Here is a 50904-nt window from a genome sequence, read left to right as displayed (position 1 = left end):
CGATCGTGCCGATGTTTACGTGCGGCTTGCTCCGCTCAAACTTTGCTTTTGCCATTTTAGGCTCCTATTCCTGTCAAACCCGCGAGGGGTTAAATTCGTTATCTTTTTGGCCCTACCCCGGTCACTTCTGACCGGAGTACTTCGCCTGAATTTCCTGCGCGACGTTCGACGGTACCGGCGCATTGTGGTCGAAGACCATCGAATACTGCGCGCGGCCCTGCGACATCGAGCGAAGCGTGTCGACATATTTGAACATGTTGGCGAGCGGAACCTGGGCTTCGATCACCGTCGCGTTGCCGCGCGGTTCCTGACCCTGGATCTGACCGCGACGGGAGTTCAGGTCGCCGATGACATCGCCGACGTAGTCTTCAGGCGTCACGACCTCGACCTTCATGATCGGCTCGAGAAGCTGTGCGCCGGCCTTGCGGGCGGCTTCACGGAAGCAGGCGCGCGATGCGATTTCGAAGGCGAGAACCGACGAGTCAACATCATGGTAGGCGCCGTCAACCAGCGTGGCCTTGATGCCGAGCATCGGGAAGCCTGCCAGCGGACCCGAGGACAGAACGCTTTCGATACCCTTCTGAACGCCAGGAATATATTCCTTCGGTACGGAACCACCGACGATCTTGGATTCGAATACGAAATCCTCGCCATCCGGATTGGGTTCGAAAATGATCTTGACGCGGGCGAACTGACCCGAACCACCCGACTGCTTCTTGTGGGTGTAGTCTTCTTCGTGAGCCTGCGTGATGGTTTCGCGGTAGGCCACCTGCGGCGCGCCGACATTGGCCTCGACCTTGAACTCGCGCTTCATGCGGTCGACGAGGATGTCGAGGTGAAGCTCGCCCATGCCGGCGATGATGGTCTGGCCGGATTCTTCGTCGGTGGCAACGCGGAAGGACGGATCCTCGGCGGCCAGACGGTTGAGGGCAAGACCCATCTTTTCCTGGTCGGCCTTGGTCTTCGGCTCGATCGCGATCCGGATAACCGGCTCGGGGAACTCCATCCGCTCCAGGATAACAGGCTTCAGCGGATCGCAGAGCGTGTCACCGGTGGTGGTTTCCTTGAGGCCCGCAAGAGCAACGATGTCGCCTGCATAGGCCACGTCGATGTCCGAACGCGAGTTCGAGTGCATCTGCAGCATGCGACCAACGCGCTCGCGCTTTTCCTTGACCGTGTTCATAACGCCCGAACCCTTCTCGAGCGTGCCGGAATAGACACGGCAGAAGGTCAGCGAGCCGACGAAGGGGTCGTTCATGATCTTGAACGCCAGCATCGACAGCGGCTCGTTGTCATCGGCCTTACGCGAGATTTCGGCTTCGGTCTTTACGTCGATGCCCTTGATCGCGGGAATTTCGACCGGCGACGGCAGGAAGTCGACAACGGCGTCGAGCAGCGGCTGAACGCCCTTGTTCTTGAACGCCGAGCCGCACAGCATCGGGAAGAATTCGACGTTGATCGTACCCTTGCGGATCAGTTCGCGGATCTTGTCGTTATCGGGCATATTGCCTTCGAGGTAGGCTTCCATGGCCTCCTCGTCGATATCGACGATCGTCTCGATCATCAGCTCGCGGTACTCTTCGGCCTTTTCCTTCATGTCAGCCGGAATGTCGGTGACCTCCCACTGCGCGCCAAGATGCTCGCCGTCCCAGACCAGAGCCTTCATCTCGATCAGGTCGATCACGCCGGCGAAGTCGTTTTCAGCGCCGATCGGCAGCTGGATGACAACCGGGGTCGCGCCGAGACGGGACTTGACCATGGAGACCGAGCGATAGAAGTCGGCGCCGATCTTGTCCATCTTGTTGCAGAAGATCATGCGCGGAACATGATACTTGTCGGCCTGGCGCCAGACGGTTTCCGTCTGCGGCTCAACGCCGGCATTGGCATCGAGAAGCGCAACGGCGCCGTCGAGCACGCGCAGCGAACGCTCGACTTCAATGGTGAAGTCGACGTGGCCGGGGGTATCGATGATGTTGAAGCGGCGCTTCTTGCCGTCGCGACCTTCCCAGAAGGTGGTCGTCGCAGCGGACGTGATCGTGATGCCGCGTTCCTGCTCCTGCTCCATCCAGTCCATGGTAGCAGCGCCGTCGTGGACTTCGCCGATCTTGTGAGACTTGCCGGTGTAGAACAGGATGCGCTCGGTCGTCGTGGTCTTGCCAGCGTCGATATGCGCCATGATCCCGAAATTGCGGTAGTCTTCGATTTTATAGTCGCGAGCCATGATATCAGGCCTTCCTCGGTGTTCTGATTACCAGCGGTAATGAGAGAATGCGCGGTTGGCGTCGGCCATCTTGTGCGTGTCTTCACGCTTCTTGACAGCAGAGCCGCGATTGCTCGAAGCATCCATGAGCTCGCCGGACAGGCGCTCGATCATGGTGGTTTCGTTGCGCTTGCGCGCAGCAGCAATCAACCAGCGAATGGCAAGCGCCTGGCGGCGCTCGGGACGGACGTCGACGGGAACCTGGTAGGTTGCACCACCAACGCGGCGCGAACGAACTTCAACGTGCGGAGCAACGTTGTCGAGCGCCTGATGGAAAACCTCAACCGGGTTCTGCTTCAGCTTGCCCTCAACAGCGTCGAGCGCGCCGTAGACGATCGATTCGGCGACCGACTTCTTGCCGTGCAGCATGACGGCATTCATGAACTTGGTGATCACCAGATCGCCGAACTTGGGATCCGGGTTGATCTCACGCTTTTCTGCACTGTGGCGTCGTGACATGTTCTTTGTCTCTCAACAGTTGCGGCGCTTAAAACGCGGAGAACCTCGCGCAGCGCCAGAGAAATGAAAACCGAATTACTTCGGACGCTTCGCACCGTACTTCGAACGACGCTGCTTACGATTCTTGACGCCCTGGGTATCGAGCACGCCACGGATGATGTGGTAGCGAACACCCGGCAAGTCCTTCACGCGGCCGCCGCGGATCATCACGACGGAGTGTTCCTGCAGGTTGTGACCTTCGCCCGGGATATAGCCAATGACTTCAAAGCCGTTGGTCAGGCGGATCTTGGCAACCTTACGCAGAGCCGAGTTCGGCTTCTTCGGCGTCGTGGTGTAGACGCGGGTGCAAACGCCGCGCTTCTGCGGGTTCTGCTCCAGTGCCGGAACCTTATTCCGCTTCACCTGGGGCTGACGCGGCTTGCGGATCAATTGGTTTACGGTAGGCATTCAACCATCCCTTGATTTCGTGTCTCATCGCCCTTCTGGGGCATATTTTATGCCGTCGCCGGCGAAAAGAAGCACATCCAGCGCTATATGCGCACAAGCACGGCCCAAGCCGCCTTTCCGGCGGATGGACCTAAAAGCAGAGGACACAGGCGCTTTGCCGCGTCATGCGTGCAGCATTTTGATCTTCAACGTGCTGTATGAGAACCTAGTCTGAGGTGAACTCCGGGACATTTGGCTTCCCGAACGGCCAGACCTCACATGGGTTCCGTTGGCGCGGACATACTCGGTTCCCCGGCTACCGTCAAGCCTGAAGCCCGGAATTTCTTTACCAAAACCCTTAAGGGGCGGCGGCTTGCGGGCCGATATCGCCGAAGCGGCAAGTTTTGGCAACAAGCGGACCGCCCGGCGCAATAAAATGACTCGCCGCTCATGACGCCCGCCCGCCAAGGTCGATCGTGCGCGTGACGCCGATTCTCTCAAGGAACGTCGCATCGTGGCTGACCACCAGGATCGCACCGTCATAGGCATTGAGCCCCGCCTCCAGCGTGGCGAGGCTCTCGAGGTCGAGATGATTGGTCGGCTCGTCGAGAATCAGCAGTTCGGTCGGCCGCGTACCGCCGATCGCCGCGGCGAGCCCTGCCCGCAACCGCTCGCCGCCGCTGAGCGTCGAAACGGACTGCAAAGCGGCATCGGCGCGGAACCGGAATCGCGCAAGCGCCGCCCGGCAGGCATTTTCATCATCATCGGGATTGAGGCGGCGGAAATTGTCGCGGACGGTCCGGTCCGGTTCAAGCAGCGACACCGTCTGGTCGAACAGCGCATGGGTCACATGGATTTCGGCGCTGCCGCCAAGCGGGGCGAGTTGTCCCGTCAGGATGGCGATCAGCGTCGATTTGCCCGCCCCGTTGCGGCCCGTAATCGCCACCCGTTCTGGCCCCGTCATTTCGAAGGAGAGGTCGCGAAACAGGGGCTGCTCCGGATGATAGCCGCCGGCAAGACGGTCTGCCGCGGCGACCCGCCTGCCCGATGCCAGCCCCGAATGCGCAAGGGTTACCGTGAACGGCGCGACGACCTCGACTTTCGCACGGGCGCTCGCGAGCTCCTCCGCCGCCTCATGCTGCTGGCGTTCGGACAAGGACCTGTCGCGCGCGCCGGTCCCCTGCGCCTGCGCCTTCATACCGTCGAGCACCATTTTCGGCTGGTCGCGGCGTGCACGCAGCCGGCGCCCCATGGCATCGCGCCGCGCCTTGCGTTCGGAGCGCTCGCGCACGGTGCGGGCGACCTTGCGGACATCCTTGCGCGCATCGCGCAGTTCATACTCCAGCGCCAGCCGCTCGGCTTCCTTCTCGGCTTCATAGAAACTGAAATTGCCGCCATAGCGCGTCATGCCGAGCGATGTCAGTTCGACGATCGCGTCCATGTGCTCCAGAAGCGCACGGTCGTGGCTCACCACCAGCGCGCCGCCGCGGAAATCGCTGAGGAAGCGGATCAGGGCTTCCCGCCCGGCGACATCGAGATTGTTGGTGGGTTCGTCGAGCAGGATGAAGTCCGGCGCTTCGAAAGCCAGCGCCGCCAGCCGGGCGCGGGTGATCTCGCCGCCGGAAAGCCTTGCCAGAGGTGTAGAGAACGGCACGGCGAGCTCCAGCCGGGCAAGCGCGGCAACCGCCCTCTCCTCCGCCGTCCAGTCGATCGCGGCGAGCGTTTCGGCATCGGCCTCGCCGCGCTCCGCCCTTTCGATCGCCGCCAGCATGGCATCAATGCCGAAAAGCGTGGCGAGCGTCTCGCCCTCGCCGGCCGAAACCGCCTGGTCGAGCACGGCGATGCGCCCGGCAACCTCAACGCTGCCGGAAGAGGGCATCAGTGCGCCGGCGATCAGCTTGAGCAGGGTCGTCTTGCCAACGCCGTTGCGGCCGACAAAGCCCGTCAGCCCGGCGTTGAACACAGCGGAAATGTCTTTGAAAAGCGTATGGCCGTCAGCAGTGCTGTAGGACAGGCCGGAAAGCGTGATGGTCGCATGCATGGATATAATTCTCCCTCGAAGCCAGAATCTGTGCTGTCTTGAGGTGAGAAATCATCGTCCTGCGCATCCCTTTCGATTGCCGTGCGCCCTAGATATCCGCTTCTCCCGCCCGTTTCAAGGCCGGGGCCGGTGGAACGGAACGGAGGATTTGCCGGATCAGGAAATCAGCCCGTTACCAAGCGTAAACTGGCCGAAATTCGGAAATGCCGAGGAGGCAGTGTTTCCGTCGTGAGGGAGAGGCTTGTTGATATCCATCTCGCTCTGGAACAGCGCCCATTTGTCGGTGGCAAGCATCTGCTCTGTGCCGGACCAGCCGGTCGAGCCCGCGAGCCAGATCAGGTCCGCATGGCCCGCGCCGACCACAGCGGAGGCCACGGTTCCGGAGCCATAGATCCCGAGCCTGTATATGCCCTTCAGCGCCTTGGACACGGCGGCGAAATAGGATTCGACGGTCTGGAGATCGGCGCTTTCATCATAGTCATAGTCGACGGAGAAATAGATCGCGGAGCCATGCGGCTGTCCGATCGCGGCCGCAAGCTTCAGCGCCTGCGTCGCATCGCGGCTTCCATTCGCCGGGTCGAGATCGTCGATCTTTCCGTCCGCGCCGCCGGTCTGCTCGAACACCACCGCCATTGTAAGACCGGCGGCGGCAAGCGCACTGGCCTCGGCCGGCTGAAATTGCTTCTGCGGCAGCGACGAAGAGTCTTCGAGATTGTAATAGCGGATGACGGTCTGGACGCCGCCGCTTTTCAGCTGCGGAATATAGGCCGTCGTGTTCCAAGGCGTATCGATGATACTGTACATAGCGCTCCATCCTCGCAAAAGCCGATAATACAACCTATGGTATATTAAATCGACAACAGCAACCAGCTAGAAAATCTAGGGTCGCATTCAAGGCGCGGATCGCGATATCATGCGGAAAAGCAGGCTCAGCGCCACACCGGAAAACGCCCCTTATCCCCGGCAACTGACGATGCGGGTCGGGGAGCGAAATCACAGAAAGGCCCGACATGATTGCCATACCCGGCTACACCAGCGACGGCGAGCGCATGGTCTTCATCATCACCGGCAAGATCTATCACGAGTGGAACGGCGACACCGAGGTCCATGTCCTGATCGCCGCGCCGGACGAGGACACCGCTGTGCGCAACACGCTGAACGCGCTGGCAAACGAGGGCTATTCGGAGGCCGATCTCGATCAGATCGGCATGATCTCCGAAATCCCCGACGAGGAACCCCACGCCTCGGCCTATCAGACGGCCCTGGAGGGCGAGGTGGCGATCGTGAAGCTCAGCGGTGATGGCGGCTTCTGAAACTGGCGCATTGACGCGCTTCAATTGATCGTCGCACGTAAAACACCGCAAAAAGGTCGCTCAGCCGGCGCTCTCGCTCGGCAATGGCCGCCATGCATGATGGTCGGCCGGAAAGGCGCGTGAAAACTGCCGCGCGGGCATTGGCCGGCCGATCAGGAACCCTTGGATGCAGATGTCAGGATAGATGGCGACGAGATGGTCGGCCTGGCCCCTGGTTTCCACGCCCTCGCAGATCAGGGTCACCTCAAGCGCGGCGGCAAGTTCACAGACCTTGCTGACGATCACCGCGCCGATCGCCTGTTGGTCGAGCGCCTGGGTGAACATCCGGTCGATCTTGATGCCCGCGATCGGCATGCGGGCGATATAGGCAAGGTTCGAATAGCCCGTGCCGAAATCGTCGATGAGGATGCGATAGCCGCGCCTGCTGAAGGCCGCCATCGCCTGGGTCAGGCTGTCCTCGCTCGCCGTCGAGCGCTCCGTCAGCTCCAGCGCGACCTGACTGGCGGAAAGCCCGTGGGACCGGGTTTCGGTCTCGAGAAAATCCAGAAACTCCAGGCTCAGTATGTCTTCGGAGGCGACATTGATGCTGACATAGAAATTCGGATCGGCCGCAAAGTGCGCCGCCATGTCGGTGAACGCCCGTTTGACGACGCCGCGGGTGATCCGTCCGATCAACCCGCAGGTCTCCGCCGCGGGAATGAAATGATCGGGCGGGATCAGCGTCCCGTCGAAATCCACCAGCCGCGCAAGCGCCTCCGCCCCGCATATTCTTTTGTCGGAAAGCCTGACGATCGGCTGGTAATGCACGGTGAGCCGGTCATCATTCAGCGCCCGCTCCAACTTCTGCCGCCACGACCGGCTTTCACGATAGAGATGGGCGTGCCAGAGCCCGAGGAAGGCGCCGGCCGAAACGCCACCGGCCAGGACAAGCATGAAATCAAGCGGCGCCGTCTTCAAAAGGGCCGGCGCGTCATAAGTTGCGACGACGCAGACATCGGTCTTGTCATTGCAGCGCGAATAGACCCTTCGCCGGGCTATGCGATACCAATCACTGTTGCTTCCGAGCAAAGGCGCAAGCCCTTCGGTATCGCCGAAGGATTGATAGCTGTAGCTGGCATCGCTTGTCAGCACCAGGGCGGCCAGTCGCTCGGCGGGGTCTTCGTAGCGCGCGAAGGCGGTCGGCGCCGTCATCACCACGCTGTTGCCGAAAGAGGCCATGTCGGCCGCAAGACCAGCCGGCGCGATGCCTCTGGTGCCCTTCCAGAGAATGGCCGCGTTGACGCCCACGACCTGTGATCGCGGCGGCATCTTCACCGGCTCCGCCAGTTCGCCCCATATGCCGGTGCAGACAAGGTAGCCGTCCCGCAAGCGGCCAACATCGGCAAGATACGGAGCGGCGAACACGACGCCGCGCATCGCGCCCAGGTCCTCCGGTGAACAGGGCGCGTTGTCAGATCGGTCGAGGGTGCGCAATACGGTGAGGCTGGTTTCGGCGACGGAGACCGCGCTTTGAAAGACATCGGAGCCATAATAGTCGACATACTCGTCGGCGTTATGGTTGCGGATGAACTCGGCGATCACCAGCGAACATATCCCGCCCAGAAAAACCCAGACAAGACAGATGATCCAGATGCTCCGCCTACCCGCCTCCATAGCGCTTCCTTTCCGCCGCCGCGCAGATAGAGGGACCCGTCAGGTCTGCCCTTCTCTGGCGCAAATCGTCCGTCAATCCCTCCCAGACTGACCGCCGACGACAAGACCGCGTAACCAGCAAATGCTATCGCTAGCATTTTAGCAATAAATGTTAAAGACCGCCGAAAGTCGGTAGCCTCTTACACAAAAGGTTGAAACGGTCGGGCGGAAGTCCGAAGCCGGCGTCTATTCGCCCGGCCGTGGTCCGCCCCTTCCGGGTTCATCGCGGACAGCACCGGAGGGGCGCCTCATCGAACCGGAGGCCTGCGCCAGGCGTCGATGATGAAGTCGTCGCGGGCCGCGCCGCGACAACCATCCATGTCATCAACCTGACGCCCCGTCCCGGCTTTTCTTATAAGAACACATAAAGCGCTCCATTCTTCCATGCGAAGCGAAGGCATGAAATCCCTGATCGCCGCTCACTCCGCAATCATTTCAGTGTGTGCCGCCGCGATTGTTTTGGCTAACGAATTTTCAGTTGGAACCAAAAATGGTCCAGCCCCGATCACGATGGAAGCCGAGGAGATCGTGTCAGCAGGCCAGAACCAGACTGCATCCTACCGGCTGAAGGCCGAACGCATCAGACCGAAACCGGCCATGGCGAACAGACCGGCCACCGCGCCTTCAACAAAGCGCCTGAAACGCTGATATCCCGCCATCGCGCCGGGCAGCGAAAACACCAGAGCGTAAAGCATGTAATTGACGAGCCCGAGGATCATGCAAAACCCCGTGGCGACAATCATCGGCTGTCCGCCGGAGTCCGCGCCGATGGAAAGCGCCGCCATCCACGCCAGCACGGCCTTGGGATTCGAGAGGTTGAGGACGAGACCGCGGCGAAACCAACGTCCGTCCGCGGCCGTTTTCCCGTCAGGCTCAATGCCAGACTTTGCCGCGGCGCGCGCCGACTGGAAAGCGAGGTAGAGCAGATAGGCCCCGCCGAACACTTTAAGCACGCTCAGGAAATAGACAGATCCCTGAAGCACCGCCCCCATGCCCGTCGCAGCGACGACGCCCCAAAATGAAAGCCCCGCAGCAAGGCCGGCGCCGAAAACAAGCCCAGCGGCTCTTCCGAACCGCATCGCAATCGTCGCGACGGCGATGTTGGCCGGACCGGGCGAGACGGCGACGATAAAGAATGCCAACGCGATGGCGAGAATACCGGAAAGATCGGCCATGAAAGTGGTCCCCGCTACGTTCGAGAAGCAGGTTATGCGCGCTGGCAACGCCTCGCAAGCCTGTCGGGCGGCAGTAGGCTGCATAACAGAAAGCCGCCGGCGCGAGACCGGCGGCTTTCAGATCAGATAGCTTCAACGCAGAGGCTTATTCGCCCGGCTGCGGCTCGCTTTCCTCGTTCATCTGCGACAGCATCGGGGTCGCCTCGTCGGCGCCGGAGGCCTTGCGGCGGGCGTCGATGATGAGGTCGTCGCGGGTGGTCGCGATGCGACGGACCTGCGACATGGCGCGACCGGTACCGGCCGGGATCAGACGGCCGACGATGATGTTTTCCTTCAGGCCCTGCAGGGTATCGACCTTGCCGGCAATCGCCGCTTCGGTCAGCACCTTGGTGGTTTCCTGGAAGGAAGCCGCCGAGAAGAAGGACGGCGTCTGCAGCGAGGCCTTGGTGATGCCGAGCAGCACCGGTTCGCCTTCCGCAGGCTTCTTGCCCTGCGCGACCAGTTCCTCGTTGAGATTGTCGAAGGCAATCGCCTCGACAATGTCGCCGGAGATATAGCCGCTGTCGCCCGAAGACGTGATCTCGATCTTCTGCAGCATCTGGCGAACGATCACCTCGATGTGCTTGTCGTTGATCACAACGCCCTGAAGACGATAGACTTCCTGGATCTCGTTGACGAGGTAGGAAGCCAGCGCCTCCACACCCTTGATCGCAAGAATGTCGTGCGGAGCGGGGTTGCCGTCGAGGATGTAGTCGCCCTTCTCGATGTAGTCGCCATCCTGCAGATGGAACGGCTTCGACTTCGGAATGAGATATTCCACCGGCTCGACACCGTCTTCCGCAGGCTCGATCTGGATGCGGCGCTTGTTCTTGTAATCGCGGCCGAAGCGGATTGTACCGTCGATCTCGGCGATCACGGCATGATCCTTCGGACGGCGAGCTTCGAACAGTTCCGCCACGCGCGGCAGACCACCGGTAATGTCCTTGGTCTTGGCGCTTTCCAGCGGCGAACGCGCAAGCACGTCACCCTGGCTGACCTTCTGGCCGGGTTCGACCGAGAGGATCGCGTCAACCGAGAGCGGCAGGCGGGCTTCGCCGCCGCGCGGCAGCTTCAGCACTTCCCCGTCCTCGCCACGAATGACGATTGCCGGCTTCAGGTCAGCACCGCGCGGGGTCGAGCGCCAGTCGATGACCGAACGCTTGGTGAAGCCGGTGGCCTCGTCCGTCGTTTCGGTAACCGAAAGACCTTCGACCAGGTCCTCGAAATCGACCTTGCCTTCGACTTCCGTCATCATCGGGCGGGTATAGGGGTCCCACTCGGCAAGACGCTGGCCGCGCTTGACCGTGTCGCCGTCATCGACGAACAGCTTCGAACCATAGGCGACCTTCTGCGAAGACCGCTCCTGATCGCGCTGGTCGAGGATCTGGATCGCCATGTTGCGGCCCATCGCCACCAGCACGCCGTCAGAGTTGCGCAGAACGTTGCGGTTCTTGATGCGCACCGTACCCTCATAGGAGGATTCCAGGAACGACTGGTCGACCACCGTTGCCGTACCGCCAAGGTGGAAGGTACGCATGGTGAGCTGGGTGCCCGGCTCGCCGATCGACTGCGCGGCGATAACGCCGACAGCCTCGCCGAGATTGACCGGCGTACCGCGCGCAAGGTCGCGACCGTAGCAGACCTGGCAGACGCCCGTCTGGACTTCGCAGGTCAGCGCCGAACGGATCTGCACCGACTGGATGCCGGATGCTTCGATCCGCGCCACATCCGCCTCGTTGATCTGACGGCCGGCCTCGACGATCAGTTCGCCGGTGGTCGGGTCCTCGATGTCAACGAGTGCCGCACGGCCGAGAACGCGCTGGCCGATGGAGGCCACCACCTGACCGGCATCGACGATGGCGGTCATGGTCAGGCCCTTGTCGGTGCCGCAATCTGCCGTGTTGACGATGCAATCCTGCGCAACGTCGACCAGACGACGGGTCAGGTAACCCGAGTTCGCCGTCTTCAGGGCGGTATCGGCCAGACCCTTACGGGCGCCGTGCGACGAGTTGAAGTACTCGTTCACGGTCAGGCCTTCCTTGAAGTTCGAGATGATTGGGGTCTCGATGATTTCGCCCGACGGCTTGGCCATCAGGCCGCGCATGCCGCCCAGCTGACGCATCTGGTTCACCGAACCACGCGCGCCCGAATGGCTCATCATGTAGATCGAGTTCATCTGCTTCTGGCGACCGGTTTCCGGATCGAATTCGACCGCGCGAATGCGGGCCATCATCTCTTCGGTAACCTTCTCGGTGGCCTTGCCCCAGGCGTCGACGACCTTGTTGTACTTTTCGCCCTGGGTAATCAGGCCGTCATTGTACTGCTGCTCGTATTCCTTCACGAGCGCTTCGGTCTCGGCGACGATGGTGTGCTTGGCATCCGGAATGACCATGTCGTCCTTGCCGAACGAAATGCCGGCCTTGCAGGCGTGGCTGAAGCCGAGCTGCATGATCCGGTCGCAGAAGATCACCGTGTCCTTCTGGCCGCAATGACGATAGACCGTGTCGATCATCTTGGAGATGTTCTTCTTGGTCATTTCCTGGTTGCAGGTGTCGAACGGCACGTTGGCGTTCTTCGGCAGCAATTCGCCGATGATCATCCGGCCCGGCGTGGTCTCGTGGATCTTGGAGACGACATTGCCGTCCTCGTCCACGGTCTTGAACCGGCCCTTGATCTTGGCGTGCAGGGTGACGACCTTGTTTTCAAGCGCGTGGTGCAGTTCGCCCATATCGGCAAACACCATGCCCTCGCCCGGCTCCTTCTCGTTCATGATCGAGAGGTAGTAGAGGCCGAGAACCATGTCCTGCGACGGCACGATGATCGGCAGACCATTGGCCGGGTGCAGAATGTTGTTGGTCGACATCATAAGCACGCGCGCTTCCAGCTGCGCTTCAAGCGACAGCGGAATGTGAACGGCCATCTGGTCGCCGTCGAAGTCGGCGTTGAACGCGGTGCAGACCAGCGGATGCAGCTGGATCGCCTTGCCCTCGACCAGGATCGGCTCGAACGCCTGGATGCCGAGACGGTGCAGCGTCGGCGCGCGGTTCAGGAGAACCGGATGCTCGCGGATAACCTCGTCGAGGATATCCCAGACTTCCGGACGCTCCTTTTCAACCAGCTTCTTCGCCTGCTTGACGGTCGAGGAATAACCCTTGGCGTCGAGACGGGCGTAGATGAACGGCTTGAACAGTTCGAGCGCCATCTTCTTCGGCAGGCCGCACTGGTGCAGCTTCAGCTCCGGACCGGTCACGATGACCGAACGGCCGGAATAGTCGACGCGCTTGCCGAGCAGGTTCTGACGGAACCGGCCCTGCTTGCCTTTCAGCATGTCGGACAGCGACTTCAGCGGACGCTTGTTGGCGCCGGTGATGACGCGGCCGCGACGGCCGTTGTCGAACAGCGCATCAACCGATTCCTGAAGCATACGCTTCTCGTTGCGGATGATGATGCCCGGCGCGCGCAGCTCGATAAGCCGCTTCAGACGGTTGTTACGGTTGATGACGCGACGATAGAGGTCGTTGAGGTCGGAGGTCGCGAAACGGCCGCCATCGAGCGGCACGAGCGGACGCAGATCCGGCGGGATCACCGGAACGATCTTCATGATCATCCATTCCGGACGGTTGCCGGACTCAAGAAAGTTCTCGACGATCTTCAGACGCTTCATCAGCTTCTTCTGCTTCAGGTCCGACGTGGTGTCGGCAAGCTCGGCGCGCAGATCGCCCGCGATCTTGTCGAGGTCCATGCTGGCAAGCATCTCATAGATCGCTTCGGCGCCGATATTGGCCGAGAACTGGTCCTCGCCGAACTCGTCGACGGCCATCATGTATTCTTCTTCCGAAAGGAGCTGGTTCTCCTTCAGGTCGGTCAGGCCCGGTTCGGTGACGATGTAGTTCTCGAAATAGAGAACGCGCTCGACATCCTTCAGCGTCATGTCGAGCAGCGTCGAAATGCGGCTCGGCAGCGACTTCAGGAACCAGATATGGGCAACGGGCGCGGCGAGCTCGATATGGCCCATGCGCTCACGGCGAACACGCGAGAGCGTGACTTCGACGCCGCACTTTTCGCAGATAATGCCCTTGTATTTCATGCGCTTGTACTTGCCGCACAGGCACTCGTAGTCCTTCATCGGGCCGAAGATGCGCGAGCAGAACAGGCCGTCGCGTTCCGGCTTGAAGGTACGGTAGTTGATCGTTTCCGGCTTCTTGATTTCGCCATAAGACCAGGAAAGGATCTTCTCCGGGCTGGCGATCGAGATCCGGATCGAATCGAAGACCTGCGCCGGCGCCTGCGGATTGAAAAGATTCATGACCTCTTGGTTCATGCCTGTCTCCTTGACTGGGCGGCATCGCCCTTGCTGGCAGTCGATCCGGTCAAAACCCCGATACCGGATGACCTGCCTTTAAAACGGTTGTGGCCGCGAAATGCGGCGAAACTGACACTTGAGGCTTACTTTTCAAGCCTCAAGCGCCGGCGACGCGCCCGCCCTTCAAAGGGGGCGCGTCGGCTCTCATCCTTATTCCGCAGCGTCCGGAAGCTCGACGTCCGGCTGAGGCTCCTCGGCGGAGTTCTCCAGCTCGACCGAAAGTCCAAGCGAGCGCATTTCCTTGACGAGAACGTTGAAGCTCTCCGGAATACCGGCTTCAAACGTATCATCGCCGCGGACGATGGCTTCATAGACCTTGGTACGACCGGCAACGTCATCCGACTTCACGGTCAGCATTTCCTGCAGCGTGTAGGCGGCGCCGTAGGCTTCCAGAGCCCAGACCTCCATTTCGCCGAAGCGCTGGCCGCCGAACTGCGCCTTGCCGCCCAGCGGCTGCTGGGTGACGAGCGAGTACGGACCGATCGAGCGTGCATGGATCTTGTCGTCAACCAGGTGGTTGAGCTTGATCATGTACATGTAGCCCACAGTCACCTTGCGGTCGAACTGCTCGCCGGTACGGCCATCGTAAAGCACGGACTGACCGGACGGGTCGAAGCCCGCGCGCGACAGCATTTCCGACACGTCGCCTTCATGCGCACCGTCGAAGACCGGCGTTGCGATCGAGACGCCGCGCTTGGCTTCTTCCGCCAGACGCACGAGACCGTCATCGTCGAAATACTCGACCTCGTTGCGGGCTTCGGACGCATAGACCTCGGTCAGCGTTTCCTTCAGCGGCGCAATGTCGTTGGTCTCCTTGTAGGCTTCCAGCATCTCGCCGATGCGCTTGCCCATGCCGGCACAACCCCAGGCCAGATGCGTTTCCAGAATCTGACCGACATTCATGCGGCTCGGAACGCCAAGCGGGTTCAGCACGACATCGACATGGGTTCCGTCTTCCAGGAACGGCATGTCTTCGGCGGGCAGGATGCGGGAAACCACACCCTTGTTGCCGTGACGGCCGGCCATCTTGTCGCCGGGCTGGATCTTGCGCTTAACAGCCACGAAGACCTTGACCATCTTCATCACGCCCGGAGGCATTTCGTCGCCGCGCTGGACCTTCTCGACCTTGTCCATGAAGCGCTGTTCAAGGCGGTTCTTGGATTCGTCGTACTGGCCGCGAAGCGCTTCCAGTTCGCCCTGAAGGTTCTCGTCCTCGACGGCGAACATCCACCACTGCGAACGCGGATAGGCCGAAATCACCTCATCGGTGAGCACAGCGCCCTTCTTGAAGCCCTTGGGGCCTGCAATCGAGGTCTGGTCGCGCAGCATGTCGGCAAGACGCGCATAAACGTTGCGGTCCAGAATGGCCTGCTCATCATCACGGTCCTTGGCGAGGCGTTCGATTTCCTCACGCTCGATCGCCATGGCGCGCTCGTCCTTCTCGACGCCGTGACGGTTGAAGACGCGAACTTCAACCACGGTGCCGAAGGTGCCGGGCGGCATGCGCATCGAGGTGTCGCGAACGTCGGAAGCCTTTTCGCCGAAGATCGCGCGCAGGAGCTTTTCTTCCGGCGTCATCGGGCTTTCGCCCTTCGGCGTGATCTTGCCGACGAGAATGTCGCCCGGATGCACCTCGGCGCCGATATAGACGATACCGGCCTCATCGAGGTTCTTCAGCGCTTCTTCCGAAACGTTCGGAATGTCGCGGGTGATTTCTTCCGGACCGAGCTTGGTATCACGGGCCATGACCTCGAATTCTTCCAGATGGATCGAGGTGAAGACGTCATCCGAAACGATCCGCTCGGAAAGCAGGATCGAGTCCTCGTAGTTGTAGCCGTTCCAGGGCATGAACGCGACCAGCGCGTTGCGGCCGAGCGCCAGGTCGCCAAGATCGGTCGACGGACCGTCGGCAATGATGTCGCCCTTGTTCAGAACGTCGCCGACGCGCACTAGCGGACGCTGGTTGACGCAGGTGTTCTGGTTCGAACGCTGGAACTTCATCAGCCGGTAGATATCGACGCCCGACTTCGACGCATCGAGGTCTTCCGTGGCGCGGATAACGATACGGGTCGCATCCACCTGGTCGACGATGCCGCCGCGCTTGGCGGCGATCGCAGCGCCGGAGTCACGGGCAACGATCGGCTCCATGCCGGTGCCCACGAACGGGGCTTCGGCTCTGAGAAGCGGCACGGCCTGACGCTGCATGTTCGAGCCCATCAGCGCGCGGTTGGCGTCGTCGTTTTCCAGGAACGGAATCAGAGCGGCGGCAACGGATACGAGCTGCTTCGGCGAAACGTCCATCAGGTTGATGTTTTCGCGCGGGGCCAGCATGACTTCGCCGGCGTGACGGCAGACGACGAACTCTTCAACGAAGCTGCCGTCATCATTCATCACCGAGTTGGCCTGGGCGATGTAATATTTCGCCTCTTCCATGGCCGACAGGTAGATCACCTCGTCGGTGAGCTTGCCGTCCTCGGAAATCTTGCGGTACGGGCTTTCGATAAAGCCGTACTTGTTGACGCGGGCAAAGGTCGCGAGCGAGTTGATCAGACCGATATTCGGGCCTTCCGGCGTCTCGATCGGGCAGATACGGCCGTAATGGGTCGGATGCACGTCGCGGACTTCGAAGCCGGCGCGTTCACGCGTCAGACCGCCCGGACCCAGCGCCGAAAGACGACGCTTGTGGGTGATTTCCGACAGCGGGTTGATCTGGTCCATGAACTGCGACAGCTGCGAGGAGCCGAAGAACTCGCGCACGGCGGCAGCCGCCGGCTTGGCGTTGATCAGGTCCTGCGGCATCACGGTGTCGATCTCGATCGAGGACATGCGTTCCTTGATCGCGCGCTCCATGCGCAAGAGACCCAGACGATACTGGTTCTCCATCAGCTCGCCAACGGAGCGGACGCGGCGGTTGCCGAGGTTGTCGATGTCGTCGATCTCGCCCTTGCCGTCGCGCAGATCGACCAGCGTCTTGACGACGGCAAGAATGTCTTCCTTGCGCAGGACGCGGACGGTGTCCTCGGCATCGAGGTCGAGACGCATGTTCATCTTGACGCGGCCAACAGCCGACAGGTCGTAGCGCTCGGCATCGAAGAACAGCGAATTGAACATCGCCTCGGCCGATTCCATCGTCGGCGGCTCGCCCGGACGCATCACGCGATAGATATCGAACAGCGCGTCCTGACGGTTCTCGTTCTTGTCGGCAACCAGCGTGTTGCGGATATACGCGCCGACATTGACGTGGTCGATGTTGAGGATCGCGATCTCGTCGATGCCCTGGTCGATGATGCCGGCCAGGTTCTTCTCGTCCAGCTCTTCGCCGGCCTCGAGATAGATTTCGCCGGTTTCCATGTTGACGAGATCTTCGGCAAGGAAGGTGCCGTAAAGCTCTTCATCGGTCACCTTCAGCGCCTTGAGGCCGCCTTCCGACAGCTTCTTCAGCATGCGCGGGGTGAGCTTCTTGCCGGCTTCGACCACCACTTCGCCGCTGTCGGCGTCGATCAGGTCGGAAACCACCTTCTGGCCGCGCAGACGCTCGGGCGAGAAGGGCACTTTCCAGCCGTCGCCGTCACGCTCATAGGTGGCCTTCTCATAGAAGGTCTCGAGAATTTCCTCGGTGTCCATGCCAAGCGCCATCAACAGCGATGTCGCAGGGATCTTGCGGCGGCGGTCGATACGGGCGTGGACGATGTCCTTGGCGTCGAATTCGATATCGAGCCAGGAACCGCGATAGGGGATCACGCGGGCGGCAAACAGCAGCTTGCCCGACGAATGGCTCTTGCCCTTGTCGTGGTCGAAGAAAACGCCCGGCGAACGGTGCATCTGCGAAACGATGACGCGCTCCGTGCCGTTGACGATGAAGGTCGCGTTGTTGGTCATCAGCGGCATATCGCCCATGTAGACCGACTGCTCCTTGATGTCCTTGATCGACTTCGCGCCCGTGTCCTCATCGATATCGAACACGATCAGGCGCAGCTTCACCTTCAGCGGCGCCGCATAGGTCAGGTCGCGCTGGCGGCATTCCTCGACGTCGAACTTCGGCTGTTCGAACTCGTAGGACACGAATTCGAGCATCGAAGCGCCGGAGAAATCGGTCATCGGGAAGACGGACTTGAAAACCGCCTGCAGCCCCTCGTCGGGGCGTCCGCCCTTGGGCTCGTCAACCATGAGGAACTGGTCATAGGAGGCCTTCTGAACCTCGATAAGGTTCGGCATCTCCGCGACTTCCGGGATCTTTCCGAAAAACTTGCGTACGCGCCTGCGACCGTTAAAGGAAAGGGTCTGAGCCATTCAGGTAGCTCCTTCAATCTGCATCCGGGCCTGCAACAGACGGTCACCGATGGCCAATTGGCTCCGTCGTCATTTAAGGGTCTTCTTGAGAACCCATTACCCAAAGGCCCGAAATGGGACTTTGGGTAATGGTTTCGCATCATTTGTCATTGCACGGGCGGGTCATGCCGCCCGTGCAACAAAAAGCAAAGCTTACTTGAGCTCGACCTTGGCGCCAGCTGCTTCCAGCTTGCCCTTGAGTTCTTCGGCTTCGGCCTTGGAAACAGCTTCCTTGACCGGCTTCGGAGCGCCTTCGACGAGGTCCTTGGCTTCCTTGAGGCCGAGACCGGTGATGGCGCGGACTTCCTTGATGACGCCGATCTTGTTGCCGCCGGCTTCCGCCAGGATGACATCAAATTCGGTCTTTTCTTCAGCAGCGGCAGCAGCTTCACCAGCACCACCGGCAGCAGCAACGGCTACCGGAGCAGCGGCGGAAACGCCCCACTTTTCTTCGAGCATCTTGGAAAGCTCAGCGGCTTCGAGAACCGTCAGCTCAGAGAGTTCTTCTACGATTTTGGCGAGATCAGCCATGTTCATATTCCTTCAGTGTTGGTTCGAACTGGTTCGAAATTTTGTAAACAGCGAAAAACCGCATCAGGCGGCTTCGTCCTTCGTGGCGTAGGCGTTGAGCACGCGCGCAAGCTGGCTTGCGGGTGCCGAAGCAATCGTCGCGATGCGGGTAGCCGGGGTCTGGATCATACCAACCAGCTTCGCACGCAGCTCGTCCAGCGAAGGCATCGTCGCAAGCGACTTCACACCTTCCGCGTCGAGCACGGTTGCCCCCATGGCGCCGCCGATGACAACGAGCTTGTCGTTGGTCTTGGCGAAGTCCATGCAGACCTTCGGAGCCGTCACCGGGTCATCGCAAAATGCGATGAGCGTCTGACCTTTGAAAAGGTCGGACATTCCCTCGGACTCCGTACCCTGAAGGGCAATTTTGGCCAGGCGGTTCTTCGCGACTCTGACAGTGCCGCCCGCTTCACGCATCTTCGAACGAAAATCATTCATCTGCGCAACGGTGACACCGGCATAGTGGGCCACGACAACCGAACCGGAAGCCTTGAAGACTTCGTTCAGTTCCGTGACGAATTCGCGTTTTTCCGCTCTTTCCACTGCCTATCTCCAGTTGACAGGACCATTTTCGGACCTGTCGGTTTGCCTTTGCCGCAAGGGGCTTCTTGTTTTTATCCAAGATCCCAAGCGACGCTCGAGGATCCTGCCCCCATCGGCGCGCGACTTCTCAAGCGCCTAGGCACAACCAGGTTCGAACCAGTTAAACCGCCAAAGGTGACTTGCGTCGCCAACGGAAAAATTGGTCTCACCCGTCTCATGCAGGCATAATTAAGGTTGCCCACCTGCAATCTCGGACAGGAAACCGGGTTTTATCCCGGGTTTTTCCGGGCCCTGGAGCCCGGAAACTTGTCACCGGAAGATCGCTTCCGGAAATTCTATGTTACGCGCTCAGGCGTTGACCGACGAGAAGTCGATCTTGACGCCGGGGCCCATGGTCGACGACAGCGCCAGGCGCTTGACGTAGTTGCCCTTGGCGCCGGCCGGCTTTGCCTTGACGACGGCATCGGCGAAGGCGCGAATGTTTTCTTCGAGCGCCTTGGCGTCAAACGAGGCCTTGCCGACGCCGGCGTGAACGATACCGGCCTTTTCGACGCGGAACTCGACAGCGCCGCCCTTGGAAGCTTCGACAGCCGCCTTGACGTCCATCGTGACGGTGCCAACCTTCGGGTTCGGCATCATGCCGCGCGGGCCGAGCACCTTGCCGAGACGGCCGACGAGCGGCATCATGTCCGGCGTGGCGATGCAACGATCGAAATCGATGTTGCCGCCCTGGACGGCTTCGACCAGCTCTTCCGCGCCAACGACGTCGGCGCCGGCTTCCTTGGCTTCATCGGCCTTGGCGCCGCGGGCGAACACGGCAACGCGAACGCTGCGGCCCGTGCCGTTCGGCAGGTTGACGACGCCGCGGACCATTTGGTCGGCGTGGCGCGGATCAACGCCGAGGTTCATCGCGATCTCGATGGTTTCGTCGAACTTCGCGGTGGCGCGTTCCTTGACCATCTGCACGGCTTCGGACAGGGCGTAGAGCTTGTTGACGTCAACGCCTTCGCGGGTCTTCTGAATACGCTTTGCAATCTTGGTCATGGCAATCAACCCGTCACTTCCAGGCCCATGGCGCGGGCGGAGCCCTCGACCATGCGCATTGCGCCTTCGATATCGGCGGCGTTCAGATCGCTCATCTTGGCTTCCGCGATCTTGCGGACCTGCTCAGAGGTGATCTTGCCGGCCGATGCGCGGCCCGGGGTCTTCGAACCGGACTTCAGCTTCGCTTCCCGCTTCAGGAAGTAGGAAACCGGCGGCTGCTTCATCACGAAGGTGAAGGACTTGTCCTGGAAATAGGTGATGATGACCGGGATCGGCATACCCTTTTCCATTTCCTGCGAGGCGGCGTTGAACGCCTTGCAGAATTCCATGATATTGATGCCACGCTGACCAAGTGCGGGACCGATCGGCGGGGACGGATTTGCCGAACCTGCCGGGACCTGCAGCTTGAGCTGGCCTGCAACTTTCTTAGCCATTACTCTGCCTTTCACGTTGTGGACCGGAACCCCGGCCCGACTGCCGGCCTATGCCGGCGGCTGCGGTTGCGTGGTGCGAACCTCCGGGCGCCGGCTAAGCGCCCTGTTCTTCCACGCGCAATGCCCCCGAAGGGGCAAAACTTCAAACTTTCTCGACCTGGGCGTATTCCAGCTCGACCGGGGTGGCGCGGCCAAAGATCGAAACCTCGACCTTCAGGCGGGCGCGCTCCTCATCGACATCCTGCACAACGCCGTTGAACGACGCGAACGGACCATCGGATACCCGCACCTGCTCGCCGATCTCGAAAAGCACGGTCGCCTTCGGGCGCTCGACGCCTTCCTGAACCTGACCGAGAATGTGCTCGGCCTCGGAATCCGGAATCGGAACCGGCTTCTGGTCGCTGCCGAGAAAACCCGTCACGCGGGGCGTGTTCTTGATCAGGTGAAACACCTCATCATTAAGCTCGGCCCTGACCAGCACATAGCCGGGAAAGAACTTGCGCTCAGAATCGACCTTGCGGCCGCGACGCACTTCGACGACCTTTTCGGTCGGAACGAGAATGCGGTCGAAATACTGGTCGAGACCCTTCTGGCGGGCCTTCTCCTCGATCGCCTCAGCCACCTTCTTTTCGAAGTTGGAATAGGCGTGAACGATATACCAACGCATAGCCATCTGCTTCCCCTTCCCCGATCAGGCGCCGAGATTGAGGATGAAATTCATCAACAAGCTCATCAACTGGTCCGCAGCGAAAAAGAAAAACGCCGCGATCACGACCATCACGATCACCATGAGGGTCGAAATCACAGTTTCGCGCCGGGAAGGCCAAACGACTTTGGCCGTCTCAGCGCGCACTTGCTGCAGAAACGTGAATGGATTGGTTTTAGATGCCATAAATGCCCACGCCTTTACGGCACGTAAAGCGGAAGATCCAGCTCCACGCGCCGCGAGTCTGTTTTTCACTACATATCATCGTTTTTCGTTGACACAAGAGAAAAACGTATTTTTGTTTTCACATTCACGCGAGCCGGCCACTGATTTGCGCGGCCGATCCGGCGTGCTGGCAGGGGCAGAGGGGCTCGAACCCCCGACCTGCGGTTTTGGAGACCGCCGCTCTACCAACTGAGCTATACCCCTTCATCCTCAACCGGCGACAGGCGTTTCCGCGCGCCGGCATCAGACATGGCGCTCATTTACGGATATGACGCGCGCTTTGCAAGGGTGTTTTTCATGAATGCCTGTGAAGATTGCGCAATACACCCCGTTGACCGGCTGTAAGCCGCAGAGCTCGCTGTTCCTCCGCCGCAAAGCGATGGCGCGCGAAAACCTGCAGCTTTGCCTCGTAGCCCTTCATGCCGGCTCAAGGCCAGCAAGACTGAGAAAGAGCAGGTGCCGCTGGTCTACGCCCTGAGCGCCTCATTTTCCGGATCGAACGGGCTCTCCTCCACGACGGTCGCGTCATAAAGGTCACCGAGAATCCTGATCTTCAGCTTCGTCCCCGGTGTCGCATAGTCGGGCTTCAGCATCGCCAGCGCGATCGACTTGCCGATGCGCCAGCCGAAGCCGCCCTGGGTGGCGCGGCCGGCGAGATTGCCGTCGCCGTCATAGATCGCTTCGGAGCCGCGCGCGTCGCAATCGGTGACGCCGTCGACGATCAGGGTTGCGAACACCGAGCCGAGACCAGCCTCCTTCTTCGACAGCAGCGCCTCCTTGCCGACGAAATCCTTCTTCGGCTTGATGAAGCGGTCGAGGCCCGATTCGTAGGCGGTGTATTCGATCGTCATTTCCCGCTGCATGGCGCGGTAGGATTTTTCCAGCGCCATCGCGCCCATCGCACGGATGCCGAACGGCTTGATGTCGAACTCGGCGCCGGCCTCCATCAGGTGATCGAAGATATAGGTCTGCATCGCGATCGGGTGATGCAGCTCCCAGCCGAGCTCGCCGACGAAATTGACACGCAGCGCATGGCAGCTTGCCGCCCCGATCGAGATCGGCTGCCCTGTGAGCCAGCCGAAATCCTCGTTCTCGAGCGACGAACGCGTCAGCTTCTTCAGAAGATCGCGTGACTTCGGCCCGGCGACCACGAGCACGCCCATCTCCATGGTCAGCGGCCGCAGCGTGACCGAGCCGTCGGTCGGCGCGAGCTTCATCAGCAGGTCGTGGTCGTGGCTTTCCAGCCCCGCGCCGGAGACCAGATAGAACCGGTCCGGCGCCCACTCATAAAGCGTGAACTCGGCCCTCACCCCGCCTTCCTGGCCGAGCAGGTGGCAGAGCGCGATCCGGCCGCGCTTCTTCGGGATTGCGTTGGCGAAAATGCTGTCGAGGTAGGCACGCGCGCCCGGACCCGACACTTCCATCTTGGCGAACGGCGTCATGTCCAGCACGCCGACCTTCTCGTGGACGTGTTTCACCTCGTTGCCGACATGCTCGAAATAGTTCGAGCGACGGAATGACCACTTTTCAACGATCCGGCCATCGTCCAGCGGCGGCGCATGATTGTGGCTGGTAATCACATCGGCGCCGACACCGAGTTCGCTCTCATCCAGCGCATAGCCCTCCGGCGCATACCAGTTGGCGCGCTCCCAGCCATAGACCGAGCCGAACACGCCGCCGAGCGCCTTCAGCCGTTCATAGACCGGCGAAGTCTTCAGCGGCCGCGCCGCACCACGCTCCTCATCGGGATAGTGCATGGTGAAGACATTGGCATAGGCCTCCTCGTTCTTGGCGATGAGGTAACCCTCGGTGGCGTAGGGCCCGAAGCGGCGCGGATCGACGCCCGCAAGATCAACGGTCGGCTCGCCATTGACGATCCATTCGGCCAGCTGCCAGCCGGCGCCGCCGGCGGCCGTGATGCCGAAGGAATGGCCCTCGTTCAGCCAGAAATTCTTCAGCCCCGGCGCGGGGCCGACGATCGGGTTGCCGTCCGGCGTATAGGCGATCGCGCCGTTATAGACCTTCTTGATGCCGACTTCGGCGAAGGCCGGAACGCGCGCCATCGCGGTCTCGATATGCGGCATCAGCCGGTCGAGTTCCTCCTGGAACAGCTCGTATTCGCTGTCGTCGGACGGTCCGTCGACATAACAGACCGGCGCGCCGCTCTCGTAAGGCCCGAGGATGAGCCCGCCGGCTTCCTCGCGCATATACCAGGCGCTGTCGGATTCGCGTAAGACCCCCATTTCGGGCAGGCCCTGCTTCTTGCGCTCCAGAATGGCCGGATGCGGCTCGGTGACGATATATTGATGCTCGACCGGGATGACCGGGATATTGAGACCCACCATCGCGCCGGTCCGCCGCGCGAAGTTGCCGGTGCAGGAGATCACGTGATCGGCGGTGAACGCCTCCTTGTCGGTCTCCACATGCCAGGTGCCGTCCGCGTTCTGGCGGATTTCGGTGACCGTGGTATTGCGCATGATCCGCGCACCGTTGTCGCGCGCGCCCTTGGCCAACGCCTGGGTCAGGTCGGCCGGCTGGATATAGCCGTCGCCGGGATGCTGGATCGCGCCGAGCAGGCCATCGGTTTCGCAGAGCGGCCAGACCTCCTTGACTTCTTCCGGCGTCAGGAACCTGAAATCGACGCCAATGGTCTCGGCAATGCCGGAATAATAGAGATATTCGTCCATCCGGTCCTTGGTCATCGCGAGCCGGATATTGGAGACCTTCGAGAAGCCGACATTCAGCCCCGTTTCCTCCTCCAGCGCGGAATAGAGATTGACCGAATATTTGTGCAACTGGCCGACGGAATAGCTCATGTTGAACAGCGGCAGCAGGCCGGCGGCATGCCAAGTGGAGCCGGAGGTCAGTTCCTTGCGCTCGATCAGAACCGCGTCCGACCAGCCCTTTTTCGCCAGATGATAAAGCGTCGATACGCCGACGACGCCGCCGCCGATCACCAGTGCCCGAGTTTTCGTTGTCATCCGTTCCGCCTCTGAGGATAGCGCCTGTGCCCGCCTTCGGCGCGTCAGTCTGATGACAAGGCTCCAATCCCTTGATGCGTCATGCTCGGGCTTGACCCGAGCATCCAGGCGACACGGAGAACGCTGCCTGGACCCTCGGGTCAAGCCCGAGGATGACCCCAACAGGGGAGGTCTGTCCGCAAACTGGCTCGCTTGTCGACGGGCCGTTCTTCACCCGACTATGCAACGCGCGCAGCCCCGCCAACAGCCCGTTTGCGACATGCAGTCTTGTGGCCGCGACGCGCTGAAAATCGTGCGCTCGCGCGGCGCTCAGCGCTCGCCGCCGTCGTCATTGCCGGCATCGGGATGATCGAAGGACGGGGCGGTTTCGCTTTCGACCGGCGCGGGCGCCGTCTTGCGCATCTGCTTGCGGATCGAGTTCGCCAGTTCGTCGTGGCGCTCCTTCTGCGGGATGATGTGCAGGTCGCGCTGGGGATAGGGAATGGTGATGCCCGCGTCACGGAAGCGCTCGAAGATCGCCACCCTTATATCGTTGCGCACCGAAATGCCGTTGAAGACGTCGGCGAGATAGACTCGCAGCTCGAAATCCAGCGTCGATTCGCCGAACCCCATGAAGATCACCATCGGCTCCGGGTTCTGCAGCACCAGCGGGTGCGAGGTTCCGATATCCATCAGGATGTTCATGACGGTGCGCGGGTCGCTGTCATAGGAAACCCCGACCGCCACCTCGGAGCGCCCCATCTGGTTGTGATGCATCCAGTTGCCGACCGAGGCATTGATCAGCTCTGAATTCGGCACGATGATCGACTGACGCTGAAAGGTCTCGATCTCGGTCGCGCGCACCGAGATGCGCTTGACGAAGCCTTCAGTCGTTCCGGAGACGATCCAGTCGCCCACCTTGAACGGCCGCTCCGCCAAAAGAATGAGACCGGAGACGAAGTTGGAGACGATGGTCTGCAGCCCGAAGCCGATGCCGATCGACAGCGCCGAGGCGACAAGCGCAAGGCTCGAAAGATTGACCCCGGCCGCGGATATCGCCAGCAGACCGGCGAGCACGATGCCGAGATAGCTGATGCCGGTCTTGACCGAATTTCTGACCCCGGAGTCGGCCTTGGAGCGCAACAGCACATTATTGTCGAACCAGCCCTGGAACCAGCGGGTTCCGAGATAACCGCCGATAAACAGCAACACCCCGATCAGGATGCCGCCAAGTGAGATGGTGATCGATCCGACGGTGACGGAGGTCAGATTATTGCCCGCCCAGAGCTTGATCTCCTCCCAGCGCACGCCCCATGACAACAGTATCAGCGGAATGCCGATAAAAAGCGTCGCCGCATAGGTCACCAGTCCGAGCACGAGCGAAATCTGGTCGCTGCGCACACTCGATATGCCGAAGCGGCTGACGAAGTGCTTGCCGTAGCCGGTTCTCGCGAAACCGCCCGGCTGCGACACCGCCTGTCCGAGCAGCATGCCGAGATACATCGTTATCAGCACCCCGCCGGTCAGCACCACCTGATTGGCCGCGAGGCGGGCGAGCGCGACATAGCCGATCAGAGCCGCCAGCACTATGAAAATGCCGACAAGCCGGGTCAAAGCGGCGATGATGGAGGGAAACAGGATCTTGAACGAACGCTTTTGCGCCTTCTTGCCGCCCATCGGCGCGCGCGGCCGTATGAACGACATTGCGATCAGTATCGCGCCGATCAGCACCGAGGTCACGAGGCTTCGCGCGACCTCGAGGCGCAGATCCGCATCGAGCGTATCGTTCAGGACGCCAAGCAGGATATCGATCCAGTTGATCGCGGCAAGCGCGGTGAAGGCCAGCGTCAGGTTGCGCGCCGCCGGATTGCTCACCGGCACCAGTCGCCATTGCGGGCGAAGCGGCGTCAGCACGTTGCGCGAAAGCAGGAACACGAAAATGATGATGGCGGCCGAGACATAGGCCGCGCGCACGAAGCGCTCCACATCCGGCAGGAAGATGTTCAGGCTGATGAACAGGACATAGGAAACGATGAGAAAGGCAAGCAGCGCCAGGCTCGGGATCGCCGTGGTCCAGAAACTTGCCAGAAGCCGAGCCACGTAATCGGGTTCCTGCGCCTCGAAGTCGAGCTTGGTGCGCTCCAGGTAGCGGCTGGAGATGCGATAGGAAAACACCGCCGCCAGCAGCGAAAGCAACATGGCGGCCAGGAAAGGCAGCCGTTTCGCGTTCCAGATATAGTTCAGCCATCCGCCGTAAGACACCCTGAAGGCTGTGATCTCGGCGCTGAGCAGACGGCTGAAATCGGAGGAGAACAGCTGCATCAGGTCGGTGTGGGCAAACAGCTTTTCGGCGAATTGCTCGCGCCTTATGCGACTGATATCGGCGGACGCCTCGTTGGCGGCGGAGCTCAGTTTCTGGGCCTGATCGGACAGCGCATTAATTTCCGAACGCTGGGCCAGAAGCTTGTTGCGCTCGTCCGTGGTGACCGCCGGTTCTGGGGTCTCGCCCGGCCCGGGGGCGGAGCCGAGTTCGGCAAGCTGCGCGCGCACCTCCGTCAGCCGGTCCGAGGTCGCGCTCACCGTCTTGGCAAGTTCGATCTGAAGCTGGTCCACCTCGGTCTGCAGCTTTACAAGCGCATCGGTGCCCGGCGGTTGACCGCTAAGCGCCGTTGTGACCGTCGAGAGCGTCTGCGAAAACCCGCTCAGCCGGTCCTGCATATCCTGTACGAACGGATCGGTTGGCGTCGCGTCCGCCGCCGCGGGGCCGCTTGCCTGCGGCGCACCCGCAGCCGGCGCCGCGGAAGCATCGCTTGCGGGCTGCGTTGCGGCCTGCTGCCCCGTCGCGGGGGTGGCAGCCTGGCCGGTCTCTTGGGCATAAGCGCCCGCCGCCGGCAATGCGAGCGCCAGCGCCAGATACAGAATGCCGAAAATCCCCGCCCTTGCGCCGCCTCGCCACATCAAACCGCTGGCCCTTTCACTTATCCTGCACCGGTGCTCTTGATGAGCAGCGCGTCAATTTCAAGGCAGCGGACCTTGCCGCCGCCCTGTTTCGTCACTTCTGGCCCCAGCCGGTATTTTCCTCGCTCGAAAGATAGACCCGCTCGGCCGGCGTGGAACGACGCTTCAGGATCGCGTTGCGGTGGGGGAACCGGCCGAACTCGGCGATCACATCGCGATGGCTTTCGGCAAAGCGCGAGTATTCGTCATTGCCGAGCGTCTTGAACAGCTCGACCGAGCGTTTCTGATCCTTCAGCTTTTCAGAATGTTCGAATGGCATGTAGAAGAAGGCGCGACGGTCCGCCGGCACCGCCTGGTCCGCGCCGCTGGCGACGGCGAACTTCGCTTCCCTGAGCGCCAGCCGGTCGGTGGCAAAGGCCATCGGCGTCGCGCGGTAGATATTGCGGGGAAACTGGTCGAGAACGATAACGGCGGCAAGCTGCGCCTCGGGGGTCGCGCGCCATGGGCCGGCGATCTTCTGCGCCAGCGCCCGGTGGGTGGAGAAGAACCGGTAGAGGATCGTGCGGTCGAGCGCTGCCACATCGTCGGGCTGGAACCAGTCCTTCGGCGTCAGCTCCTCGAACCAGAATGCAAGCACCTGTTCAGGGGTCGCCGCCTCGTCGATGAATTCGCTCATGTCGCCTCTCCTCGGCTTATGCAGTTCTGCTTGCGCATGACAGACGGGGACGATACATTTTCACATAGCTCCGCTCAAGCAAGACATTTGCGAGACATATATGCCTGAACCAGCCGGATCGCGGCGCGGCGTCACCGTCGTCACATCGTTGATCTTCGTGATCCTCTTGCTGCTGGCGATCCGCGGGGGGGCGGGATTCCTCAAGCCGGTGGCGCTTGCGCTGTTCATCATCGCCGTCACCTGGCCGATCAAGAACGCGCTGCAGAGATTCATGCCGGCGCTGGCGGCGCTGGCGCTTACCGTCATTTCCACGATCGTCGTGTTCGTAATCTTCGCAACGCTGGTGATCTGGGGCTTTTCCCGGGTCGCGGCCTCGTTCGTCGAAGCAGCGTGGCAGCTTCAAGCGGCCTATCAGGACGCCGTCGCCTGGTTCGACGGACAAGGAATTGCGGTTGCAAGCTCGCTGTCGGATGTCTTCAATGTCGGGCTCGTGGTTCGCACTGTCAGGCAAATTACCGGGCAGGCCAGCACCACGCTGAGCTTCTGGCTTGTCGTGCTCGCCTATGTCGTGCTCGGCCTGACGGAGGTTGACAAGCTGCGCAACAAGCTCGACGTGATCAACCAGCCCGGCTTTGCCGCCACGGCTGTGAAGATTGCCCATGAAACGGCCCGCAAATTCGGTCGTTACATGCTGGTGCGCACAGAAATGAGCGCCATCACCGGCCTTCTGTTCTGGGGCGCGGCGACCGTCACCGGGCTCGATTTCCCCATCGAATGGGGCGTGATCGCCTTTGCGCTCAACTATATCCCGTTCATCGGCTCGGTGATCGCCACCGTGTTTCCCTCACTCTATGGCGTCATCCAGTTCGAGCATTGGGAAACGGCGCTGGTGCTGTTTGTCTCGCTCAACCTGATCCAGTTCATCATCGGCAATTATGTCGAGCCGATGGTGTCGGGATCGACGCTTTCGATCTCGCCCTTCGTGGTGGTGTTCTCGATCTTCTTCTGGACCTTCATGTGGGGCCTGTTCGGCACCTTCCTCGGCGTGCCGATCACGATCGCGCTTCTGACGGTGTGCGAAAACATTCCCTCGCTGCACTGGGTCGCCAACATTTTCGGCGGCAAGTCCAGACGAAAAGAGGTGAAGGCTTTGGCTGCGCCGGAAAGCTGATCACCACATGGTTCTGGCGGCGCGCTCCGGCCATTCCCGGTCATAGCTCTCCGCGTCGAAGGCCTCCGCGCTTGCCTGCTTCGTCATCTCGCCCGCACTTGTCAACGAAGCAGGATCGATGAATCGCGCCGGATTCCAAAGTCCCGCGCGAAGCAGCGCCCGCGCGCATTGGAAATAGACGGCGTCGATGGTGACCACGATCACCGAGCGCGGATGTTTGCCGCCGACTTCGAAACTCGCCAGCAGGTCGTCGTCAACGGCAAGTACGGCCGAACCATTGATGCGCAGGGCATTGTTGGAACCGGGCACAATAAAAAGCAGCGCTACGCGCGGGTCGCGCACGATGTTCTGGAGCGAGTCGATGCGGTTATTGCCGCGCCAGTCCGGCAGCATCACCGTTTTTTCGTCAGTGATCCGGACAACCGGTCCTTCGTCCCCGCGCGGTGAACAATCCAGCCCCTCCGGACCGGCTGTCGCAAGCGCCAGAAAGGGCGAGGCTTCGATCCAGCGTCTATAGGCAGGAGTCAACCTTTCAGCCACCTTGGCAATCGAGGCATGGCCAGGATCGCCGTAGCGCTCTCTTAGCTCCTCGATCGTTCCGATCGTCTTCATGCATCACTCCTGTTTCAACGCGGACGCTCCGCCTGGTCGCGGGTCATGCCCTTTTCGGCAAGCTCCGCCTCATAGTCGGCAAACATCCGCGCGCCGTCCTCGCCCAGTTCGCGCAGATAGGTCCAGGTATAGATGCCGCTGTCGTGCATATCATCAAAGCCGATGCGGATCGCGTAATTGCCAGCGGGCGCGACCGTCATGATCTCGACATTGCGCTTGCCCGGCACCGTCACCGCCTGGCCGGGACCATGGCCCTTGACCTCTGCTGAAGGCGACAAAACCCGCAGCATCTCGGCCGGCAGGGCATAACGGGCGCCGTCGTCAAATGTCACGGTCAGGCTTTTGCGGTCTTTCGAGACCCTGATCTCTGTCGGAATCGATGTCAAAACCGGCTCCTTTCGCCACCATTTCACAGAGCTTTGTTTGACACCGGACTTGACGCTTGCCAACCCGAAGAACATCTTCCCGGCAAGGAGATTTTGCGTGAACAGGCATTTCAGCGAGATAGCGGACGAAAAACCCGCGCCTATGATCGACCCCTTCGGGCGCGCGATCACCTATCTGCGCGTCTCGGTGACCGATCGCTGCGATTTCCGCTGCACCTATTGCATGGCCGAAAACATGACCTTCCTGCCAAAACGCGACCTCTTGACGCTGGAAGAACTCGAACGCCTGTGCAACGCCTTCATCGACAAGGGCGTGCGCAAGCTGCGGCTCACCGGCGGCGAGCCGCTGATGCGCAAGAATGTGATGCACCTGATCGAGGCGCTCGGCCGCCGCATCGAGGACGGCGCGCTCGACGAGTTGACGCTGACCACCAACGGCTCCCAGCTTTCGCGCTTTGCCGACGACCTCTATGCCGCCGGCGTGCGCCGTATCAACGTCTCGCTCGACACGCTCGATCCGCAGAAATTCCGCGAAATCACCCGCTGGGGCGATTTTCACAAGGTGATGGCGGGTCTCGAGGCCGCGCGAAAAGCCGGGCTGAAGGTCAAGCTCAACGCGGTGGCGCTTGCCGGCTTCAACGAGGCCGAAATTCCCGACCTGCTACGCTTCGCCCATGGCGAGGGCATGGACCTGACCCTGATCGAGGCGATGCCGCTCGGCGAGGTCGAGACCGATCGCTCCGCGCAGTATCTGCCGCTGTCGAAGGTCCGCCGCGACCTTGAGGAGCGCTTCACGCTGACCGACATCCCGCTCGACACCGGCGGGCCGGCGCGGTTCGTCAGGGTGGAAGAGACCGGCGGCAAGCTCGGCTTCATCACCCCCCTCAGCCACAATTTCTGCGCAAGCTGCAACCGGGTGCGGCTCACCTGCACCGGCATGCTCTATATGTGTCTCGGCCAGGACGACAATGCCGATTTCCGCGCCGTGCTGCGCGACAATCCTGGTAATGAGGCGGCACTCCACCGCGCCATAGACAATGCCATCGCCCGCAAGCCGAAAGAGCATAATTTCGAACTCGACGAAAAAACTTCCCGCGTCGCCGTCGCCCGCCACATGAGCATGACCGGCGGCTGAAAATATAAAGCATCAACGCGTCTTCCCCCAGACTCGGTTCGGCGATATGAACCGAATGATCAAAATATGGGCGAATGATGCGTATTTCCTCAAATCTTTCCGGCGCGCTGTTCATGATCGCGGGCATGGCCAGCTTTTCGATCAACGACGCGATCGTGAAAAAACTCACCGAGGAGATCGGCGTCGGGCAGATAATGTTCTTCCGCGGCCTGATCGTCATGTTCATCGCACTGATCATCGCCTGGCGGGCGGGCGTGTTTTCGCACATGCGGGCCGTGCTGGAGCCGCAGGTTCTGATCCGCAGCGCGTGCGAGCTTGTCGCCGCCATTGCCTATCTTGAAGCGCTGAAGGCGATGCCGCTTGCCAATGCGGCGGCGATCCTGCAATGCCTGCCGCTGGCCGTGACGCTCGGCGCGGCGCTGTTCATGGGCGAACCCGTCGGCTGGCGGCGGTGGAGCGCGATCATCGCCGGCTTCATCGGGGTGATGATCATCATCAAGCCGGGTCCCGCCGGCTTTGAGAGCGGCGCGCTCTACGTCGTGATCGCCATGCTTTTCGCCACCGCCCGCGACCTGCTCACCAAGGCGATCCGCACCGATGTGCCGGCGATCGTGATCACCCTCTCGACCTCCGCCCTGCTGACCATCGGCGGGGCCGGGCTCGGCACCATCGAACAGGACTGGGATCTGATGCGCTGGCCGCTGGTCGGCCTGCTGGTCCTGGCAGCGGGCTTTCTGCTGATCGGCTACCAGTTCATCGTGTTCGCCGTGCGCAAGGCCGATATCTCCTATGTCGCGCCGTTCCGCTATACCGGGCTGTTGTGGTCGACCATCCTCGGCATGATCATGTTTTCGACCTATCCGGGCGTGAACGTGCTGATCGGCGGCGCGATCGTCGTCGGCGCGGGCCTTTATTCATTCTACCGCGAGCGCCAGCGCGGCATCGAGCCGCTCAGCGAAACCACCCAGCCCGGCGGTCCGCAGGGCGGCGGATTGCTGGCACGCGCTGAAGAGGAGGTCTTGCGCGATTGACGAAAGCTCAACGCATCCCGGCCGTCATTCTCGCCGGCGGCGCCTCGCGGCGCATGGGCGAAGACAAGGCGATGCTCGCCTTCGGCGGTGGAACGCTGCTTTCCCATGCCCTCACGCGTATTTCCGCACAGAGCGCACCAGTGGTCATAAGCCGTCATGACGATGACTTGGCGGAGTTCGCAGGCGCTCCCGTCGTTACCGATGGCGGCGGAGAGCACGACGGCCCGCTCTCCGGCATTCTGTCGGCGCTTCGCCATTTCGAGCGCGGCCCCTCCTCGCATATCGCCTCGGTCGCCGTTGACACGCCGTTCTTCCCGACGGACTTCGTCGCCCGGCTAGCCGCTGCCGCCCCTGCCCCCGGTGAAATCATCGCCGCGCGCTCGAACGGCCGCGTTCATCCCGTCTTCGCCCTCTGGCCGGTCGTACTTGCCGATGACCTTGCGGCCTGGCTCGCGGACGGCAACAGAAGACTGATGGGCTTTGTGGAGCGCCATCCCCACCGGTTCGTGGATTTCGAGATGGTCGGCGATAGCGACCCATTCTTCAACATCAACACGCCGGAAGAGCTGGAGCAGGCCCGAAAACGGCTTGGCGCGGCTTAAATCGGCTGTTGCGCCATTCCGCGACCCGGCATAGAGCGTAGGCCGAAACACATGAGGCTGAGGCGATGGCGCGCAAGATCGACGAGAAGAAGCTGGCGAAGGCCTATAACCGGGCACTGGCGCTGGAGAAGGAAGGCAGGCTTGCCGAGGCCGCGGAGGCCTATCGCGAAGTGCTGGCGATCGACCCGGAAGACCATGGCGGCGCTGCGGTGCGCCTTGCCGCCACCGGCTTCGGCGATACGCCGCTGAAGGCTCCGGGCGCCTATGTCGAGACCCTGTTCGACCAGCATGCCGATGATTTCGAGGATATTCTGGTGGAGCAGCTTGGCTATTGCGTGCCGATGACGATCCGCCAGCGGTTTCAGGCGCTTGCGCTCGGCCCGTTCCGGCGGATGCTGGATCTCGGTTGCGGCACCGGCCTCGGCGCGGACGCGCTCAACGACATGGCGGACGACATCACCGGCCTCGATATTTCCGAGAACATGGTCGAGATCGCCTATGAAAAGGGGCTCTATGACACCCTGTTCGTTGCGGAGGTCGAGGAATTCCTCGAGGAAAGCGACGAAACGCCGTTCGATCTGGTGATCGCCGCCGATGTGCTGCCCTATCTCGGCACGCTCGATGCGCTGTTTCAGGGCGCCGCCGCCAACATGGAAACCGGCGGCATCTTGGCCTTTTCCGCCGAGACACTGCCGGAGGACCGGCTGAAGGGCGCCGGCTACGCCGTCGGCCCGCATCACCGCTTCGGCCACAGCCTTGGCTATATCGAGGCCCGGCTCAAGGATGCCGGCTTCGACACGGTCGAGGTCACCGATATCAATGTCCGCATGGAAAATGGTCAGCCCACGCCCGGCTATCTGGTGATCGCCCGGCTTCAGGAGGCGTGACGGCGTCCCGCCCGATAGAACCGCCAGGGCGTATACCAGTGCCAGCGCGGGTCCAGTTCTTCGGGCACCGGGTCGAAGCCGCATGTGCCGCCCGGCCCGCAGCGCCCGACGCGAAACAGCGTGAGAAACCCGCCCGACCAAAGCCCGTGGCGGGCGATCGCCTCATAGCCATATTCCGAACATGTCGGCAGATGCCGGCAGGACTGGCCGATCAGGCTTGAGAATGTGAGCTGGTAGAACCGGATCAGGCCGAGGCCGAGAAGCCGACCCGGCGTTTTCGGAAAGGGTCCGCTGTAATTGCGCGAATGCCGGTTACACATCGCGCCCGGCAGCCTCGGCCAAAGCGGGGCCGCGTTCCAGCGCATCGAGCGCCTTGACGGTCGCCTCGAAGGTCAGCATCACCGAGCCGTGGCGGGCCGGATAATCCTTAACCGGCAAGAGACAGCGCATCTCGGCAAAGCGTCCGTCCGGCCCCTCCCCGCCGTCCTTCAGCATGGCCCGCATCTTGTCCCGGGCATCGCGGATTTCCGCCGGCGTCGCGCCGATGATGGTCTCGGCCATGATCGCCGACGACGCCTGACCAAGCGCGCAGGCCTTCAACTCGTGGGAGAAATCGCTGACGCGGCCATCCGCGAGGTTGAGATAGACCGTCAGCTTCGATCCGCATAGCCGCGAATGCGCCGAGGCCGATGCGTCGGCATCCTCGATAATGCCAAGCCGGGTCACATTGCCGGCATGCTGCAAAATCTTGGCGGAATAGATATCGTCCATCGGTCACCCTGCGGCGCGTCTTATCAATACTTCATTCGGAAGATGGGTTTTCGGCGCTGTCGCAACAAGCCCGCAGCACACGATTGCCAAGGTTCCGATCCGGGTCTATTTAAACCGCCGGAAACGGGAAAAGCCATGCTGAATTTCGAAAAGCCGCCGCAGGACAAGGCCCTGCTCGATGAATCGCGCGCCTTCACCCCGCGCTTCGATGACAACGGTCTCGTCACCGCCGTGGTCACCGACGCGCGCGACAATGCGGTGTTGATGCTCGCCCATATGAATGCCGAGGCGCTGGCGCTGACATTGGAGACCGGCTTTGCCCATTACTACAGCCGCTCGCGCAGGGCGATCTGGAAGAAGGGCGAAACCTCGGGCAATCTTCAGCGCGTCGAAGCCATGCTGGCCGATTGCGACCAGGACGCGGTTCTGATCAAGGTGACCATGACCGGCCACGCCGCCGCCTGCCACACCGGCCGCCGCTCCTGCTTCTACCGCAAGGCCTCGATCGAGGGTGGCAAGGCCGTGCTGACCAGTATCGACGACGACAGGGCGTTTGATCCTAAGGAAGTCTACGGCGGGAAATAGGGACAAGGGAGTAGGAAGTGGCCGGCCAGGTTTTCGCCGCGGCCTCGCAACCCACAATCTCCCCCCCTTGAGGGCAGGGGAATCGCATATGCGAAACAAACGTGGAATCTCAGGCTGCTGACAAAGCACCCAGCTTTGACCATCGTGTGTCATTGACTCTTCGTTCTTGGGTCATGCTCGGACTTGATCCGAGCATCCAGGCGGTTAAGCTGCTGAATTTGCTAAGATATATAACGATCCCTTGCCGGGTGGCCTGGATCCTCGGGTCAAGCCCGAGGATGACCCGGAATGTGGGAGACGTTTGCCAACAAGCTGGAATCTTGGAGCATTTGTTCCTCCTACGATTCCAACCTGTTCCCCCTTCGATTCTCCGGAACCGGCCATATGCAATACCCCTGCCTCCAGGGGAGAGATTATCGGCTGGAAGGCCCGAGAAAGAAGGCGTCCCCTCACCCGGCGATATACGACTTGATGTGCTCGGCCTCCTGCTCCACCTCGCGGATGCGGGATTTCACGACGTCGCCGATCGAGATGATTCCGGCGAGACGGCCGTCGACTTCGACGGGCACGTGGCGGAAATGGCGCTTGGTCATGACTTCCATCAGTTCGTTGACGCTCACGCCCTCGTCGCAGCGATAGACGTTTTCGGTCATTTCCGTCGAAACCGGTTGGGAAAGACATCCCGCGCCGTGCTTGCTGATCGCGCCGACCAGATCGCGCTCGGTGAAAATGCCGACAATGCTGTCATTTTTGCCGACGATCACGACCGCGCCGATGCGGTTTTGATGCAGGATCGTCGCGACTTCCGAAATCGACGTATCGCCCTTCGCGGTCACGACCGCGCGGCCCTTCTCGGCAAGTATCATTCTCACGGTAATGGACATCGAAACCTCCTCGTTTACGGCGCCGATGCGTGTCCGCCTCCGGCCGGCCACGCAAAATCGAATGGTGCATGAGGTTTCAGGCGATTGCAAGGAAACCGTGACCGGCTCAGAAAACCAGGGTGCGCGGCCGCTTGACGTCAAACAGCGGGAAGGTGAGGAAACCGAACAGAAAGCCGCCGATATGGGCCTGCCAGGCGATCTCGCCGGCGCTGACGCCGGCAAAGCCGACGCCGATCGCAAGCAGCAGATTGCCGGCCACCCAGACCAGCACGAAGGCCCGGGCCGTGCGATCGCGAAACACATCGGCGATGGAAAGGCGCGGCCCCAGATGCGCCTGCGGCAGGAATCGGCCGCCGGCGAACACGAAGCGGCAGGCCGCCCCCATATAGGCCGAGACCACGCCGGACGCGCCGATCAACACCGTGACGGCGCCCCAATCGGTGGCGGCGAAGAAGAACGCGGAAGCCGCAGCGCTCGTCACCCACAGGATCAGGAACCGCGCCGCCCCGATGCGTCGGGCGACCGGCGCGCCGAAGATCGCCAGCCAGATGGCGTTGAAAACGATATGCGTCCAGCCGCCATGCAGCAGCGAATAGGTGAGCGGCGACCACAGCCATGCCCAGCCCTGTTGCAAAAGGCTATGGGCATAGCGCACCGGCAGGAACCCGAATTCCTGCCAGATCATCACATTGGTGCGGTAGGAGAGCAGGAATTCCTGCACCAGGAAGATCGCAAACAGCACGGCCAGCGCGCCGATCACCACCGGCGGCAGGTTGATGGCTGGCTCGCGATGCCGGTCATGGTCCATCCGGCCGCCGCCCGTACGCGGTGTTTGCATGGTCGCACTCCTGTTTGCGGTGTGATATCCGATCGGCCGGGACTTTGAAAGCAGGCTTTTTATATGCGTAGTTTCTTAAATAAACCACTCGAACCTCCCGCGGACTTAATGGGATATTAACCCCGATTTGCGCACACTCACCGACAGCCTAGCAATGTGCTTTCCGGGCCGGTATCATCCGGTCACGGAACCGCCAGCAAATATCAACCGCCAGAATTCGCAAGAGTTTTTCGTATGCAGAGACAGGCAACAAGCCGATTCCCCAAGAGCCGGTTTTCAGCGGCCGCGATCCTTCTCGCGGCCTTCACGATTCTGCTGACCGGGTTTGTCCCAGCGCGCGCCGACAGCAATGACGCCGCCATCGTCATCGACGTCAACACCGGCAAGGTGCTTTACGGCGAAAACCCCGATGCGCCGCGGTATCCGGCCTCGCTCACCAAGATGATGACGCTCTACCTGACCTTCGAGGCGCTGGACGACGGCCGCATCACGCTCGACACCCGGGTGCCGTTCTCCAAAAACGCAGCCGCCGAGCCGCCGACCAAGCTCGGGGTTGGCACCGACAATTCGATCAGCGTCGAGACGGCGATCTATTCGCTGGTGACCCGCTCCGCCAATGACGCGGCGACCGCGCTTGGCGAACTCCTCGGCGGTTCGGAAACCAATTTCGCCAAGATGATGACCAACAAGGCGCATTCCCTTGGCATGACGAGAACGACCTACCGGAACGCCCACGGCCTGCCGAACAGCGCGCAGAAGACCACGGCGCGCGACCAGGCCCGTCTCGGCATCGCGCTGCGCCAGCATTTTCCGCAGTACTACAAATATTTCGGCACCCGCAGCTTCAAGTTCGGCAAGACCACGATCGGCAACCACAACCGCCTTCTCGGCAACGTCAAGGGCGTCGACGGCATCAAGACCGGCTACACCAATGCTTCCGGCTTCAACATCGCGACCTCGGCCATTTCCGGCAACCGCTCGATTGTCGCCGTGGTCATGGGCGGCGCGACATCCGCCAGCCGCGACAAGTGGGCGACCCGGCTGATCACCACCTACCTGCCCAAGGCCTCCAATGGCCGCAAGCAGTTCGTGATCGCCCGCACGAAGAGCAGCGGCGGCCCGATCGTCGCAGCCGCCATGGTGTTCCCGAAGACCGGCCCGATCCCCTATGCGCGCCCCACGAGCCAGACCGGCGGCGTCGCGCTCGCCTATGCCAACGACAACACGGCCGCTGCCGCCCCGGCAGTCCTCTCCGGCCCGCAGGCCGACCTGATCGCCAATGTTCCGGTGCCGAGCGCGCGCCGTGCGCCCGACAATGACGATGGTCTGAGCGTCGAGGACATCCTGGAAACCGCTGACGGCGTTGCCGATGCGGTGGGCGAAGCGATCGTTCCGGCCGCCGAGGCTTCGCAGCCCGACACCTCGATCAAGACCGGTTCGGTGCGTGCGTCGCGCGGCTGGGTGGTTCAGGTCGGCACTGCCGCCACGCCGGAGGCCGCCAGGGCCCTTCTCGCCAGCACCAAGGGCAAGGCCGGCGGCGCGCTCGACAGCACCGAGCCCTTCGCGCTCGCCTACAACACCGGCGGCCAGTCGGTCTACCGCGCCCGCTTCGGCGGCTTCTCCGATCAGGAAGAAGCGGTACGCGCCTGCCGCGCGCTGAAGCAGAACGGCGTAAGCTGCTGGGCCAGCCTTCAGTAAACGCCATGAATTAACGGCACACCGCTGCCGTTTCAGGCAATAAAAACGCCGGTCCCGACAACGGGCCGGCGTTTTTCGTAAAGGCTTTTGAAAGGTTTCCACCTTACGCTTGAGAGTAAGGTTTTGGAAAGCAAGAACAGCGAAAGTTCGAATAGCCGCACCTCGCCCCAACGCGCTCCAAACCGCCGGTAAATCCTTGAGTGTCTTGCGTATGAGGATAGACGTGACCAGGAAACAGCGTTTCGGAATGATGTCAGGCCAATCTCTCCCCCTCGATCGCCGCGGCGGCCTCAACCCGCTGCAGGAAGCCGCCCAGAAGCTCGCCGACTACGCGCGTTTCCAGGGGCGCTACAAGGCCCGCGAACTGGTCGGCCTGTTGTCCAGCCAGAGCGAACGCGCCGCCCGTTCGATCGCGCCCGCGGTGAAGATCCATATCTATATCGCCGGCGATGCGACCGGCAGGATGCCCGTCAATCTAAGGCTGCGATAAAACAAAAAGGCCGCGCCGGGCGCGACCTCTTTTCACGAAGTACGATCCGAAAAGGCGGCCCGACGGCCGCCTTTTGCCGTTACATCTTGACGGCGGAGATCTGAACCTCGACGCGGCGGTTCTGGGCGCGGCCTTCCGGCGTCGCGTTCGAGGCGACGGGGTTGGACGGGCCGAAGCCGACGGCGGAAATTCGGTTGCCGCCGACGCCGGACTGGATCAGGTAATTCGCCACGCTGTTGGCGCGCTCCTGAGACAGACGCTGGTTATATTCGAGCGAGCCGGTCGAATCGGTGTAGCCGTTGACGTTGACCGCGGTCCGGTCATATTTGCGCAGCACCGTCGAAACCGCATTCAGCGTCGAGTAGAAGTTCGGCAGGATCGAGTACTCGTCGGTCGGGAAGGTAACGTTGCCCGGCATGATGAGCGTCAGCATGTCGCCGTTGCGGACAACGGAAACGCCGGTGCCGGCGAGTGCCTGACGGAATTCCCGCTCCTGATTGTCCATATAGGCGCCGATGCCACCGCCGGCGATTGCGCCGAGCGCGCCGCCGATCGCGGCCCCCTTGGCGTCGCCGCCCACGGCAAGGCCCGCCAGCGCGCCGAGCGCGCCGCCGGCGAGCGCGCCGGTTCCGGTGTTGTTGTTGACGGTCTGGCCCGAATACGGGTCCGTCGTCGTGCAGCCGGCAAGAAAGGCAAGGCCTACGGCTGCGATCGTGATCTTCTTCAGCATGGTGTCCCTCAGAGTTGAAAGCTTCGCCAACGTTGAAGCCGTTTCTTTGCGGCAATCATATGGCGCGAATGTGCGGCTTCTCGCAGGCAATCCCACAATCAGCCGCAGCTGTTGTCAAGATAGTGCAGCCGGCTCAATTGGCCATGGGCGCCGCGGTGACCGGCGCGGCGGCCGTGGCGCCCGCTGCTGCCGGCGGCGCGATCCGCACTTCGACGCGGCGGTTCTTGGCGCGGCCATCGGCGGTGTCGTTGCTCGCCACCGGATCGGCCTTGCCGTAACCCACGGGAAGAATGCGCTGGGGGCTGATGCCGCGCTGGATGAAGGCGCCGGCGACCGCATTGGCGCGCTGCTGCGACAGTTTCAGGTTATAGGCATCAGAGCCGGTGGAATCGGTATAGCCGTTCACGTCGATATCGGTGGCGCTGTATTTGCGCAGCAGGGCGGCCGCGGTATCGAGCGCGGGAATGAATTCGGGAACGATATCGTATTTGTCGGTCTCGAAGGTGATCGAGGACGGGAAGATCAGCGCGATATATTTCGGCGTCCGGATGATCGTCACGCCGGTATCCTTGAGCTGGTCGCGGAAGGCCTGCTCCTGGCTGTCCATGTAGGCGCCCGGATCGGAGACGGAAATATTCGTCACCGAGACTTCCTGCGGCGCGACGTCCTCGCCGCCTGTCGACGCGCATCCGGCAAGCAGCAGCGTGCCCGAAAGAGCAATAGCGATGGTCCTGATCATGGTGTTCCCCTCTGTTCTCGAAATGCCGGCGCTTCCGGCCGGTCTCCATAACAACAGCATGGCGGATGATTCCGCAAGCAGCGCCTGACGATTTCCCGGCGGCGCTAGAGCGTCGGGCGAAAAAAGTGGAATCCGGTTTTTCGTTAACCCGACGCGTCAAAATAAAGAATCTAGAGCATCGGGCAACGCCAATTAATCGCCCGATGCTCTAGTGATGCCCGAGCAATGTCGCGTCGTGCATCTCCGCGTTCAGACGGCGCTCCTCATCGACCTTCGGTTTCGAGAACCGGGCAAGGATCAGATAGGCGACCGGCGTGATATAGAGCGTCACGATGGTGGCGAAGCCGAGCCCGCCGACGATCACCCAGCCGAGCGCGATGCGCGCCTCCGCGCCCGCACCCGACGCCAGCACCAGCGGGATGCCCCCGAGCACTGTCGAGATCATCGTCATCATCACTGGCCTCAGACGCAGAAGCGTCGCATGCTCGATCGCGTCGCGCACCCCCTCGCCCCTGTCACGAAGCTGGTTGGCGAACTCGACGATCAGAATGCCGTTCTTGGCCATCACCCCGATCAAAAGCACGAGCCCGATCTGGGAATAGATGTTGAGGCTGGTGCCGGTCAGAAGCATCGCGATCACCGCGCAGCCGATGCCGAACGGCACGGTCGCCAGAATGATCAGCGCGCTCCAGACGCTTTCGAACTGGGCCGACAGCACCAGGAACACGATGATGATCGCGAAGCCGAACACCATGGTCATCCCCGAGGCGTTCTCATCGAGCGCGGCGGCTTCCGCCTGTGCCTCGACATGGGCGCCGGGGGGCAGAAGCGGTTCCGCGATCTCGACAAGCCGCTGATAGGCCTCGCCCAGCGCGACGCCTTCCCCGAGGCTGGATGACAGTGAAACCGAAGGCTGCTGATTTTCGCGCTCCAGCGTCGGCGCGATCGATTTTTCCTCCAGCGTGGCGATGGTGGACAGCGGCACGATCCGGCCGTCGCCCGCCTTCAGGAATATATTCCTGAGGTCGGTCGGGTCATCGACCTTGCGGGTGTCAGAGCGAAGCTGCACGTCATAGGATTCGCCGTCGATGAACACTTCGCCGACCGAGCGTCCGTCGAGCAGCGCCGTCAGAGCCTGCGACAATCCGGCGATATCGATGCCGAGGTCGTCGGCCCTGCGCCGGTCGAGGGTGAGGGCAAGCTGCGCCTGCGAGGCGTCATTGCTCAGCCGCGGGGCGGAAAACATCGGGTCGGCTTCCATCGCGGCCACGATTTCGGACGCTGCAACGGCGAGCTTCTCATGCGTGGAACCGACCAGCGCGACGCTGAGCCCGTTGCCGCCGCCCCTGATATTGAGCGAATTGGGCTGGAAGGCGAAGGCGCGCACCGCCGGAATCTGACCGGCGGCCATGTTGACATCGCCGGCGATCGCGCTCTGCACCCGTTCGCGTTCGCCCCAGGGGGCGAGCGTCATCACCATGAAGCCGCTATTGGTGTTGCTGCCGAAGCCGGAGATCGAGAACACGCTTTCGATCTCGCCGCTGTCGAGCAGCGGCTGCAGGCGCTCTTCCACCTGCTGGATGCGGTCGCGGGTATAATCGAGGCTGACGCCCTCTGGCGCGGAAACCCGCATCATCAGCATCGAGCGGTCCTCGCTCGGCAGCAGTTCGTTGGTGATGTTGGCATAGGCGAGATAGGCGCCGAACATCAGCAACGCGCCGAAAGAGAGCACGACCAGCGGGGCGGACAGCGCGAAGCGCAGCGTATGCGCATAGAAGCGGTTGAAGCCGTTGCCGAGACGCGTCGCAAGCCCGGGCTTGCCCTCCTTGTGCTGGACCAGAATGCGCGAAGCCAGCATAGGGCATAGCGTCAACGCCACAAAGGACGACAGCATCACCGCGAAGGCGAGCACGAAGCCGAATTCGCGGAACAGGCCGCCCGCCTGTCCCGGCAGGAAGGAGAGCGGCACGAACACGGCGGCAAGGGTGGCCGTGGTGGTGATCACCGCGAAGAAGACCTGGCGGGTGCCGAGCACGGCCGCCGCACGCGGGCCCATGCCGAGCGCGCGCAGGCGCACGATATTTTCCAGCACCACGATCGCGTCGTCGACCACCATGCCGGTGGCGAGCACGATTGCGAGCAGGGTCAGGATATTGACCGAGAAGCCGGCGAGATAGATCGCGGCGAGCGTGCCGACGAGCGCCACCGGCAGCGTGATCGCCGGAATGATGGTCGCCCGCCAGTCGCGCAGGAACAGGAAGATGATCGCCACCACGATCAGCGCGGCAAGGGTCAGCGAGCGGACCACTTCCTCGATCGAGCCCGAAATGAACACCGCGTCGTCGCTCGAAACCTTGATCGTGGTGCCTTCCGGCAGATTTGGCCGGAGCTCCTCGATGACCCTGTGCACGCCCTCCGATATCTCCAGCGTGTTGGATTTGGCCTGGCGCACAATGCCGAGACCGATGCCCGGCTGGCCATTGTAGCGCAGCGCGGTCGCAGCCGTATCCGGGCCGAAGACGACGGTCGCCACATCCCCGAGGCGGACATTGTCGGCGACCTTCAGATCGGCGAATTGTTCCGGCGTGGTGATATCCGCCGTCGCACGCACGCCGAGGGCCTGGGTGGTGCTGGTGAGCGAGCCGGCCGGCACGTCCCACGACATGTCGGAAAGCGCATTGGCGAGATCGGCAACCGTCAGACCGCGACTGGCGAGTGCGGCCTGATTGATGTCGATGCGGAAGATCTTTTCCCGGTCACCATAGACCGCGACATCGGCCACGCCTTGCACGGCGGCAAGCCTGTCCTCGATATTGTCTTCGACATATTTGGTCAGGTCATCGATATCGAGCGTCGAGGAGGTGACCGCCAGCCGCAAGATCGGCTGCGCGTCCGAATCCGCCTTGACGATGCGCGGCTCGTCGGCGTCATCAGGCAACTGCCCCTCGACCCGGCCGACCGCGTCGCGCACATCCATAGAGGCGACGTTGATATCGGTATCCTTGCTGAATTCCAGCGTCACGCGGCTCGACCCGGTCTGCGACTGCGACGACATCGACTTCAGCCCGGAAACGCGCGCCACCGCGCCTTCGATGACATCGGTCACCTCGCGGTCAACGGTTTCCGGCGAGGCGCCGGTGAAGGTGGTGCGCACGGTGATCACCGGCTGGTCGACATCCGGCAGTTCGCGCACCTCGACGCCGAAATAGGCGGCAAGGCCGGCGACCACGATCAGCGCGTTGAACACCAGCGCCATGATCGGCCGCCGCACGAAAATCGCGGTGAAGCCATGCTCGGTCGCGTGCTCGACAGCGCTCTCCTCGATCTCGTCGCGCTTGTCGGCGGGCGGGGTCTCCTCGCTCATGACGACGCCTCCGCGTTCGCCTGACGCACAGCGCCGCCCTCGCGCAGGCGCTGGATACCCTCGATGATCACGGGATCGCCCTCTTCCAGCGCGGCATCGACCAGCACCAGATCGGGGTCGCGCTGGATCACCCGGACGCGGACCTTGTGCGACGCGCCATCGACGATGTGCCAGACATAGGCGCCGCCGGAATCCCACTGGATCGCAAGCGGATCGACGCCGGGATATTCATCGCCCGGAAACCGCATGGTGACATCGAAGGACATGCCGGCCCTGAGCGCATCATTGTCGTTGTCGAGGCGCGCGCGCACGGTGAAGGTGCGGCTTGCCGCGTCGATCCGGTTGTCGACCGCCTCGACCACGCCGTCAAAGCGCTTCTGGGGGGCGGCGACCAGACTGGCCTCGACCGGCGCGCCGGGCGTAACGGCGGTGGCGAAGCGCTCCGGCACATCGAAATCGACGAGGATCGCCGAGCGATCATCAATGGTGACGATCTCCGAAGAGGTGGTGACATAATCGCCGACATTGACGCCGACGATGCCGGCGACGCCCGAAATCGGCGCGACGATCTGCCGGCGGGCGAGATTGAGTTCCGCCGTCTCGAGATCGAGTTGCGCGGATTTTTCGGCGATCTCGGCGTTGTAGACTTCGAGATTGGAGATCGAGGAGCTGATCTTGCGGTTGATCTCGGCCTGCCGGGCGGCGCTTTCGAGCGCGACCTCGGCCAGATTGCGCGCCAGAACCTGCTCGCGATCATCGAGCTGAACGATGACGTCGCCCTTCTCCACCCTGTCGCCGGAGGATATGCTGATCTCCGTGATCGTGCCGGCCTGTTCCGGCAGCAGGGTCACCGACTGGATCGCGGCACCACTGCCGATCGCCATCAGTTCGTCGTTGACCGTGCCCATCCTCACCGGCGCGGTAACGACCTGAACGGCGCCGCCGAAACCGCCCCCCCGTCCGCCGGACGGGGCGCTGGCCGTCTCGTTATTGCCGGCAATGCCCATCGAGGCCAAGAGTTCGCGGCCATCCGGCGCGAAATAGAGCCAGGCCGCGGCCCCGACTGCCAGAACGCCGAGACTGACGGCAAGCTGTTGATAAAGACGCATTCATGACCTCGGACTGGCAACTTGGGCGGGATTACTGAAATCGAAGTATCGTCATCGTTCCCGCCTCCGCAAGTCGCCAGATCAAACCTCACCAAATTGTAATGTTACCTCCGTCTGGCGGCGCATAATCGGTGGCCGGTATTGCCGGGGATGTGCTTTTTTTGTTCTCATTTCCCGCGCCGCCTTCACCTTTGCCATGCAAGCCACTAGATTGACCTCATGAATCAAGGTGACGACAATATTCCGTTTTTCGACGAAGACGACGCGCCGCAGCCCGCAGCGCCCGCCCGCTCCGGCCTTGCCGCACGAGCGATGGCCGCGCGCCGCGCGCCGGATGCGCCCGATTATCTCTCCGGCCTCAACCCCGAGCAGCGCGATGCCGTGGAGACCACGGAGGGGCCGCTTCTGGTGCTTGCCGGGGCCGGTACCGGCAAGACCCGGGTGCTGACCACCCGCATCGCCCATATCCTCGCCTCGGGCAGAGCCTATCCCAGCCAGATCCTCGCCGTCACCTTCACCAACAAGGCCGCGCGCGAGATGAAGGAACGGATCGGCGCGCTGGTGGGCGGCGCGGTCGAGGGCATGCCCTGGCTCGGCACGTTTCACTCGATCGGCGTCAAGCTTCTGCGCCGCCATGCCGAGCTTGCCGGGCTGCGCTCCGACTTCACCATTCTCGATACAGACGACGTGCTCAGGCTGCTCAAACAGTTGATCCAGGCCGAGGGGCTGGACGACAAGCGCTGGCCGGCCCGCCAGTTCGCCGGCATGATCGACAACTGGAAGAACAAGGGGCTGACGCCGAAGACAATTGCCGAAGGCGACGCCCGCGCCTTTGCAAACGGTCGCGGCCGCGAACTCTATCAGGCCTATCAGGACCGACTGAAGACGCTCAACGCCTGCGATTTCGGCGATCTTCTGCTGCACCCGATCGAGCTGTTCCGCCAGCACCCGGATATCCTCAAGGAATACCACAGGCGTTTCCGCTACATTCTGGTGGACGAGTATCAGGACACCAACACGGCGCAATATATGTGGCTGCGGCTGCTCGCCCAGCGCCCGGCCGGCGACGAAGGCCCGATCAACATCTGCTGCGTGGGCGATGACGACCAGTCGATCTATGGCTGGCGCGGGGCGGAGGTCGACAATATCCTGCGTTTCGAGAAGGATTTCCGCGGCGCCAAAGTGATCCGGCTGGAGCGCAATTACCGCTCCACCGCGCATATTCTCGGTGCCGCCGGCAATCTGATCGCCCACAACGAAGGTCGTCTCGGCAAGACGCTGTTCACCGAGCGCACTGATCCCGACGACAGCAAGGTGCAGGTCCATGCCGCCTGGGATTCCGAGGAGGAAGCCCGCGCCGTCGGCGAGGAGATCGAGCAGTACCAGAAAAAGGGCGAAGCGCTGAACGACATGGCGATCCTGGTGCGCGCCTCTTTCCAGATGCGCGAATTCGAGGACCGGTTTGTCACGCTGGGGCTCAACTACCGCGTCATCGGCGGCCCGCGCTTCTATGAGCGCCTCGAAATCCGCGACGCCATGGCGTTTTTCCGCCTCACCTGCCAGCCGGCGGACGATCTGGCGCTGGAGCGGATCATCAACACGCCGAAGCGCGGTCTCGGCGATGCCAGCGTCCGCAAGGTCCACGACTATGCCCGCGCCCGCAACATTCCGATGCTGGCGGCCGCGCGCGAGCTGATCGACACCGACGAGCTGAAGCCGAAACCGCGCAAGGCGCTGTTCGACGTCGTCACCCAGTTCGACCGCTGGCAGGACCTGTTGGAAACCACGCCCCATACCGAGCTTGCCGAGCAGATCCTCGAAGAGAGCGGCTATACCGAGATGTGGCAGAACGACCGGTCGGCGGAAGCGCCGGGCCGGCTCGAAAACCTCAAGGAGCTGATCCGCTCCATGGAAGGCTTCGAGAGCATGCGCGGCTTCCTCGAGCATGTCTCGCTGGTGATGGATGCCGACAACAACGAGGACCTCGACGCCGTCTCGATCATGACGCTGCATTCGGCCAAGGGTCTGGAGTTCAAGACCGTGTTCCTGCCGGGCTGGGAAGAAGGCCTGTTTCCGCACCAGCGCGCGCTCGACGAGAGCGGCCGGGCGGGGCTGGAGGAAGAGCGACGGCTGGCCTATGTCGGCATCACCCGCGCCAAGCGGCACTGCCATATCTGGTTCGTGTCCAACCGCCGCATTCACGGGCTGTGGCAGTCCACCATGCCGTCGCGGTTTCTTGATGAGCTGCCTGAGGCCCATGTCGAGGTCGGCGAGACCGAGGTGTCCTATGGCGGCTACGGCCAGTCGCGCTTCGACCGGGCCGAGCCGTTTTCCAACACCTATGCCACGCCCGGCTGGAAACGCGCGCAGGGCAACCGTTCCGACGCCACCCGCGACAATTGGGGCACCCGCTCCGGCCACGCGGTGGAGCGGATCGGCTACGGCGAAAGCGGCCCGCGCGGACGCACCATCGAGGGCGAACTGGTGGCGCGCTCGACCGGCGAGGAGGCTTCCGTCTACGCCATCGGCGACCGCGTCTTCCACATGAAGTTCGGCAATGGCAACATCACGTCGATCGAAGGCAACAAGCTGACCATCGATTTCGACAAGGCCGGACGCAAGCGCGTGCTGGACGGGTTCGTGAAGCCGGTCTGATCGTTCAAAGGAGTGCGATGCGCTCAGTGCAGCCGGGAGCCGTTCGGGACGGGCTTGTCGACGGCCGCAAGCACGACCGCGCCGTCCTCATCGGCAAAGCCCAGCGTCAGCACTTCCGAGCGCACCGGGCCGATCTGGCGCGGCGGGAAGTTGACCACCGCCATGACCTGACGGCCCACCAGTGTTTCCAGCGTATAATGCACGGTGATCTGGGCCGAGGACTTCTTGACGCCGATATCCGGCCCGAAATCGATCTTCAGCTTGTAGGCAGGCTTGCGCGCCTCGGGAAAGGCTTCGGCCTCAACGATTGTGCCGATGCGGATGTCGACCTTCAGGAAATCATCGAATGTAATCTCGTCGCCCATTTCCGCGCCCTCCGATCAGCCGGCCAGTTCCTGCGAGCGCTTGCGCGCGGCTTCCAGCGCGCGGTCGAACACCGGCTGCAAACCGTCTTCGGCCATGAGCTGCTCCAGCGCCGCCGCCGTGGTGCCGCCCGGCGAGGTGACGTTCTTGCGCAGCGTGCCCGCATCGTCGTCAGAGGCGTCCATCAGCGCGCCCGCACCGGTCACCGTGCCGCGGGCAAGCCGCATGGCGAGATCGGGATCGAGCCCCAGCTTGCGCCCCGCTTCGGCCATGCATTCGACAAGGTAGAAGGCATAGGCCGGACCGCTGCCGGACAACGCGGTAACGGCGTCGATATCGGCTTCCTTCTCCACCCACTCGACCTTGCCCACTGCCGAGAGCAGCGTGTCGGCAACGGCCCTGCCCGCCGCGTCGACCTTGTCATTGCCGAATGCGCCGATCATGCCGCGGCCGATCATCGCCGGCGTGTTGGGAATGGTGCGCACGATCGGCAGCGCGCCGAGGCGCTCCTCGAAATAGCCGAGCGTCTTGCCGGCGGCGACCGAGATCACCAGCGTGTCCTCATCGATCATGGGCTTGACCGTATCGAGCACCGCATACATCACCTGCGGCTTGACCGCGAGCACGAGGATTTTCGCCTTGACCGCATCGGAAGCCGCGACCGCGTGGCGGATGCCGCTTCTGTCGAGCAGGCTCTTGATGTTGTTGGAGGGGTTCGGATCGATGACCGTGATCGCCTCGCGCCTCAACCCGCCGGCGACCCAGCCGGACAGCATCGCACCGCCCATATTGCCGGCCCCGACCAGCGCCACGCCATCGATTTCCGCCAGTTCCGTCATATCAGGCCTCTCCGACCGTCTCGAACAGCACCGCCTTCATGGCGTCATCGGCGGACATGCCGGACCAGACGACGAACTGGAAGGCCTGGAAGTAATTCTCGCAGGCGTCGAGCCCGCTGGAAAGCGTGCCCTCGACCTGCTGGTTCGTGGGCTCGGCGCCGCCGGCCAGAAGCAGCGACTGGCGATAGACCACGACATTCTCATGCGCCCAGAAATCGAAATGACCCATCAGCACCTGCGCGTTGACCCGCGACAGCAGCCTGACGACCTCGTTGACCCGGTGCTCGGGCACGCGCAGGTCGAAGGCGCAGGCCAGATGCAGCGCCTCGTAATGGCTCATCCAGGAAAACGAGACGTGGTAATCCGCCCAGCGGCCGCCGACCGTCATGGCGATCTCGTCCTCGCCGGAACGCTCGAACGTCCACTCATTCGTGGCGGCCACGAATTCGATCATGTCGACCGGATTGTTCAGTCGTTCGATTTCCAGCAAACCCAGGCTCATAAACCACCTTCTCAGCGCGGGGCCGCCGGTCCTCCGTCAGTGCGGATCGACAGCGGGGCCTCCTGCCTCAATTTCGAATCATCTATTAAAATCAGTGTATAATGCGATTTCATCAACACCAGCCCCCAGCGGCGGGCTTTCGCGATCCGAGTCCTTTCGAGGCTCTGAAAATGATTCAGGGCGACCACCTAACTGACTCTGCGACCTGCATTTTTTCACCATGTCCACAGGCCTGATTTTTTTTGGTGAAATCCGGGTTTGAGCCCGGTCGAAGGATGAGTTTGAAGCGCGGAAACGAAAAAAGCGGGCCGATTGTACGGACCCGCCTTCAAAATTCAGATTTTCTGAGGGTGGGAGGCAGCTTATCTGCCCGAGGTCCGCTTGATGACGAAGCCTGCCCTATTCTCCGCCGTCATCCTCGGCCCTGTGCCGAGGATCTAAGCACGTATCAACACGAGGAGCGTCTCGGGCAAAAAGTGAACTCGAACACAGCCTCTTCCGGAACGCCAGCGCTGCTCGTGCAGAAAAGTGGTTAGATCCTCGGGTCAAGCCCACTGCTGTCCGGTTTAACTTTCATTGTCGAAAAGAGACATCTGCGGGGTATTGATTGGTGGTGGCTTGTTTGGTTTTTTCAGGGCTTCGATCGGTCTTCTATGCATGAGATTGATACGGACGAGGCGGGCGAATGCGAGCGGTTGGGTGATCGCGCTCTGGCAGGCTTGCGCGGCGCGCAGGACGAGATAGGCGATGAGCGCCACGAATATCTGGATGCGCACGGCGTTTTCCGAAGCGCCGAGGAAATGGCGGATCTTTAGGTTCTGTTTGATCCATTTGAAGAACAGCTCGATCTGCCAGCGCTGTTTGTAGAGGTCGGCAATCTCTTCGGCCGGAGCATCGAGATCATTGGTGACAAGCCTGATGGTCTTGCCGGTGTCGATCTCCACGACGATCTCGCGGACGGGATCGGTGAAGGGATTGCGGCGCGTCCGGGCCATGCGTTTTGGCAGCCTTCCGATCCTGTCGGAAACGACCGGGGAACCGCGGGACGGAGACTGTTCGGCGGTGACGTCGATCATGGTATTGGTCTTCAGGCGGGTGACGAACCGTGCGCCGGCCTGATCGATCTCGGCCCACCATGCGAAATCATAATAAGCCAGATCAAAGACATAGGTCATGCCCGGCACGATCGGGGCCTTCTTCGCCGGGGTGATGTCGTTGGTCTTCTGGCCGCTTGTGGATGCGGTGACAGGCAGGCTTTCATGCGGGTCATAGTTCACATGCAGCTTGATGGCCCGATGGG

General features: G+C 62.0%; 42 protein-coding genes and 1 tRNA gene. 10 read left to right on the top strand and 33 right to left on the bottom strand.

The genetic code is table 11. From position 1 onward, the window contains the following. Nucleotides 1–121: 121 nt before the first annotated feature. The 5 genes from fusA to V6767_RS20635 all read right to left on the bottom strand — a co-directional run bounded on the left by fusA (nucleotide 122) and on the right by V6767_RS20635 (nucleotide 5990). Nucleotides 122–2221: an elongation factor G gene (gene fusA, locus V6767_RS20655; protein ID WP_448475184.1), complete on the bottom strand. Its 2100-nt coding sequence runs from the start codon at nucleotides 2219–2221 to the stop codon at nucleotides 122–124. Nucleotides 2222–2248: 27 nt separating this feature from the next. After that, complete coding sequence (gene rpsG / locus V6767_RS20650; RefSeq protein ID WP_018065616.1) at nucleotides 2249–2719, bottom strand: 30S ribosomal protein S7; 471 nt, start codon at nucleotides 2717–2719, stop codon at nucleotides 2249–2251. Between the two features lie 75 nt (nucleotides 2720–2794). Further along, complete coding sequence (gene rpsL / locus V6767_RS20645) at nucleotides 2795–3166, bottom strand: 30S ribosomal protein S12 (RefSeq protein WP_018065617.1); 372 nt, start codon at nucleotides 3164–3166, stop codon at nucleotides 2795–2797. A 427-nt stretch (nucleotides 3167–3593) separates the two neighbouring features. Beyond that, complete coding sequence (locus V6767_RS20640; protein WP_448475183.1) at nucleotides 3594–5186, bottom strand: ABC-F family ATP-binding cassette domain-containing protein; 1593 nt, start codon at nucleotides 5184–5186, stop codon at nucleotides 3594–3596. A 156-nt stretch (nucleotides 5187–5342) separates the two neighbouring features. Further along, nucleotides 5343–5990 (bottom strand): glycoside hydrolase domain-containing protein, encoded by a 648-nt coding sequence (locus tag V6767_RS20635; RefSeq protein ID WP_448475182.1) that lies wholly within the window; start codon nucleotides 5988–5990, stop codon nucleotides 5343–5345. A gap of 206 nt (nucleotides 5991–6196) precedes the next feature. Between V6767_RS20635 and V6767_RS20630 the strand changes: the two genes are divergently transcribed. Further along, the gene (locus tag V6767_RS20630; protein ID WP_448475181.1) at nucleotides 6197–6499 is read left to right on the top strand and encodes a transcriptional regulator; all 303 of its coding nucleotides are present in this window, start codon (nucleotides 6197–6199) and stop codon (nucleotides 6497–6499) included. Between the two features lie 60 nt (nucleotides 6500–6559). Here V6767_RS20630 and V6767_RS20625 read toward each other — a convergent pair whose 3' ends face one another. The 14 genes from V6767_RS20625 to V6767_RS20560 all read right to left on the bottom strand — a co-directional run bounded on the left by V6767_RS20625 (nucleotide 6560) and on the right by V6767_RS20560 (nucleotide 28213). Next, nucleotides 6560–8152, bottom strand: a complete 1593-nt coding sequence (locus V6767_RS20625) for an EAL domain-containing protein (RefSeq protein ID WP_448475180.1) — start codon at nucleotides 8150–8152, stop codon at nucleotides 6560–6562. 596 nt (nucleotides 8153–8748) lie between these two features. Next, nucleotides 8749–9366: a LysE family translocator gene (locus tag V6767_RS20620; RefSeq protein ID WP_448475179.1), complete on the bottom strand. Its 618-nt coding sequence runs from the start codon at nucleotides 9364–9366 to the stop codon at nucleotides 8749–8751. A gap of 145 nt (nucleotides 9367–9511) precedes the next feature. Next, nucleotides 9512–13726, bottom strand: coding sequence for a DNA-directed RNA polymerase subunit beta' (gene rpoC / locus V6767_RS20615; protein ID WP_448475178.1), 4215 nt, complete (start codon nucleotides 13724–13726; stop codon nucleotides 9512–9514). A 192-nt stretch (nucleotides 13727–13918) separates the two neighbouring features. Then, nucleotides 13919–18058, bottom strand: coding sequence for a DNA-directed RNA polymerase subunit beta (rpoB, locus tag V6767_RS20610; protein ID WP_448475177.1), 4140 nt, complete (start codon nucleotides 18056–18058; stop codon nucleotides 13919–13921). Nucleotides 18059–18250: 192 nt separating this feature from the next. Next, complete coding sequence (gene rplL, locus V6767_RS20605) at nucleotides 18251–18628, bottom strand: 50S ribosomal protein L7/L12 (RefSeq protein WP_448427386.1); 378 nt, start codon at nucleotides 18626–18628, stop codon at nucleotides 18251–18253. 63 nt (nucleotides 18629–18691) lie between these two features. Next, nucleotides 18692–19210, bottom strand: coding sequence for a 50S ribosomal protein L10 (rplJ, locus tag V6767_RS20600; RefSeq protein ID WP_448427385.1), 519 nt, complete (start codon nucleotides 19208–19210; stop codon nucleotides 18692–18694). Nucleotides 19211–19558: 348 nt separating this feature from the next. Then, complete coding sequence (gene rplA / locus V6767_RS20595) at nucleotides 19559–20254, bottom strand: 50S ribosomal protein L1 (RefSeq protein ID WP_448475176.1); 696 nt, start codon at nucleotides 20252–20254, stop codon at nucleotides 19559–19561. Nucleotides 20255–20259: 5 nt separating this feature from the next. Beyond that, on the bottom strand, nucleotides 20260–20688 hold the full coding sequence (rplK, locus tag V6767_RS20590) for a 50S ribosomal protein L11 (RefSeq protein ID WP_018065629.1): 429 nt from the start codon (nucleotides 20686–20688) through the stop codon (nucleotides 20260–20262). A 142-nt stretch (nucleotides 20689–20830) separates the two neighbouring features. Further along, nucleotides 20831–21361 carry a transcription termination/antitermination protein NusG gene (gene nusG, locus V6767_RS20585; RefSeq protein ID WP_180900957.1) on the bottom strand — a complete coding sequence of 177 codons (531 nt, stop codon included), beginning with the start codon at nucleotides 21359–21361 and terminating at the stop codon, nucleotides 20831–20833. Nucleotides 21362–21379: 18 nt separating this feature from the next. Further along, nucleotides 21380–21580, bottom strand: coding sequence for a preprotein translocase subunit SecE (secE, locus tag V6767_RS20580; protein WP_026173618.1), 201 nt, complete (start codon nucleotides 21578–21580; stop codon nucleotides 21380–21382). Between the two features lie 167 nt (nucleotides 21581–21747). Beyond that, a tRNA-Trp gene (locus V6767_RS20575) sits at nucleotides 21748–21823 on the bottom strand. A gap of 263 nt (nucleotides 21824–22086) precedes the next feature. Then, on the bottom strand, nucleotides 22087–24600 hold the full coding sequence (locus tag V6767_RS20570; protein ID WP_448475175.1) for a GcvT family protein: 2514 nt from the start codon (nucleotides 24598–24600) through the stop codon (nucleotides 22087–22089). 309 nt (nucleotides 24601–24909) lie between these two features. Then, nucleotides 24910–27537 carry a mechanosensitive ion channel domain-containing protein gene (locus V6767_RS20565; protein ID WP_448475174.1) on the bottom strand — a complete coding sequence of 876 codons (2628 nt, stop codon included), beginning with the start codon at nucleotides 27535–27537 and terminating at the stop codon, nucleotides 24910–24912. A gap of 94 nt (nucleotides 27538–27631) precedes the next feature. Continuing rightward, complete coding sequence (locus V6767_RS20560; RefSeq protein ID WP_448475173.1) at nucleotides 27632–28213, bottom strand: DUF924 family protein; 582 nt, start codon at nucleotides 28211–28213, stop codon at nucleotides 27632–27634. A 100-nt stretch (nucleotides 28214–28313) separates the two neighbouring features. Between V6767_RS20560 and V6767_RS20555 the strand changes: the two genes are divergently transcribed. Continuing rightward, entirely contained in the window at nucleotides 28314–29384 is a 1071-nt protein-coding gene (locus V6767_RS20555; protein WP_448475172.1) for an AI-2E family transporter, read from the top strand. Here V6767_RS20555 and V6767_RS20550 read toward each other — a convergent pair whose 3' ends face one another. Both V6767_RS20550 and V6767_RS20545 read right to left on the bottom strand, forming a co-directional pair. After that, a complete protein-coding gene (locus V6767_RS20550; protein ID WP_448475171.1) occupies nucleotides 29385–29996 on the bottom strand; it encodes a pyridoxamine 5'-phosphate oxidase family protein in 612 nt (203 codons plus the stop codon). It lies immediately after the preceding gene. Nucleotides 29997–30010: 14 nt separating this feature from the next. After that, on the bottom strand, nucleotides 30011–30382 hold the full coding sequence (locus V6767_RS20545) for a gamma-butyrobetaine hydroxylase-like domain-containing protein (protein WP_448475170.1): 372 nt from the start codon (nucleotides 30380–30382) through the stop codon (nucleotides 30011–30013). A 142-nt stretch (nucleotides 30383–30524) separates the two neighbouring features. Here V6767_RS20545 and moaA point away from each other — a divergent pair, with 142 nt between their 5' ends. The 4 genes from moaA to V6767_RS20525 all read left to right on the top strand — a co-directional run bounded on the left by moaA (nucleotide 30525) and on the right by V6767_RS20525 (nucleotide 34037). Then, nucleotides 30525–31517, top strand: coding sequence for a GTP 3',8-cyclase MoaA (moaA, locus tag V6767_RS20540; RefSeq protein WP_448475185.1), 993 nt, complete (start codon nucleotides 30525–30527; stop codon nucleotides 31515–31517). A 77-nt stretch (nucleotides 31518–31594) separates the two neighbouring features. Then, nucleotides 31595–32548, top strand: a complete 954-nt coding sequence (locus tag V6767_RS20535; protein WP_448475169.1) for a DMT family transporter — start codon at nucleotides 31595–31597, stop codon at nucleotides 32546–32548. Further along, the gene (gene mobA / locus V6767_RS20530; RefSeq protein WP_448475168.1) at nucleotides 32545–33150 is read left to right on the top strand and encodes a molybdenum cofactor guanylyltransferase MobA; all 606 of its coding nucleotides are present in this window, start codon (nucleotides 32545–32547) and stop codon (nucleotides 33148–33150) included. The genes V6767_RS20535 and mobA overlap by 4 nt, the downstream gene beginning before the upstream one ends. A 65-nt stretch (nucleotides 33151–33215) precedes the next feature. Continuing rightward, complete coding sequence (locus V6767_RS20525) at nucleotides 33216–34037, top strand: methyltransferase domain-containing protein (protein WP_448475167.1); 822 nt, start codon at nucleotides 33216–33218, stop codon at nucleotides 34035–34037. Here the strand turns inward: V6767_RS20525 and yidD are convergent. Further along, nucleotides 34025–34357: a membrane protein insertion efficiency factor YidD gene (gene yidD / locus V6767_RS20520; protein ID WP_448475166.1), complete on the bottom strand. Its 333-nt coding sequence runs from the start codon at nucleotides 34355–34357 to the stop codon at nucleotides 34025–34027. The two genes, V6767_RS20525 and yidD, sit on opposite strands and share 13 nt — an antisense overlap. Further along, on the bottom strand, nucleotides 34350–34808 hold the full coding sequence (locus tag V6767_RS20515) for an iron-sulfur cluster assembly scaffold protein (RefSeq protein ID WP_448475165.1): 459 nt from the start codon (nucleotides 34806–34808) through the stop codon (nucleotides 34350–34352). The genes yidD and V6767_RS20515 overlap by 8 nt, the downstream gene beginning before the upstream one ends. A gap of 135 nt (nucleotides 34809–34943) precedes the next feature. Here V6767_RS20515 and hisI point away from each other — a divergent pair, with 135 nt between their 5' ends. Next, nucleotides 34944–35393 (top strand): phosphoribosyl-AMP cyclohydrolase, encoded by a 450-nt coding sequence (gene hisI, locus V6767_RS20510; protein WP_448475164.1) that lies wholly within the window; start codon nucleotides 34944–34946, stop codon nucleotides 35391–35393. A 449-nt stretch (nucleotides 35394–35842) separates the two neighbouring features. Here the strand turns inward: hisI and V6767_RS20505 are convergent, their stop codons facing one another. Further along, nucleotides 35843–36277 carry a CBS domain-containing protein gene (locus tag V6767_RS20505; protein ID WP_230722463.1) on the bottom strand — a complete coding sequence of 145 codons (435 nt, stop codon included), beginning with the start codon at nucleotides 36275–36277 and terminating at the stop codon, nucleotides 35843–35845. A 106-nt stretch (nucleotides 36278–36383) separates the two neighbouring features. Beyond that, nucleotides 36384–37115, bottom strand: a complete 732-nt coding sequence (locus V6767_RS20500; RefSeq protein ID WP_448475163.1) for a rhomboid family intramembrane serine protease — start codon at nucleotides 37113–37115, stop codon at nucleotides 36384–36386. A 234-nt stretch (nucleotides 37116–37349) separates the two neighbouring features. Here V6767_RS20500 and V6767_RS20495 point away from each other — a divergent pair, with 234 nt between their 5' ends. Both V6767_RS20495 and V6767_RS20490 read left to right on the top strand, forming a co-directional pair. Next, the gene (locus tag V6767_RS20495; protein ID WP_448475162.1) at nucleotides 37350–38813 is read left to right on the top strand and encodes a D-alanyl-D-alanine carboxypeptidase; all 1464 of its coding nucleotides are present in this window, start codon (nucleotides 37350–37352) and stop codon (nucleotides 38811–38813) included. A gap of 247 nt (nucleotides 38814–39060) precedes the next feature. After that, nucleotides 39061–39303: a hypothetical protein gene (locus V6767_RS20490; RefSeq protein ID WP_448475161.1), complete on the top strand. Its 243-nt coding sequence runs from the start codon at nucleotides 39061–39063 to the stop codon at nucleotides 39301–39303. A gap of 79 nt (nucleotides 39304–39382) precedes the next feature. Here V6767_RS20490 and V6767_RS20485 read toward each other — a convergent pair whose 3' ends face one another. From V6767_RS20485 to V6767_RS20470, 4 genes are all read right to left on the bottom strand, one after another. Continuing rightward, nucleotides 39383–40033 carry an OmpA family protein gene (locus V6767_RS20485; protein WP_347442657.1) on the bottom strand — a complete coding sequence of 217 codons (651 nt, stop codon included), beginning with the start codon at nucleotides 40031–40033 and terminating at the stop codon, nucleotides 39383–39385. Nucleotides 40034–40166: 133 nt separating this feature from the next. Continuing rightward, nucleotides 40167–40772: an OmpA family protein gene (locus V6767_RS20480; protein ID WP_448427366.1), complete on the bottom strand. Its 606-nt coding sequence runs from the start codon at nucleotides 40770–40772 to the stop codon at nucleotides 40167–40169. 208 nt (nucleotides 40773–40980) lie between these two features. Then, nucleotides 40981–44136 (bottom strand): efflux RND transporter permease subunit, encoded by a 3156-nt coding sequence (locus V6767_RS20475; RefSeq protein ID WP_448475160.1) that lies wholly within the window; start codon nucleotides 44134–44136, stop codon nucleotides 40981–40983. Then, nucleotides 44133–45245 carry an efflux RND transporter periplasmic adaptor subunit gene (locus V6767_RS20470; RefSeq protein WP_448475159.1) on the bottom strand — a complete coding sequence of 371 codons (1113 nt, stop codon included), beginning with the start codon at nucleotides 45243–45245 and terminating at the stop codon, nucleotides 44133–44135. Before V6767_RS20470 ends, V6767_RS20475 begins: the two co-directional genes overlap by 4 nt. A gap of 219 nt (nucleotides 45246–45464) precedes the next feature. Here V6767_RS20470 and V6767_RS20465 point away from each other — a divergent pair, with 219 nt between their 5' ends. After that, nucleotides 45465–47900: an ATP-dependent helicase gene (locus tag V6767_RS20465; protein ID WP_448475158.1), complete on the top strand. Its 2436-nt coding sequence runs from the start codon at nucleotides 45465–45467 to the stop codon at nucleotides 47898–47900. A gap of 23 nt (nucleotides 47901–47923) precedes the next feature. On the opposite strand, the gene V6767_RS20460 is transcribed toward V6767_RS20465, so the two are convergent. The 4 genes from V6767_RS20460 to V6767_RS20445 all read right to left on the bottom strand — a co-directional run. After that, a complete protein-coding gene (locus V6767_RS20460) occupies nucleotides 47924–48265 on the bottom strand; it encodes a tRNA-binding protein (protein ID WP_448475157.1) in 342 nt (113 codons plus the stop codon). A 15-nt stretch (nucleotides 48266–48280) separates the two neighbouring features. Next, nucleotides 48281–49102, bottom strand: a complete 822-nt coding sequence (gene proC / locus V6767_RS20455) for a pyrroline-5-carboxylate reductase (protein ID WP_448475156.1) — start codon at nucleotides 49100–49102, stop codon at nucleotides 48281–48283. 1 nt (nucleotide 49103) lies between these two features. Beyond that, entirely contained in the window at nucleotides 49104–49604 is a 501-nt protein-coding gene (locus tag V6767_RS20450) for a YbjN domain-containing protein (RefSeq protein WP_448475155.1), read from the bottom strand. Nucleotides 49605–50170: 566 nt separating this feature from the next. Beyond that, a partial coding sequence (locus tag V6767_RS20445) for an IS4 family transposase (RefSeq protein WP_448475154.1) occupies nucleotides 50171–50904 on the bottom strand: 734 nt, incomplete at its 5' end.

It is taken from the genome of Martelella sp. FLE1502 (assembly GCF_053484255.1).
The sequence above is the reverse complement of the archived record's forward strand: the minus strand, read 5'-3'. Positions and strand labels throughout refer to the sequence as shown.

What these genes read in the sequence shown, in the direction of transcription:
- fusA (WP_448475184.1), bottom strand. Translation starts at nt 2,221, where the DNA reads ATGGCTCGCGACTATAAAATCGAAGACTACCGCAATTTCGGGATCATG.
- rpsG (WP_018065616.1), bottom strand. Translation starts at nt 2,719, where the DNA reads ATGTCACGACGCCACAGTGCAGAAAAGCGTGAGATCAACCCGGATCCC.
- rpsL (WP_018065617.1), bottom strand. Translation starts at nt 3,166, where the DNA reads ATGCCTACCGTAAACCAATTGATCCGCAAGCCGCGTCAGCCCCAGGTG.
- V6767_RS20640 (WP_448475183.1), bottom strand. Translation starts at nt 5,186, where the DNA reads ATGCATGCGACCATCACGCTTTCCGGCCTGTCCTACAGCACTGCTGAC.
- V6767_RS20635 (WP_448475182.1), bottom strand. Translation starts at nt 5,990, where the DNA reads ATGTACAGTATCATCGATACGCCTTGGAACACGACGGCCTATATTCCG.
- V6767_RS20630 (WP_448475181.1), top strand. Translation starts at nt 6,197, where the DNA reads ATGATTGCCATACCCGGCTACACCAGCGACGGCGAGCGCATGGTCTTC.
- V6767_RS20625 (WP_448475180.1), bottom strand. Translation starts at nt 8,152, where the DNA reads ATGGAGGCGGGTAGGCGGAGCATCTGGATCATCTGTCTTGTCTGGGTT.
- V6767_RS20620 (WP_448475179.1), bottom strand. Translation starts at nt 9,366, where the DNA reads ATGGCCGATCTTTCCGGTATTCTCGCCATCGCGTTGGCATTCTTTATC.
- rpoC (WP_448475178.1), bottom strand. Translation starts at nt 13,726, where the DNA reads ATGAACCAAGAGGTCATGAATCTTTTCAATCCGCAGGCGCCGGCGCAG.
- rpoB (WP_448475177.1), bottom strand. Translation starts at nt 18,058, where the DNA reads ATGGCTCAGACCCTTTCCTTTAACGGTCGCAGGCGCGTACGCAAGTTT.
- rplL (WP_448427386.1), bottom strand. Translation starts at nt 18,628, where the DNA reads ATGGCTGATCTCGCCAAAATCGTAGAAGAACTCTCTGAGCTGACGGTT.
- rplA (WP_448475176.1), bottom strand. Translation starts at nt 20,254, where the DNA reads ATGACCAAGATTGCAAAGCGTATTCAGAAGACCCGCGAAGGCGTTGAC.
- rplK (WP_018065629.1), bottom strand. Translation starts at nt 20,688, where the DNA reads ATGGCTAAGAAAGTTGCAGGCCAGCTCAAGCTGCAGGTCCCGGCAGGT.
- nusG (WP_180900957.1), bottom strand. Translation starts at nt 21,361, where the DNA reads ATGGCTATGCGTTGGTATATCGTTCACGCCTATTCCAACTTCGAAAAG.
- secE (WP_026173618.1), bottom strand. Translation starts at nt 21,580, where the DNA reads ATGGCATCTAAAACCAATCCATTCACGTTTCTGCAGCAAGTGCGCGCT.
- V6767_RS20570 (WP_448475175.1), bottom strand. Translation starts at nt 24,600, where the DNA reads ATGACAACGAAAACTCGGGCACTGGTGATCGGCGGCGGCGTCGTCGGC.
- V6767_RS20565 (WP_448475174.1), bottom strand. Translation starts at nt 27,537, where the DNA reads ATGTGGCGAGGCGGCGCAAGGGCGGGGATTTTCGGCATTCTGTATCTG.
- V6767_RS20560 (WP_448475173.1), bottom strand. Translation starts at nt 28,213, where the DNA reads ATGAGCGAATTCATCGACGAGGCGGCGACCCCTGAACAGGTGCTTGCA.
- V6767_RS20555 (WP_448475172.1), top strand. Translation starts at nt 28,314, where the DNA reads ATGCCTGAACCAGCCGGATCGCGGCGCGGCGTCACCGTCGTCACATCG.
- V6767_RS20550 (WP_448475171.1), bottom strand. Translation starts at nt 29,996, where the DNA reads ATGAAGACGATCGGAACGATCGAGGAGCTAAGAGAGCGCTACGGCGAT.
- moaA (WP_448475185.1), top strand. Translation starts at nt 30,525, where the DNA reads ATGATCGACCCCTTCGGGCGCGCGATCACCTATCTGCGCGTCTCGGTG.
- V6767_RS20535 (WP_448475169.1), top strand. Translation starts at nt 31,595, where the DNA reads ATGCGTATTTCCTCAAATCTTTCCGGCGCGCTGTTCATGATCGCGGGC.
- V6767_RS20525 (WP_448475167.1), top strand. Translation starts at nt 33,216, where the DNA reads ATGGCGCGCAAGATCGACGAGAAGAAGCTGGCGAAGGCCTATAACCGG.
- yidD (WP_448475166.1), bottom strand. Translation starts at nt 34,357, where the DNA reads ATGTGTAACCGGCATTCGCGCAATTACAGCGGACCCTTTCCGAAAACG.
- V6767_RS20515 (WP_448475165.1), bottom strand. Translation starts at nt 34,808, where the DNA reads ATGGACGATATCTATTCCGCCAAGATTTTGCAGCATGCCGGCAATGTG.
- hisI (WP_448475164.1), top strand. Translation starts at nt 34,944, where the DNA reads ATGCTGAATTTCGAAAAGCCGCCGCAGGACAAGGCCCTGCTCGATGAA.
- V6767_RS20505 (WP_230722463.1), bottom strand. Translation starts at nt 36,277, where the DNA reads ATGTCCATTACCGTGAGAATGATACTTGCCGAGAAGGGCCGCGCGGTC.
- V6767_RS20500 (WP_448475163.1), bottom strand. Translation starts at nt 37,115, where the DNA reads ATGCAAACACCGCGTACGGGCGGCGGCCGGATGGACCATGACCGGCAT.
- V6767_RS20495 (WP_448475162.1), top strand. Translation starts at nt 37,350, where the DNA reads ATGCAGAGACAGGCAACAAGCCGATTCCCCAAGAGCCGGTTTTCAGCG.
- V6767_RS20490 (WP_448475161.1), top strand. Translation starts at nt 39,061, where the DNA reads ATGATGTCAGGCCAATCTCTCCCCCTCGATCGCCGCGGCGGCCTCAAC.
- V6767_RS20485 (WP_347442657.1), bottom strand. Translation starts at nt 40,033, where the DNA reads ATGCTGAAGAAGATCACGATCGCAGCCGTAGGCCTTGCCTTTCTTGCC.
- V6767_RS20480 (WP_448427366.1), bottom strand. Translation starts at nt 40,772, where the DNA reads ATGATCAGGACCATCGCTATTGCTCTTTCGGGCACGCTGCTGCTTGCC.
- V6767_RS20475 (WP_448475160.1), bottom strand. Translation starts at nt 44,136, where the DNA reads ATGAGCGAGGAGACCCCGCCCGCCGACAAGCGCGACGAGATCGAGGAG.
- V6767_RS20470 (WP_448475159.1), bottom strand. Translation starts at nt 45,245, where the DNA reads ATGCGTCTTTATCAACAGCTTGCCGTCAGTCTCGGCGTTCTGGCAGTC.
- V6767_RS20465 (WP_448475158.1), top strand. Translation starts at nt 45,465, where the DNA reads ATGAATCAAGGTGACGACAATATTCCGTTTTTCGACGAAGACGACGCG.
- V6767_RS20460 (WP_448475157.1), bottom strand. Translation starts at nt 48,265, where the DNA reads ATGGGCGACGAGATTACATTCGATGATTTCCTGAAGGTCGACATCCGC.
- proC (WP_448475156.1), bottom strand. Translation starts at nt 49,102, where the DNA reads ATGACGGAACTGGCGGAAATCGATGGCGTGGCGCTGGTCGGGGCCGGC.
- V6767_RS20450 (WP_448475155.1), bottom strand. Translation starts at nt 49,604, where the DNA reads ATGAGCCTGGGTTTGCTGGAAATCGAACGACTGAACAATCCGGTCGAC.